At 38.0% G+C, this 57,671-nt stretch carries 51 protein-coding genes and 1 tRNA gene (2 of these 52 cut by a window edge); 22 read left to right on the top strand and 30 right to left on the bottom strand.

The window, feature by feature from the left end; translation table 11 throughout:
• Positions 1 to 1,005 carry the 3' portion of an L-cysteine desulfidase family protein gene (locus PCNPT3_RS05610; protein WP_015464901.1) on the top strand. The gene continues 270 nt to the left of window position 1, outside the view, so 1,005 of the gene's 1,275 nt are visible here — the last part of the coding sequence; its start codon lies beyond the left edge, outside the window; the stop codon is at positions 1,003 to 1,005.
• Between the two features lie 111 nt (positions 1,006 to 1,116).
• Positions 1,117 to 1,758, top strand: a complete 642-nt coding sequence (locus PCNPT3_RS05605; RefSeq protein WP_015464900.1) for a helix-turn-helix transcriptional regulator — start codon at positions 1,117 to 1,119, stop codon at positions 1,756 to 1,758.
• 190 nt (positions 1,759 to 1,948) lie between these two features.
• Here the strand turns inward: PCNPT3_RS05605 and gfa are convergent, their stop codons facing one another.
• Positions 1,949 to 2,533, bottom strand: coding sequence for an S-(hydroxymethyl)glutathione synthase (gfa, locus tag PCNPT3_RS05600; RefSeq protein WP_015464899.1), 585 nt, complete (start codon positions 2,531 to 2,533; stop codon positions 1,949 to 1,951).
• Positions 2,534 to 2,755: 222 nt separating this feature from the next.
• On the opposite strand from gfa, the gene PCNPT3_RS05595 reads away from it, so the two are divergent.
• Positions 2,756 to 3,622 carry a LysR family transcriptional regulator gene (locus tag PCNPT3_RS05595; RefSeq protein ID WP_015464898.1) on the top strand — a complete coding sequence of 289 codons (867 nt, stop codon included), beginning with the start codon at positions 2,756 to 2,758 and terminating at the stop codon, positions 3,620 to 3,622.
• 215 nt (positions 3,623 to 3,837) lie between these two features.
• Here PCNPT3_RS05595 and PCNPT3_RS05590 read toward each other — a convergent pair whose 3' ends face one another.
• Entirely contained in the window at positions 3,838 to 5,289 is a 1,452-nt protein-coding gene (locus PCNPT3_RS05590; protein ID WP_015464897.1) for a phosphoethanolamine transferase, read from the bottom strand.
• Positions 5,290 to 6,137: 848 nt separating this feature from the next.
• On the opposite strand from PCNPT3_RS05590, the gene PCNPT3_RS05585 reads away from it, so the two are divergent.
• Positions 6,138 to 7,442, top strand: coding sequence for an MFS transporter (locus tag PCNPT3_RS05585; RefSeq protein WP_015464896.1), 1,305 nt, complete (start codon positions 6,138 to 6,140; stop codon positions 7,440 to 7,442).
• A 178-nt stretch (positions 7,443 to 7,620) separates the two neighbouring features.
• On the opposite strand, the gene PCNPT3_RS05580 is transcribed toward PCNPT3_RS05585, so the two are convergent.
• Positions 7,621 to 8,079 carry a MarR family winged helix-turn-helix transcriptional regulator gene (locus tag PCNPT3_RS05580; protein WP_015464895.1) on the bottom strand — a complete coding sequence of 153 codons (459 nt, stop codon included), beginning with the start codon at positions 8,077 to 8,079 and terminating at the stop codon, positions 7,621 to 7,623.
• 88 nt (positions 8,080 to 8,167) lie between these two features.
• Between PCNPT3_RS05580 and PCNPT3_RS05575 the strand changes: the two genes are divergently transcribed.
• The 7 genes from PCNPT3_RS05575 (at position 8,168) to PCNPT3_RS05545 (ending at position 15,062) form a co-directional block, all read left to right on the top strand.
• On the top strand, positions 8,168 to 9,328 hold the full coding sequence (locus PCNPT3_RS05575; RefSeq protein WP_015464894.1) for an Acg family FMN-binding oxidoreductase: 1,161 nt from the start codon (positions 8,168 to 8,170) through the stop codon (positions 9,326 to 9,328).
• Positions 9,329 to 10,109: 781 nt separating this feature from the next.
• Positions 10,110 to 10,697: a phospholipid scramblase-related protein gene (locus PCNPT3_RS05570; protein WP_015464893.1), complete on the top strand. Its 588-nt coding sequence runs from the start codon at positions 10,110 to 10,112 to the stop codon at positions 10,695 to 10,697.
• A gap of 553 nt (positions 10,698 to 11,250) precedes the next feature.
• Positions 11,251 to 12,282, top strand: a complete 1,032-nt coding sequence (locus PCNPT3_RS05565; protein ID WP_015464892.1) for a hypothetical protein — start codon at positions 11,251 to 11,253, stop codon at positions 12,280 to 12,282.
• A 176-nt stretch (positions 12,283 to 12,458) separates the two neighbouring features.
• Positions 12,459 to 12,836, top strand: coding sequence for a ClbS/DfsB family four-helix bundle protein (locus tag PCNPT3_RS14450; protein WP_051043772.1), 378 nt, complete (start codon positions 12,459 to 12,461; stop codon positions 12,834 to 12,836).
• A 562-nt stretch (positions 12,837 to 13,398) separates the two neighbouring features.
• The gene (locus PCNPT3_RS05555) at positions 13,399 to 14,127 is read left to right on the top strand and encodes a hypothetical protein (RefSeq protein ID WP_015464890.1); all 729 of its coding nucleotides are present in this window, start codon (positions 13,399 to 13,401) and stop codon (positions 14,125 to 14,127) included.
• Between the two features lie 70 nt (positions 14,128 to 14,197).
• Positions 14,198 to 14,551: a hypothetical protein gene (locus tag PCNPT3_RS05550; protein ID WP_015464889.1), complete on the top strand. Its 354-nt coding sequence runs from the start codon at positions 14,198 to 14,200 to the stop codon at positions 14,549 to 14,551.
• Between the two features lie 94 nt (positions 14,552 to 14,645).
• Positions 14,646 to 15,062 (top strand): MAPEG family protein, encoded by a 417-nt coding sequence (locus PCNPT3_RS05545; protein WP_015464888.1) that lies wholly within the window; start codon positions 14,646 to 14,648, stop codon positions 15,060 to 15,062.
• Positions 15,063 to 15,240: 178 nt separating this feature from the next.
• Here PCNPT3_RS05545 and PCNPT3_RS05540 read toward each other — a convergent pair whose 3' ends face one another.
• Both PCNPT3_RS05540 and PCNPT3_RS05535 read right to left on the bottom strand, forming a co-directional pair.
• Entirely contained in the window at positions 15,241 to 16,803 is a 1,563-nt protein-coding gene (locus tag PCNPT3_RS05540) for an Ig-like domain-containing protein (protein ID WP_198006673.1), read from the bottom strand.
• A gap of 122 nt (positions 16,804 to 16,925) precedes the next feature.
• Entirely contained in the window at positions 16,926 to 18,077 is a 1,152-nt protein-coding gene (locus PCNPT3_RS05535; protein WP_015464886.1) for an OmpA family protein, read from the bottom strand.
• A 1,222-nt stretch (positions 18,078 to 19,299) separates the two neighbouring features.
• Here PCNPT3_RS05535 and PCNPT3_RS05530 point away from each other — a divergent pair.
• Both PCNPT3_RS05530 and PCNPT3_RS14445 read left to right on the top strand, forming a co-directional pair.
• Complete coding sequence (locus PCNPT3_RS05530; RefSeq protein WP_015464885.1) at positions 19,300 to 20,856, top strand: methyl-accepting chemotaxis protein; 1,557 nt, start codon at positions 19,300 to 19,302, stop codon at positions 20,854 to 20,856.
• Positions 20,857 to 21,339: 483 nt separating this feature from the next.
• On the top strand, positions 21,340 to 21,471 hold the full coding sequence (locus tag PCNPT3_RS14445; protein WP_015464884.1) for an endonuclease: 132 nt from the start codon (positions 21,340 to 21,342) through the stop codon (positions 21,469 to 21,471).
• Positions 21,472 to 21,517: 46 nt separating this feature from the next.
• On the opposite strand, the gene PCNPT3_RS05520 is transcribed toward PCNPT3_RS14445, so the two are convergent.
• Together PCNPT3_RS05520 and PCNPT3_RS05515 are read right to left on the bottom strand one after the other, a co-directional pair.
• Positions 21,518 to 21,602: transfer RNA gene (locus PCNPT3_RS05520), tRNA-Ser, on the bottom strand.
• A gap of 298 nt (positions 21,603 to 21,900) precedes the next feature.
• Complete coding sequence (locus PCNPT3_RS05515) at positions 21,901 to 22,854, bottom strand: glucokinase (RefSeq protein ID WP_015464883.1); 954 nt, start codon at positions 22,852 to 22,854, stop codon at positions 21,901 to 21,903.
• 280 nt (positions 22,855 to 23,134) lie between these two features.
• Here PCNPT3_RS05515 and PCNPT3_RS05510 point away from each other — a divergent pair, with 280 nt between their 5' ends.
• Together PCNPT3_RS05510 and pyk are read left to right on the top strand one after the other, a co-directional pair.
• Positions 23,135 to 23,986, top strand: coding sequence for a MurR/RpiR family transcriptional regulator (locus PCNPT3_RS05510; protein WP_015464882.1), 852 nt, complete (start codon positions 23,135 to 23,137; stop codon positions 23,984 to 23,986).
• 22 nt (positions 23,987 to 24,008) lie between these two features.
• On the top strand, positions 24,009 to 25,439 hold the full coding sequence (gene pyk / locus PCNPT3_RS05505) for a pyruvate kinase (RefSeq protein ID WP_015464881.1): 1,431 nt from the start codon (positions 24,009 to 24,011) through the stop codon (positions 25,437 to 25,439).
• Between the two features lie 73 nt (positions 25,440 to 25,512).
• Here pyk and PCNPT3_RS05500 read toward each other — a convergent pair whose 3' ends face one another.
• Positions 25,513 to 25,788, bottom strand: a complete 276-nt coding sequence (locus PCNPT3_RS05500) for a YeaC family protein (RefSeq protein ID WP_015464880.1) — start codon at positions 25,786 to 25,788, stop codon at positions 25,513 to 25,515.
• 78 nt (positions 25,789 to 25,866) lie between these two features.
• On the opposite strand from PCNPT3_RS05500, the gene PCNPT3_RS05495 reads away from it, so the two are divergent.
• The 4 genes from PCNPT3_RS05495 to PCNPT3_RS05480 all read left to right on the top strand — a co-directional run bounded on the left by PCNPT3_RS05495 (position 25,867) and on the right by PCNPT3_RS05480 (position 30,439).
• On the top strand, positions 25,867 to 26,706 hold the full coding sequence (locus PCNPT3_RS05495; protein WP_015464879.1) for a DUF2989 domain-containing protein: 840 nt from the start codon (positions 25,867 to 25,869) through the stop codon (positions 26,704 to 26,706).
• Positions 26,707 to 27,285: 579 nt separating this feature from the next.
• Complete coding sequence (locus PCNPT3_RS05490; RefSeq protein ID WP_015464878.1) at positions 27,286 to 28,179, top strand: D-hexose-6-phosphate mutarotase; 894 nt, start codon at positions 27,286 to 27,288, stop codon at positions 28,177 to 28,179.
• A gap of 368 nt (positions 28,180 to 28,547) precedes the next feature.
• A complete protein-coding gene (gene gap / locus PCNPT3_RS05485; protein ID WP_015464877.1) occupies positions 28,548 to 29,540 on the top strand; it encodes a type I glyceraldehyde-3-phosphate dehydrogenase in 993 nt (330 codons plus the stop codon).
• A 155-nt stretch (positions 29,541 to 29,695) separates the two neighbouring features.
• Positions 29,696 to 30,439, top strand: coding sequence for an endonuclease (locus PCNPT3_RS05480; protein WP_015464876.1), 744 nt, complete (start codon positions 29,696 to 29,698; stop codon positions 30,437 to 30,439).
• Positions 30,440 to 30,644: 205 nt separating this feature from the next.
• On the opposite strand, the gene PCNPT3_RS05475 is transcribed toward PCNPT3_RS05480, so the two are convergent.
• The 5 genes from PCNPT3_RS05475 to rluC form a co-directional block, all read right to left on the bottom strand.
• Positions 30,645 to 30,935, bottom strand: a complete 291-nt coding sequence (locus PCNPT3_RS05475) for a hypothetical protein (protein ID WP_015464875.1) — start codon at positions 30,933 to 30,935, stop codon at positions 30,645 to 30,647.
• A gap of 362 nt (positions 30,936 to 31,297) precedes the next feature.
• The gene (locus PCNPT3_RS05470) at positions 31,298 to 31,843 is read right to left on the bottom strand and encodes a DUF1415 domain-containing protein (RefSeq protein WP_015464874.1); all 546 of its coding nucleotides are present in this window, start codon (positions 31,841 to 31,843) and stop codon (positions 31,298 to 31,300) included.
• Complete coding sequence (locus PCNPT3_RS05465) at positions 31,840 to 32,808, bottom strand: glycosyl transferase family protein (RefSeq protein WP_015464873.1); 969 nt, start codon at positions 32,806 to 32,808, stop codon at positions 31,840 to 31,842. Before PCNPT3_RS05465 ends, PCNPT3_RS05470 begins: the two co-directional genes overlap by 4 nt.
• Positions 32,809 to 33,453 carry an HAD family hydrolase gene (locus PCNPT3_RS05460; protein WP_015464872.1) on the bottom strand — a complete coding sequence of 215 codons (645 nt, stop codon included), beginning with the start codon at positions 33,451 to 33,453 and terminating at the stop codon, positions 32,809 to 32,811.
• A 48-nt stretch (positions 33,454 to 33,501) separates the two neighbouring features.
• Positions 33,502 to 34,440 (bottom strand): 23S rRNA pseudouridine(955/2504/2580) synthase RluC, encoded by a 939-nt coding sequence (rluC, locus tag PCNPT3_RS05455; RefSeq protein ID WP_041771263.1) that lies wholly within the window; start codon positions 34,438 to 34,440, stop codon positions 33,502 to 33,504.
• Between the two features lie 354 nt (positions 34,441 to 34,794).
• Between rluC and rne the strand changes: the two genes are divergently transcribed.
• Positions 34,795 to 37,749, top strand: a complete 2,955-nt coding sequence (gene rne, locus PCNPT3_RS05450; protein WP_015464870.1) for a ribonuclease E — start codon at positions 34,795 to 34,797, stop codon at positions 37,747 to 37,749.
• A gap of 173 nt (positions 37,750 to 37,922) precedes the next feature.
• Positions 37,923 to 38,870, top strand: a complete 948-nt coding sequence (gene trxB / locus PCNPT3_RS05445) for a thioredoxin-disulfide reductase (RefSeq protein ID WP_015464869.1) — start codon at positions 37,923 to 37,925, stop codon at positions 38,868 to 38,870.
• A gap of 235 nt (positions 38,871 to 39,105) precedes the next feature.
• On the opposite strand, the gene pseI is transcribed toward trxB, so the two are convergent.
• From pseI to pseB, 5 genes are all read right to left on the bottom strand, one after another.
• Positions 39,106 to 40,185: a pseudaminic acid synthase gene (gene pseI, locus PCNPT3_RS05440; protein ID WP_015464868.1), complete on the bottom strand. Its 1,080-nt coding sequence runs from the start codon at positions 40,183 to 40,185 to the stop codon at positions 39,106 to 39,108.
• An 80-nt stretch (positions 40,186 to 40,265) separates the two neighbouring features.
• Entirely contained in the window at positions 40,266 to 41,363 is a 1,098-nt protein-coding gene (gene pseG / locus PCNPT3_RS05435; RefSeq protein WP_269571707.1) for a UDP-2,4-diacetamido-2,4,6-trideoxy-beta-L-altropyranose hydrolase, read from the bottom strand.
• A gap of 5 nt (positions 41,364 to 41,368) precedes the next feature.
• Positions 41,369 to 42,061, bottom strand: a complete 693-nt coding sequence (gene pseF / locus PCNPT3_RS05430) for a pseudaminic acid cytidylyltransferase (protein WP_041771430.1) — start codon at positions 42,059 to 42,061, stop codon at positions 41,369 to 41,371.
• Positions 42,061 to 43,227: a UDP-4-amino-4,6-dideoxy-N-acetyl-beta-L-altrosamine transaminase gene (pseC, locus tag PCNPT3_RS05425; protein ID WP_015464865.1), complete on the bottom strand. Its 1,167-nt coding sequence runs from the start codon at positions 43,225 to 43,227 to the stop codon at positions 42,061 to 42,063. Before pseC ends, pseF begins: the two co-directional genes overlap by 1 nt.
• Positions 43,224 to 44,240 (bottom strand): UDP-N-acetylglucosamine 4,6-dehydratase (inverting), encoded by a 1,017-nt coding sequence (pseB, locus tag PCNPT3_RS05420; protein ID WP_015464864.1) that lies wholly within the window; start codon positions 44,238 to 44,240, stop codon positions 43,224 to 43,226. Before pseB ends, pseC begins: the two co-directional genes overlap by 4 nt.
• Positions 44,241 to 44,608: 368 nt before the next feature.
• Here pseB and PCNPT3_RS05415 point away from each other — a divergent pair, with 368 nt between their 5' ends.
• Positions 44,609 to 45,982 (top strand): hypothetical protein, encoded by a 1,374-nt coding sequence (locus PCNPT3_RS05415; RefSeq protein WP_015464863.1) that lies wholly within the window; start codon positions 44,609 to 44,611, stop codon positions 45,980 to 45,982.
• A gap of 185 nt (positions 45,983 to 46,167) precedes the next feature.
• Here PCNPT3_RS05415 and nlpI read toward each other — a convergent pair whose 3' ends face one another.
• The 12 genes from nlpI to PCNPT3_RS05355 form a co-directional block, all read right to left on the bottom strand.
• Positions 46,168 to 47,088 (bottom strand): lipoprotein NlpI, encoded by a 921-nt coding sequence (gene nlpI / locus PCNPT3_RS05410; RefSeq protein ID WP_015464862.1) that lies wholly within the window; start codon positions 47,086 to 47,088, stop codon positions 46,168 to 46,170.
• 234 nt (positions 47,089 to 47,322) lie between these two features.
• Complete coding sequence (gene secF / locus PCNPT3_RS05405; protein ID WP_015464861.1) at positions 47,323 to 48,270, bottom strand: protein translocase subunit SecF; 948 nt, start codon at positions 48,268 to 48,270, stop codon at positions 47,323 to 47,325.
• A 15-nt stretch (positions 48,271 to 48,285) separates the two neighbouring features.
• Positions 48,286 to 50,148, bottom strand: coding sequence for a protein translocase subunit SecD (secD, locus tag PCNPT3_RS05400; protein WP_015464860.1), 1,863 nt, complete (start codon positions 50,146 to 50,148; stop codon positions 48,286 to 48,288).
• 67 nt (positions 50,149 to 50,215) lie between these two features.
• Entirely contained in the window at positions 50,216 to 50,551 is a 336-nt protein-coding gene (yajC, locus tag PCNPT3_RS05395; protein WP_015464859.1) for a preprotein translocase subunit YajC, read from the bottom strand.
• Between the two features lie 75 nt (positions 50,552 to 50,626).
• Positions 50,627 to 51,769, bottom strand: a complete 1,143-nt coding sequence (gene tgt / locus PCNPT3_RS05390) for a tRNA guanosine(34) transglycosylase Tgt (protein ID WP_015464858.1) — start codon at positions 51,767 to 51,769, stop codon at positions 50,627 to 50,629.
• 146 nt (positions 51,770 to 51,915) lie between these two features.
• Positions 51,916 to 52,962, bottom strand: a complete 1,047-nt coding sequence (gene queA, locus PCNPT3_RS05385; protein ID WP_015464857.1) for a tRNA preQ1(34) S-adenosylmethionine ribosyltransferase-isomerase QueA — start codon at positions 52,960 to 52,962, stop codon at positions 51,916 to 51,918.
• 14 nt (positions 52,963 to 52,976) lie between these two features.
• A complete protein-coding gene (locus PCNPT3_RS05380; protein WP_156801499.1) occupies positions 52,977 to 53,216 on the bottom strand; it encodes a hypothetical protein in 240 nt (79 codons plus the stop codon).
• Positions 53,217 to 53,642: 426 nt separating this feature from the next.
• On the bottom strand, positions 53,643 to 53,999 hold the full coding sequence (gene rplT / locus PCNPT3_RS05375) for a 50S ribosomal protein L20 (protein ID WP_015464855.1): 357 nt from the start codon (positions 53,997 to 53,999) through the stop codon (positions 53,643 to 53,645).
• Between the two features lie 19 nt (positions 54,000 to 54,018).
• A complete protein-coding gene (gene rpmI / locus PCNPT3_RS05370) occupies positions 54,019 to 54,216 on the bottom strand; it encodes a 50S ribosomal protein L35 (protein ID WP_015464854.1) in 198 nt (65 codons plus the stop codon).
• Positions 54,217 to 54,284: 68 nt separating this feature from the next.
• Complete coding sequence (infC, locus tag PCNPT3_RS05365; RefSeq protein WP_156801498.1) at positions 54,285 to 54,842, bottom strand: translation initiation factor IF-3; 558 nt, start codon at positions 54,840 to 54,842, stop codon at positions 54,285 to 54,287.
• Between the two features lie 6 nt (positions 54,843 to 54,848).
• The gene (gene thrS, locus PCNPT3_RS05360; RefSeq protein WP_015464852.1) at positions 54,849 to 56,756 is read right to left on the bottom strand and encodes a threonine--tRNA ligase; all 1,908 of its coding nucleotides are present in this window, start codon (positions 56,754 to 56,756) and stop codon (positions 54,849 to 54,851) included.
• A gap of 588 nt (positions 56,757 to 57,344) precedes the next feature.
• Positions 57,345 to 57,671: the 3' portion of a YebG family protein gene (locus PCNPT3_RS05355; RefSeq protein ID WP_015464851.1), read on the bottom strand. The gene runs 45 nt beyond the window's last position; only the last 327 of its 372 coding nucleotides appear in the window; the start codon falls outside the window, past its right edge; its stop codon occupies positions 57,345 to 57,347.

Genomic DNA, 57,671 nt, shown 5'->3' with positions numbered 1-57,671 from the left:
TTGAAAAAAATAACAATGCAAGATGTCGACAAAGCTCAGCGCCTAATCGATGCAAAAAAAGTAACCGTAGAGCGTATTGACGTTAATGAATTCATCTATTGTTATGTTGAGCTCGAAGCAGATGGAAATGTTGCCAGTGTTGAAATTAGTGGTGCACATACCCACGTTACCAGCAAAAAATTCAATGATGACATTATTTTTTCAGCCCCCAATAACAGTTCATCTAAAGCTTCAATATTTGATTCTATCGATATTAATATTGAAAAGATTTATGACTTTTCAATGCACGCGCCTTTTTCTGATATCAAATTCATTTTAGAAGCTGCTAAATTAAATTCTGCATTAGCAAATGAAGGTTTAAATAAACAATATGGCTTAAACCTCGGCGGGATCATTAAAAAAAGTATGCAAGATGGATTTATATCAGAAGGTTTAATTAATAATATATTAATGGAAACAACAGCAGCATCCGACGCCAGAATGGGTGGCGCGACCTTACCCGCTATGAGTAATTATGGTAGTGGCAACCAAGGGATAGCAGCCACATTACCTGTCGTTATTATGGCGAAGCATTGTAATGTCGATGAAGAGAAACTTGCCAGAGCATTAATACTCAGCCATTTAGGCGCGATTTATATTAAATCTCATTACCCACCCCTCTCTGCTTTTTGTGGTAATAGCGCCACTAGTTCGGCAGCCTCCATGGCAATGGTCTACTTAATGGGTGGTAGTTTCGAACAATGTAGCTATGCGATCCAAAATGTACTCGGTGATTGTACGGGCATGATTTGTGATGGTGCTAAATCGACTTGTGCGATGAAAGTAAAAACATCAACAAGTAGTGCTATTTACGGCGCTCTTTTAGCCATTAATTCAACAGAAGCTAACGATCAAGGTATCGTAGGACAAAATGTAGAACAAACTATTGTTAATTTAGGAAAATTAATAAGCAATGGAATGCAGAGTACTGATACCGTGATCATTGATATTATGTCCGGAAAATAACCAATAAAATCAAATAAAATAACTACTTTATCTATTTTATTGTTTATTTATTGAAGTCAATAATAAACCACCCTATAGTAGGTGGTTTATCGTGTAGAGGAACATAAAAGAGTGCATCAACTAACCCAAAGTGATATCGATATATTAAATGCCATGAAAAATATAGTTGATGGCATTGCTGTAATGTTTGGAGAACATACTGAAGTGTTACTACATACACTTGATGTACGTAATGCATCCATTATAAAGATCGCAAATGGAAATATTACCGGCAGAGAAGTCGGCTCGCCAATCACTAATTTAGCGTTACTAAAACTAAATGAAGGACATGACGTATCCGCCTCTTATTTAACTAAATCCCCCGATGGTAAAATGTTACGATCCATTACGACCGTTATTCGTAACCCCCAAAATCAAGCTATCGGCTTATTATGTATAAATAGCAATCTTGATGCGCCCTTTCAATCGGTAATGCGCGCTTTATTACCGGATGTGATGTCAATGAATCAAGGTGAACACTCTCCAGAGACTTTCGCGCTTGATCACAATGAATTTATGCAGAGTTCCATTAAAAGTATACAGACTAAAGTCATCGAAAATAACAACATTCCCATGAAGAAAAAAAATCGTGAAATAGTCATATCTTTACATGAACTTGGTATCTTTGACTTAAAAGATAGCATTATCTACGTGGCTAAAAGCTTAGATATATCAATACACAGTGTGTATCGCTATTTACGAAACTTAAAATAAAAAATGTCGAATGTTATTTCTCCTGATAACATTCGACACATCTAAAAATGCTCTCATCTCTCTTTTTGCCTCGATGAGAGCGTATTATTCTTTGCTATTTTATACTTTCCTTTATCAAAAAAGCCCCCTTTCATCTCACCCATTTTAAAATGAGGAGACAAAAAGAGGGCTTAACAGCAGTGACTATTTATTAATTACTGGCGATATGTGTCGCTATTGCATCCATCAATACAGGTGAAAGACAATCATAAGGAAGTAATCCTTGTGATGTTAATGTCTGACGTATTGCAGTCATATCTTTAGGATCTGTACCTGTTTCAATAATTGATGATACAAATGCAGCGAATTCAGGTGCAGCCCAACCCGTTTGAGCCGATAATTCAGTATGAATAAAATCTAGCCCAAAAAATGGATGCCCTGTATTGTCGATACGCCCATACATATGTACACCACAATCAGTACAAGCAAAGCGTTTAATGGCAGCACTTTCATCTATCACTTTCAGCTTATCTACATTACTTGTTACCTTTACGTTATCTTTTGAAACGACGGCTACCAGCGAGAAAAGAGCGCCTTCCGGTTTCCAACACTTAGAACAACCACATGCATGATTATGCGCAATTTGTCCAATGATCTGTACCGTAACTGCATTTGATTTGCAATGACATTTTAATTCGCCACCTTTAAAATCATTTAATGTAGGTGACATGCCTTTATCGATCTGAGGGTGAATATTTACATTTACTACGACTTTATTTTCTGTTTTATTTGTCATCTGATCTAACTCTTACGTTAAGGTGTATAGGTGTGTTACAAATTAAGACGTAACTTTGCAATACGCTAAGAAAAATTGCTTGTAAACAATGCGCAGAGTTTAATTGATTTGATGCGTATGATAAGGCTGAGTTTACGTAAAAGACTATTACCAAAATGGCCTTAATTTCTCCTTAAAAATATGCTATATCTACGTTTATATTTATATATCTAGGTAAACGCGATGAAATGGGAAGGGATCAATGAATTTGTATATGTTTCTGAGACAGAAAGCTTTACAAAAGCGGCAAGAAGAATGTCAATATCAACAGCACAAGTAAGCCGTCAGGTTAGTGCATTAGAAAACAGATTAAACATAAAACTTTTTTACCGTACCACTCGGAAAATATCCTTAACCCAAGAAGGACATATTTTTTATCAACACTGTCGTCTTTTATTAAATGGTTTAGAAGACGCCAAACGCGCTATCTCCAATCTTCAAGATCGACCACGAGGAATGATCAAGCTAACAGCCCCTGTCTCTTATGGTGAACAACAAATATTACCACTCGTAAATGATTTTATGTTGCTCTATCCCGATATTGAGGTTTTTGCCTACTTAGGGAACCAGCAAGTTGATCTGGTCGGGGATGGTTATGATTTAGCCATTCGTATTGGTAAATTAAGTGATTCTACAATGATGGCTAAAAAATTGAGTGTCCGAAGTAATTACGTTTGCGCCTCACCCTTTTATTTAGAGAAATATGGTACTCCCCTCTCATTGTTAGATCTGAATCAACATAACTGCTTAATGGGCGTACTTGATCATTGGCACTTTAAAGAAAATGGGATTGAAAAGAAGATCAGAGTAAAAGGGAACTTACGTTATAACAGTGGTTGGGGCTTAGCAGATGCAGCCTTAAAATCGCAAGGTATTGTCCAATTACCCGACTGTTACGTGCAGAAACATTTAGATAGTGGCACTTTAATGAGTATATTAGAGCATTGCCAAGAGCCTGATGAATCAATCTGGGCTGTCTACCCACATAACCGACATCTTTGCTCAAAAATAAGATTATTAGTCGATTTTCTTGCGGATAACTTATCTTAATATTCGATGCATAGCCTCAGATCTAAAATATTTAAGAAATACAATCACGAGAGATCTATAAAATAACGGGAGTATGATCAGCAGACATCGTTTCGTCTAAAATGCCAATGGCACACTGATCAAAATGGGCTAATCATAATAGATTCAATGGCTAATCTGATTCACTTTAACTGAGCATATCAAGATTAAAGACCAGGCCCACCTCCACGCCCTCATTACTTTATTGGGACAACAATAGTCGGATCTAATAGTAATGTATTCACTTCAATCATTTTATTCCAGTCAAAGACATACACGTATTTTTCTTTTTTAGCTATGTCAAAATCAGGTATTTGCTTTGTTTTAACACCTATCCAATCTGAAAAAATAGATAAAAAATGAAAGGCACTCACGTTATTTTTTACCGTTATTCTTCTTGTATCATCACTCGATAACCTAATAAATGGAATACTATAATTAGATAAATGTTTATTACCAATATGTAGCTGGGAGTCTTGTTCTGTGCCGCTCTCATTTAGCCCATGATCAGAGAAATATATTAACGAATAACTACGCTTGCGCTCTTTTAACTTATTGATCACATTTTTAATTACATTATCTGTAGCAGTATAACTAGACAGATAACATGACAATTGCTGGTTATCTAAATTATAAATATCTTTTTTTATTCGTTTACAAAAATTAGGATGGGATCCCATTAAATGTAAAACAAACAAACGCTTCTTTGTTGTTTGTTTATTCAACTCTTTTGCGAATATGGGTAAAATAGCAGCATCATTAATATTCCTACTCTTAGATCCACCTAGCTTTAAAAAGAACTTATTCTTACTCCGTTGCGCAACCATCGATATGGCAGTATCAAATTCACCAACAAAACCTTGATTCGAAATCCATGTCGTATCGAATCCAGATTTATTTGCTAATGTAATAATAGTATTATTGATCTCCACATTTTTAAAATCACTTATCGACAATGTTCTTGGTAATGACGTCGTCGTATTAGGAGAGGTAGAAAGATAGCCATCAAGGAAAAAACCATTCGTCTTTTTTAAAAAAGGCGTCGTATTTAATGCGTAACCATAAGCAGACATGTAATCTTTACGCATGCTTTCACCTATAATTAATACATAATCATCATACTTACTGTGGTTAGCGGTAATGTCCCAACTAGGCTTGATTAATAGGCTTTCTTTAAGTGTTTCACTCTCCTTTAAGGCTGAAAGTGGTGATACTTTTTTATAGAAGTCACCGACTGGAGATATCACAAATAGCACTAAGCCGACATATATTAATCTTTTATTAAACTTAAACTCCACATAACCGACATACAAAATTAATACTATCAGTAATAATATATTTAAGAATATAAACAACATTGGGATCACGGTAATAAACTCTAAAGATTCTCTTATGTTCGTTTCAAACAACGACATCAAAATCCCATTATTTAATCGGCCATATACCATTCCTGTTGTGAAATAGATCACGGGTAAAACTAAAAGAGGCAATATAAAGTACAGTTTGATGTTTTTATTACCAGACAATAAAAACAATGAAATCAGCAAAGCACATACCGATAAATTATGTTTATAATTAAGTTCTACATCGAACCCTAATCCCATGGACAATAATAAGCATAAAATAACAATAACAATTATATTTCGCACTTTCCGATCCTTACATTAAAATAAACGAATAGAATAAATTAAAACCCATATACAATCAACGTCCCACCTTATTTTTTTATACATGATCCGTTAAGAGTTTCATTTTTTGTCATCACGAAATTCTGTCACCTAACCGCGCAACAAGGAGGATCTTAATTAAACATACCATCCCATCAAAGGTTTATGGGAGTCCTTATATTGGTGTTATCCTGCCGTAGCCGTTTAGGGGCTGTTGTTCTTTACAGGACAATAAATATAGCCTTGAAGGTTACTCTGATGGACAAACTGAGCAATATCAGAAACATTAACACTGGTCCTGCTGCATATTCAGATATCGTCACTCCGGAAAAGGTCCCTATGGTAGATAAGGTATTCGGAAATCACGATTCCAGTTTTGGTATTGACTGGTTAAGAATACTCGGGATCTTAGCCCATTTAAAAGTACGTTAATAAAATAAGTAGGAGAAACACCTATCTAAAGTTGACAATATAAATAGATATACGCTTATGTAATGTAACGATTCATAATCGTATCCATAAGATGATATATCTAAATTTCAAAAAGATATAAAGTGATCCTTTCATAGCTCATTTTATGCTCTCGTATCACTTTAAATGTTCAAAGTCACCCTCTATTGGCAGGCTTCTCGTCAAAAACATAAACGCTAAAATATAGTAATAAATATTTTAAAGCCCACAATACTTAGAATACAACGCGGCATTTTGTTAAGAGTAGACGCCTAGCTCCCCCCTTATTAGCTTATATATCTTTATTTTAGTTTTTCCTAGCGGATCCTACCCTTTATCTATATATTGCTGACTATTATTAATCACTAAACCGAAATTCCATGAATAAAATTATTAGCCCATCCCATCGATTACTCATTATATTTTGCATCGTATTCGCAGGGGAGATTATTTTTAGTTTACCTTTTCATGTTGCTCGTTTTTTTAGACCCACATTGCTCGATGCTTTTTCACTGACAAATACGCAATTAGGCGATGTTTTTGGACTCTATGGGGTGATGGCCATGCTGGCTTATTTCCCAGGGGGCGCTATTGCAGATCGTTTCTCTGGCAGAGATTTAATGTGCTTTTCATTATTTGCAACAGCACTAGGTGGGCTGTACTTTGTTCAAATCCCCGATATAAATGGACTTGCCTTACTGTATGGCTACTGGGGCATCACCACTATTTTATTATTTTGGGCTCCCATGATAAAAGTCACCCGCCAATGGGGCGGTGAAACATCCCAAGGCAAAGCTTTTGGGGTTCTTGATGGCGGTCGAGGTTTAGTTGCAGCAGGCGTCGCAAGTGTTGCGGTCTTTTTACTCAGCAAAGCAATGCCTATCAATACAGAGGTAATGACACGGGCTAATCAAATTGACGGTTTAACCTCCGTTATTATTTTTTACTCAGTGTTAACTTTTTTGGCTGCCATTTTACTTAGAGCCGTTATACCGAGTGATATATCCAGTACATCCGATACAATCCAAGAAATAACTAAAGATCGTAAATTTGACATAGTTGCAGGTGTAAAACAAACGCTCAAGGATCCTAACGTTTGGTTACAATCATTTATTGTACTGGCGGCCTATTGTACTTATAAAAGCATCGATTATTTTGGTCTTTACGCAACCAATGTATTAGGGATGTCAGATATAGAGTCTGCATCATTAGTCACCAATGCTTCTTATATTCGGCCGATAGCAGCTCTACTTGCAGGTGTTCTTGCTGATAAACTACGTGCAGATCGCGTTATTTCTTGGGGGTTTGTTTTACTCACTTTATGTTATTTATGCTTTGCCTTCTTTAACAATGACTCTGCCAATTATTTACTTGAAATTAATATCACGTTAACTTTTTTATTAGTATTTGCTATTCGAGGGGTTTATTTCGCCCTATTAGCCGAAAGTAAGCTTGCGGGTAGAGTGACCGGTACGGCTGTCGGTATTATTTCAGTGATAGGTTTTACCCCTGATATCTTTTTTGCGCCCGTTGCAGGTCGCATTTTAGATGCATCCCCCGGCGCGCAAGGATTTCATAATTTATTTATATTAATGGCTGTTATCGCAGCTTCCGGTTGGTTATTTGCACAATTGATTTTACGACAACGACTAAAAAAAGAGCGCCTAGTTTCATCAGATACCTAATATCCTGTCTATTGAATAATTAAACATGTGTCACTTTTACGGTTTAATTATTCAATTTTTCTCACCTTATTATCGATCGTTTCTCTTACATAAGGAGTGAAATCAATTTTTCTCTAGATTTTATCAACCAAGTCCCTAAACAATAACCATGATGATCATCGTTTCTTTGATCAAAAGTTTACAATGTTCTTATCTTGTTGTTATCCAACCATAGCATCAATTTCTCGCTATACTTTAGCATCTGAAGTACTTCCTGATCTTGCCAATCAGCAAAATATAAATTTATATCAGGCTTCAGTTTTTGCATGACATCCTTGCATATTTGTAACCCTTTTGAAGTGATGCTTATATGACGTTTACGTTTATCAAACTTATCCGTTTTAGCACATAACATGGCGTTTTCGCTTAACGCCGCGACCAATTTACTAATGCCGGGTTGGTTCATTTCCATCACCTCCACTAATTCAGAAATAATCCAACTACGCTCAGGCTTGTGACTAAAGTGACAAAGCAAAGAAAATTCTGATTTACTAATTTCAAAATTTTTAAATAGCTTATTCGTTCTCGTATCCATTAGTTGTTGAATAATACCATTTACAATCATTAAACGTAGTTCATTCTGTTGGCGTATGTTCACTGCACTTCCTTAACGTAAGACTTGACAAACATTCCAAAGAATATTAATTTATATTCCAAGGAATGTAAATTAATATTGGGAGTAATTTATGGAACGTCGAAATTTTATTCGCGTTATGGGCGTTGGGCTTGCTGTCGCGACTTTAACTAGTACATTAAGTCGTTACGCCACAAATAATGATAGCATTGATTACGGTTGGGATGGGCCTGATGACAGTAAGTCGGATATCTATTTAAAGGTACTCGCATATGCGATCCTTTGCCCTAACCCTCACAATAAACAGCCTTGGTTAATTAAGGTTAATCATCCTAAAAGTTTTGATCTGTATATAGATCAAACGCGTTTATTACCCGAAACAGATCCGTTTTATCGACAAATCCATATTGGTCAAGGCTGTTTTTTAGAAATGTTGAGCATTGCAGCAACGGGTTTAGGTTATCACGCTGAGATTGAGTATTTTCCACAAGGCGAATACAAAAACACAGTGTTAAAAAGTAAACCCATTGCCAGAATTGTATTAACTAAGCACATAAAAATAGATATTGATCCGCTCTTTAATTACATACTGACGCGCCAATCTAACAAACGTGAATACGATAATAGTCGCTTAACTCCCGATCAAAAATATCAGTTGCAAATGCTGTTTATGAAAACGCAGTCAAGTTTGACAATTCATGATTCAAAATCAGATAACCGTTATTTACAACACCGATTAACGGAAGCCATGGTGATTGAGGTAGCGAATAAAGCGCGAGATTTAGAGACCATCAAAATGTTTCGTTTTAACGATCAGGAGGTGCAACAATATAGAGACGGTTTTGGCCTTGAACATTCCGGCGTGACCGGGATTAAAAAATTTATGCTTGAAACTTTATTTTTAGATAGAAAAGAAACCGAAAAGGATCCCAGTAATTTTAGTAAACAAAGTGTTGATATAACACGCTCTATCAGTGGATCTAGTAGCACTTTTGCTTGGATAACCACAAAAGGAAATAGCCGCCTACAACAAGTTAAAGTAGGTCGTGATTATTGTCGTTTAAATTTAACAACGACAGCAATGGGTCTAGCGCAACATCCTATGAGTCAAATATTACAAGAGTATGATGATATGTTGCCCCTACAAGCACAATTTAAACAACGCTTTAATATAAAAGCCGAGCAAACCGTGCAGATGCTTGTACGTTTAGGCAAAGCAAAAAAAACAACACACACACCAAGGCGATTAGTCAGTAGTTTATTGATCAGTTAGTACTCGCCCCTCTTTCCGTATCAGTCTATTTTCAATGATGACTAAAACATAAATGATCAGATCTTTTATTTTGAACTGATTTTCTCATAATATAACCCTAGGTTGCTTTCCTATTTATTTTTATGGCGAAACTGATATAGGGTTGCTATCACTTGATAGGTATGGGTATGGGTATGGGTATGGCCGAATTATAACTGATTCAATAACGTAATAGGATCCACTCTAACGAGTATAAATTAGTCTAATTCAGCGAGGTACTCAGGTGAATGCACGGCACAGTAATCGACCTTAATAGCAGCGCCTTCCATGTAAAGTGCAAACTCCCCATATTCAATCGACTCATAGACCCAGGAATAATTATTTGAGTTAAGGCGTTCATACTTAATGCGCCATATTCAATACACCTTAGATGCTTGGGTTACACGATGTTCGTCAGCCATTGATGACAAAAAGTACGAGGACCGAGCACTCGAACTTCAATACCGTCAAAATGTGAAGGTATCTAGATATCTCTCACATGACAGGATTGTTTCACTCTCATTATCAAACTTAACATTACCAAATACTAGCGCTTGGGTAGTCATTGTGAAGTTATCTATGTAAAATCAATTAATTAGATATATTATCTGTTTGCTGTGCAACTAACTGCGCTTCAAAGCGGATTCAAAATCATGTCGCATTTTTTATAAAAACACGCAAAAATAAGTGTCACCAATCTCTCACCGCTTACGCGGGTGTTATGTTTCAACTTTAAGCCTGAATATATCAAGGATATTTAAACATGGATAGTGTAACGGATCGTAATTTATTTCTAATTAAAGAGCATGTCGGTTTTTTTAAAGCTGCCAATAACTTTGATATTTATTCTCCTGATACAGGTGAAATAATAATGGAATGTAGAGAGCCGTCACTTGGCTTTTTTACTAAATTATTACGATTTACTGACTACAAGCGTATGACACCATTTGATATACATATCAGAACTCCAGACGGTAAACCTATTGTCCGTATTCAACGCGGAATATCATTATTCTTATCTAAAGTCGTCGTCAAAGATTCAAATAATGAAGTGATCGGTAGTTTTTCACAAAAATTTTTTTCTATTGGCGGGAAGTTTGATGTTTTAGATAAGCATGATCAAGTCATGTGTAAACTTGAGGGTAAATGGACTGGCTGGGACTTTTACTTTAGAGAGAATGGTAAAGAATTAGCACATGTATCCAAAAAATGGGCAGGATTAGGGCGTGAAATGTTTACGAGTGCGGATAATTATATGTTAGAAATATCAGATAATGTTCCTGAAAATGATGACGTTAGAAAGCTAATTCTAGCGGCTGTAATGTGTATCGATATGGTGCTTAAAGAGTAATTTCCAATTCAATATTCTTAACGTAGACACGGCATCTCCGCTTTAACAGACACCAAATCGAACTAAAGATAAGGTGTCTTCTGCCAAAGTACAACAATCTAAGAAGATCTTAAACGTATATAAATGATTTCAACGTTAATGCGGTTCAATCTAAGCTTTACTACGAGATAGCGATAATATCTGTTAAAAAAGGAGGGATCAGGTATCTCTAACGTAACCTAATCCCCCTACCCGCCTCAAAAAATCAATTTATGACTCAACTTATCCAATCTATCATTCAAAAGATAATTATTTTTTAAATATCAGTATATGTGGATCGCAGTGGATTTAACGTCCCAAATGTGAGCTAAAATGTAACTGGAAATTACTTGGAAAAAAATGATACGATTTTGGATGCCGTTGTTATATACGCCCTTGTTGGATTTATCGTTAGCTTAATTCTTGGCGCTTATAATTCCATTTGAAACCGTTAAGTGATTGTCCAGAGGCTAGGTTTCTTAAAAAGAGAAATTCTACAGACTCGTTAAATGCTCTCCATAGAAAGGAGTCTTAATTGAACTTTACTAAGAAAAATATTGAGGATGCTGTCAATGAAAAGATCCTTTCATTTGAGCAGTCTAAAAAATTAATTGAATTTTTGAAGAAACAACCAAATACATCTCCTAAGTTTGATTTTACACATGTTCTTTATTATATAGGAGGAATGATTGCCATCGGAGCAATGACCCTTTTTATGAACTTAGGCTGGGAGTCGTTCGGAGGAATAGGCATTGTTTTTATTTCTCTCTTTTATGGTTCGGTTGGATTGAAACTTACCAATATTTTCAAATCTAAAGGGTTAGCTATCCCAGCGGGGATCTGTGGGACCTTTGTTATCGCATTAACACCCTTGGCAGTGTATGGCTTACAACAAGCTTTAGGCGTTTGGCCAGATGACAGTGTTTACCGTGAATACTATCAATATATCAAATGGCATTGGCTTTACATGGAGTTAAGCACCCTAGCAGTAGGGATTATTATTGCATGGAAATATAAATACCCATTTTTAATCATGCCCATTGCCGTCACTCTTTGGTATTTAACAATGGACAGTACCGTCATGATTAATGGGGGCGATTATAACTGGGAGCTAAGAAAATTAGTTTCTATCTACTCGGGACTACTCATGATAGCGCTCGCTTTTTGGATTGATATTAGATCTTATAAAAAAGCTGATTATGCATTTTGGATATATCTTTTTGGCGTGATTTCTTTTTGGGTAGGAATATCACTCCAGCACTCTGACAGCGAATTATCTAAGTTTATCTATTTTATGATCAATCTATTAATGATTTTTACCGGTGTTCTCATTGTCAGGAGAGTATTTGTTATATTTGGAGCTCTAGGTTGCTCGGGGTATATCGGTTATTTAGCCTCAGATCTATTTAAAGATAGCTGGTTATTTCCGATCACTTTAACGCTCATTGGATTATTCTTTATTTATCTGGGTGTTCTTTGGCAAAAAAATGAATTAGTAATAACGTCAAAAGCAAGAAGCTTTTTACCACAAGCACTACGTGAATTATTAGAATCTAAACATGCGTGATCACATATAACATGAGCATAAGTCAGATTTTCAACACTATCGCATTGATTGAAAAGATAATAAAAAGTAACTAAGGCGCCACATTATTCAATGTTTATATTGTGTATATAAATGGAGTCGCCAGTGACATCAGCCAAAAAATAAGCAAGGATCACATCAAATCCTTAAGCTAATCTTTGATAAGCGCCTGTGATACGCTTGCCTATCTTATTGGGTGGATGAAACTTGCTTTGAAGTGGCACCGACTCAAAGGATCGGGTCAATGCGTAGACTTTCCTGAAACTAATTATAAATGCAATGTACGAGGGGAATTGGCTCAACGTTTCTATTATGAATATAGAGAGTGGAACTACTCAGATCTACTCGCTCAATTTAAAATAGCGACAACTGATATCTTGTTTCTAATCGATTCATTCAATGATAATGAATTATACGCTGTAGCTTGCTATGAAAAATATACATTGGGTAAAAGGATCCAATTCAACACATCATCTCCCATGAAAAACAGGCGCACTAAAATCAGAATGTTCAAAAAATGCTATATAAGGAGATAACGAAGGTGGCAGTAAATTACCAATAACCTGTTGATATTAAAAAAGTTAAATAAAAAGCGTTATGCTAACAGCACTTTTGAGGATACGATAAAAAAACCCGCACATATTCCCCACTTTTCAAAGTAACAATATAAAAAAAACCACTTTATTTATTAATAGCACTCAACATTCGTAAATCATGAAAATGTAGTCTCTAGACCGTGGTCTACCACATTACAGAAGCATTTATAATATTTACTCCCTCAAACGCACAAAAACATTAGTAATAATTATCATCGTCTAATGAGCTAATGAAATTTACATACCAGCTTGACCATAACTGGCCCTTACTACCTTTAATTCTTAATCACTCTACACTTATTGGTAGTATTTCGTATAGTCAGATGGACATTGCTTAGGCCTTAATTTTACCCCGTTATGGCGTTATCTTCCGTTCATTTTAAAAAAAAATTTCTATGCTAGTCTTAATAAATAATGATTTTACAAAAAGTTTAGTTTAATACTTTTATTTAAGCGTTAGTTTTTAGAACCATTGTTAATCACTTTAATTATGGAGAATTAAATGAAAAACAAATTTATGGTAATAGCATTAAGTGCTTTCATTATGTCCGGTTGTAAAACAATAGAGGTTGTCCCTCTTGAATTACCCGAAGAATATCAACCTGTTGATTTTATATCTGTAACTTATATTGCACCCAAAAATTATTTTAATACAAACGAAGGCATTAACGGAATGACTTTTCTCTCATATATACACGGAAGATGGGACGCAAAAGAACAACAAAAATTATATCTAACTCCAATAAACCATTCATCATTCCTCGTGCATAGAAGAACTCATAATGGAATTGCGGGATCAGGTATAATGTATAATGTAAATTACACCTCTAAAGTAGAGGGGGATACTGTGATCCTTAATTTTAAACCTTACGAGAGTAAGTCATATCAAGAAGGTCTTGTATTCCCGTTTCCTTTACCCAATTTTAATATTGAGCTGTACTTATTGCAGCCCATTATTAAACACCCTTTTGAGGTAAATTCGAATTACTCTGCAGAGTCAATAAAATCAAATTTTGACCGCCTATTACCGAAAAACCATAAAAAACCTTATCACATCGTCAGTAAAGCCTATGAGGCATACGTTAGTGTGAAAATGGTTCCATATCGTAATGGGTCTAAAGTACTATCTATCTCTAATATCATAATAAAACCAAATAATGGAAATAAGGTTAACTTAGTCAATATTATTAAGGATCTTGAATCAAAAATCCGGGCAATAGTAAATGATTAATAACTGAAGTTAATAACAAGATCATAACGTCAGATTAGAAACGTTATAACATTGCTTTAAATGATAAAAAATGAGCAAATTATTTTTATTTGAAGCAATGTTCCTGTCAGTCGCGCGCAGACACAGATACTCTATTACGCAACAGGCTAATCGAGAGGATCCACCACCTGTCAAAATATGGAGGAAGGTGTATCAAAGTTCATTATTAAGAAAAACAGGGCAATGTGATGGTTCCTATACTACCGTTTTCTACATAGATAAGTCATGCAGTGTTGCACGAGAAACAACATTCAAAAAATGGAAGTATTCAGGAGAGTTAGCAGGTCTTTTAATTTTGAAAAACCCAACAGGCGCGCTAAATAAAGTGCTATTGCCCGGTGGTAATGGTTGTGTCGCTATTACAACTGAAGTTGCTTACCAATAAACCAACAAAGTGTGGCTAGGGACAAACTAATGCTATGCTTCATTTTCCTTCTAAGCTTAGCATTAGGCAACATTCATTAAAGGAGTATATATTCATGTTAGATTCTTATTCAGTCGCTTTTTTAGGTATATTGACGATCCTATTAACTGTCATAGTTCAAAGCCTCGTGGCTGCGAAATCCAAAGCATCACAACCGGGTGCGATACCCGGAAAAATAGACCTATCTTTAAGTCACTCTTCATTCGTTTTTCGCGCACATAGAACTTTTGCTAATTCACAAGAAAACCTGACGCTAATGCTAGGTGCTTCCTTTTTAGCTATTTTAACCGGAGCTGATATCTTTTGGACAGGCGTTCTAATTTGGAGCATGGCAATATCAAGAATAATACACATGGCTCTCTATTACGCTATCTCGACAGAACAAAACCCAAGCCCAAGAAGCTATTTTTACCTGATTGCTCTGCTCTCTAATTTCATACTTCTCGGCTTATGCGCTTGGACTATTGTCTAATAAGTTTATAGGCTGAAAAAACAGATTGCGGTTTACACTCGGGTTTTCATCCGTTATACAAAAACGAGAGGTGGTCGTAACCTGTATAAAAGAGATTTTAATCAGCGTTTCACTAACAAAAAAGTCAGGTGCAGAGAATGCAGATGACCATTGGAAAGTCCAATGGTCATGGTCACATTTAGATTGTTTCCAAAAGTGTATCTGTGATCTCAGACGCAATATTAGGATCACCATTTATAATATAATAAAAATGTATAGCGGTTTCTTTTTTATTAGCCAGTGGGCTCGTCTCCTCTACACTCATACATGCGTTTACGGTTGATTGAGTTGTATCACTGCTTCCATCAAATGTACAAAAAACAAAATCATCGACAGGTGTACATGCAGATCCTGCTGATCCACACCCGTCAGTATAAACATGCACCTCTATTTCATCATTAGCTTTAAGAGCGGGTTGCCATCCTCGTACTTGAATCATTAAACCAATAGAGCTGAACAGCTCTGATGGCTCTATTATTTTATCACGGGCAGCGGGAATGATAGGCGCTAATAATCTAGGGAATATATCAAGAGAGACACTATCATCCACTACTCTCCCATTAATATTTCCAGTTGCGGTGATGGTTGCGTTACCCTCCTCGAAGCTGGTAGCAAGGCCGTTATCATCAATTTCAACAAACGAACTGCCTGCAGAAACAGACCATGTGACATCCGAACTTTCAGTGACGTCTGTCGATGAAGAACCGTCAGAATAGGTAGCTTTGGCATTAAATTGTAACGTTGATTTTACCAACACGACACCATCTGTCGGCGTTACAACCAACCCTGTCACTTCAGCGTCATTTACATGAAGGTTAACATTGCGAATTGTTGTGTCATTGTAAAATTCCCCTGTGGCCGTAATGATAGCATCACCAGTACGAATGCCTGTCACATGGCCTTTTTTATCAATTTTGGCGAACTCTTTGCCTTTAGTAACTGACCACGTAATATGCCTATCCTCCGTCACATTTAAAGGTGTTGAATCATCCGAAAATATAACTTCAGCTTTAAATTGTACGCTTAAACCCGCTGAGATTGCAGCATCCTTCGGAGTAACTATCAACTCAATAATTGTTACTGTGTTTATAGAAATCGTAACATTAGTGACAATTATTTTAGCGCTAAATTTCCCGGTGGCCGTGATGGTGCCACTTCCTGTGCTAATAGCGACCGCACGCCCATTTTCATCAATTTCAACAAATTGACTGCCTTCAGAAACCGACCAGGTGAGATTTTTATTATTAGTAATATCAATATTCTTGGTTCCATCAGTAAACGTGGCTACCGCCTTAAACTGTTGACTAAAACCTGCCGGGATATTTGCATTATCCGGCGTTACAATGATTGTATTTATTTCCGAGTTTGTAATAAGAATATACGCAGTGTCCGAGTAAGTTTCATCTTTATACATACCTGTTGCAGTAATTGTAACAGGCCCTTCTCCTTTGGCCGTGATCACTCCAAATTCATTAACTACCGCGACACTTTCATCAGATGAGCTCCATTTTAATGTCGAGGTGTCTCGTATTTCTATCACAGTATTATCGCTTCGTAATGCCTCAACCTGCATCTGCATTGTAAATCCGATAGGTAAATAGTCGTCTGTAGCTGTTATTATTAGTTGATAAACGGGCTCTTGAAAATCAGAGTCATTATCTAAAAGACCTTCATCTCCATTGTTACAACCTGTTAGTAGCACGACTGTTGACCATAATATAAGGAATATATATTTTTTCATTTTAATTTCTCAGCTAGTGTTTGGGGTTGTGCTTTAGCATTATCAATTAAACCCTCAACCAGAGTCTTTTTGATAATTACTTTTTAATACTTTATTTTTACACGTCTATTTTTAGCGCGACCTTCGGCGGTTTCATTACTAGAGACAAAGGAAGACTCCCCCTCTCCTTTAACAATAATGCGTGACGGATCAACACCTTCTTTCACTAAATAATCCGCTACCACTTGTGCTCGTTTTTCTGATAGCCATTGATTATACTTCTTCGATCCTAGGCTATCCGTATGCCCTATCACTTCAATATCTCCCTCTTTGGTTTGTAGTAATTGCACGACTACATTGGTGAGTTCAGGGCTTGTTTTTATTTTTGAAGAGTTAAAATAAAGCCCGGAAAGGGTTTGTGATGTACTTTTGGTAGTGATAACTTTATCCGTTATAACCATTGGAGGAGTCGCTACGGCAAGCGCAGTCGTTGCTACTATTAATGCCTTTTCTTGCCCAAAATGATAGGTTAAACCTAGCGATAGGAAGTGCATGTCAGATTTCATCAATTCGCTATTGCCGATCCCATCTATAAACTGATATTCACCACGAAGTGACCAGTTTTGAGACACGCGGTAATCGACTCCCAGAGCAGAAAGCATTCCCCATTCATTGGACGTTAATTCGGATCCTCCCGTACTGTTTTTCTCTATATTTTGATAAGCCACACCGACCCTAGCGTAAGCATCAAAGGATTCAGAAAGATCATAAGAGAATACCCCCGTCAGTTCACTACCTAAAACTTCAGCGCTGATATTCTTCAGCCCATAACTCGCATCTGGTGTGCCATAATGAGTGACGGCACCCTCAAGTGCAAACCACGATATAAATTGATAACCACCATATAAACCATAACCGAAGGTATTATCATTGCATTCTGAACCGTTGCTGGAACACGCACCTTCAAAATAAGTGCCTCCTCCTCGTAAACCGACATAAGCATGGGCATTATTTTGACGAGTATCACTATAGTCGCTAAATTCGTGGCTAGTCGAGTTCTCTACTTGTGCGTAAGCAGGCACTGCAAGTAAAAATAAGACAGAAGAAAACAAAGCCTGCTTTTTAATTTCATTAAAATTAAAAGCGAGGCCTAATGAAGAGATAAAACATTTTTTAGTCTGTCGGCACTTATCATCTAACTTCGTTGGCGTTAAATGATGACGACTTGAATATTTAAGGGTAATAGCGGAATACATATGTAATAAATCCCTTGTTTATAAAGATTAAAGATTAAAGATTAATGGTTAATGGTTAAAGGTTAAAGGTCACAGTTCAACCTTTAACCTTATATCCACATTAGCAAATAAGGCATAAGATTCGGTGTATTTTTGCAATATATTTGAGGTCTATACAGAATTTAGGATAAAAATAAAAATAAATATCTTAGCGATCAAATTTTCTAACAACAGAGGATGTAAAAGTAAGAAAAGTGGACAGGTGAATAACTAAGTCGCATTGTTTTATAATTCTGATTATTTTTGTCAGCAAACTTCAACCTCAAAAAATGTCTAACTCGACCCTATTCACCTTAGAAAAATACGCAAAACTTTTAGTCATTGAGCATCAACGATATATCGGAAGAGAAACGATCTAAGTCATTAGTTGTACATTTTAAAATTAAAATGGCTTTCTTTTAACCCGGTCAATGTCGCCTGATAAATCTCCTCTTCAAACTAAACGCTAAATACTTCTAAACTTAACGGCAAACAAACGAAGCTATTAAGGCCTAGATATCCTAGAAACATATAGTATTGCTCTAATACAAGTTGGACGTATCCCTATTTGAATTTAGGGATAAAATTTATTCTATTCTACTGGTACTCGAACCCATATTGCTTAGGGTATATCCTTATCTATTTACAAATATCTGTTTTGCTATGACCGAAAACATCAGGTCCTCAACTACCACTTCTATCTATGCAACGCGAGGAGGAACATACAATTGCTTCGGAATGTCTTTGTAGGCGTTAGGTTTAGGCGGGTTCATCAATGGGCAATCCAATCTGATATCTCATTTTGAAAAACCTTCGATTAAAGAGTCTTCCTCTTGTTTAAACATATTGATAAGTCTCTGATAAACAGCCTTGGATTCTAAAATAACCTCTCATGTAAGAGGGAAATAAAACATTTTGACTTTATTGATTAAAAATAAATGTCTGCTAAATTTATAACAATAAACAATAAACTCTCAATGGAGGTTTTAACCTTTCATAACCTTCTTGAAAATCGCATTCTAAACGCGATTTCAACACTCGCTAAAAATCATGAGAGTTGAAGATGTAAATATTCGTCAGTCATGAAATAGTCCAACGCAACATTAACTATCACCAAAATTAGTTAACTATTACAAATTAACAAAAATGAAGTAAATAGAATTAAGATCAACCTAAAGTTAAATCATGCTAAAAAGGAATTATCATGAGAGAAACACGCGGTAGCATTACTAATACGGAAGTTGATTTCCCAGCATCAGAACAACTTTTATCCGTCACCGATCTAAAAGGCACCATCACCTATGTTAACGACAGCTTCTGTAAGATAGCCGGTTACACACTTGATGAACTAAAAGGCCAACCACATAATATTGTCCGACACCCCGATATGCCAGCGGCTGCTTTTAAGGACATGTGGCAAAAATTAAAAGATGGCGAGTCATGGCGAGGCATGGTAAAAAACAGATGCAAGAATGGCGATTATTACTGGGTGGACGCTTACGTCACCCCTATATATGAAAAAAATGATAATATAATCGGCTACCAATCGGTACGAGCTCGCCCCACGTTAAAACAAAAGCAAGATGCACAACAACTTTATAATGATTTAAACAACGGAAAAAAAATACACGACTTCCATGCTAACTTCACTTTAAAACGCGCGCTGGCCGTCGCCTTATTTTTTGCTAGCCATATCATTATCTGGTTTTTAGCTAATAGCCTGTCTCTATATATGCTTCTACCTACTTTTATCTTTGTCGGGTTATCCCTTATTTTTTATGAAGAATTATTTCGCTTACCCAAGTTTATAAATCAACTTAAAAGAACCATTGATAGCCCCTCCCGTTATATTTTTTCTGGCAAAGGGTTAGTTGCCATTGCAAATTACCCGATAGCTATGCTGAATGCGAAAGTAAGAACAGTACTCGGACGTAGTAAAGATATGGGGGAAAACTTAGCTTCCTTAGCAAGTGAGCTTGAAAACTCATCGAAGCTATCTATGGAAGGTCTTGTAGAAGAAAACGCGCATTTAACCCAACTTGCAACAGCCATTGCCCAAATGAGTGCAACGATTATAGAGGTGAGCCAGAATACCACGGGGGCACATGATCAGGTCCAAGGTGTTCAACAGTCATGCCAACAAGCAGTCACCATTCTCGATGCCACACAAAATAAAATTTCTGAATTAACGTCTGACGTTGAAAGTGCGGCGGTTAGTGCGACTAAACTTGTTGTTGATGCCGATAATATCTCAACAATAATGACTGAAATTCAAGGTATCGCCGATCAAACAAATTTGCTCGCTTTAAACGCTGCTATTGAAGCGGCTCGCGCAGGTGAACAAGGACGCGGATTTGCGGTTGTAGCTGACGAAGTTCGAACGTTAGCAAGTAGAACGCAAGACGCGACGGTGCACATACAAAAATCGGTTATTGAACTGCAAACAACCTTAAAGCACTGGAGTCATGTCATGCTCACCAGTAAAGATAAAGCGGAACAGTGCTCTCATGAATCTATTGAAGCTAAACAGGCGATGGATCAAATTATGGAGAGAATGAATGAGATCAGCAACATTACAGCTCAAATTGCAACGGCAACAGAAGAGCAAAGTGTGGTTGCAGATCAAGTATCTCAAAGCGTCCATACTATTGACGAGATTTCACGTCAAAATACAATCATATCTCAACAAGTTAATACTAATGGGATAAATGTTAATAAGTGTGCCCATGAAATAAGAGCCTTAAGTACGACATTCAAATAGTGATCTTGTAAATCTATTTTAAAAAACAGATCGGGCATAAATGATAGTGAGGGTTTCAGCTAAAAGCCCTCACTTTCCTACAAAACCTAATGGATATCACTATAAAATGGAGCAATAACGCTAACACTGATGTCCAACTTTAGCTTTTTTGAATACCCGCAGTAACACTCAAGCTACCTTTCGCACTGCTCTCCATATGATCTGACCACCAGCACATTAACTCGATCAAGGCTTTAAATACTCGGATCGATGATAGGCGTACTCATTATCTTTTTATCAACATGTACAAGAGTGGTATCAATGACATCATGATTAAATTCTTTATCACATGTTTTTACTTTCTTGACTTGAGTCTTAGTTAGCAGAGTTACCTTTTTTAGCCATGATGCTGACACTAAAAAGTTAGAATGGGAACATGTAGTACCCGCAGAGAACTTTGGTATTAGTAGCAAAGGTAAAAGCTACAAAGGCAGCAGATACAGCATGAGCAGACAACAGAAACAATTAATGACGGCATGGGACAAGATGTATCCTGTTGATGCTTGGGAATGCCTAAGGACTGAGGCGATAGCTAAGTTGCAAGGTGATGAAAATATAGCAGATCAAGAACTCTAGATAGCAAAAAGCTCCTGCTAGGGTTAACTAGCAGGAGCTTTTAATGTGGTGGAAAGTAAGGGACTCGAACCCTTATGCCCGTTAGAGCGCCACCTTTCCAAGGTGGTGGAATACCATTATCCGAACTTTCCTGAATTTTTTATTTAGCACTAAAGCACTGTGAAATTGCGCTTACTTTTAAGATGCTTTATGATCACACTGCAAGTTTGCATTACTGCATAACCATTTACAATCAATATTTTATCGCGTAGAGAATTGCTCTTGTAAGAGATTTGAACTCTCGGTACGTTACCGTACACACACACTTTCCAGGCGTGCTCTTTAAGCCACTCGGACACGTCACCTTTAATTTCTAACAATAGTTGCTAGAGCGAGGCGCATCATAATGAACTCACTCTATTAAATCAACTACTAATATAGTTTTTATCGTTATTCTAATATTTCTTGGCGTAAATAAACACTCGCCCCCAATAATCCAGGATATTCATGAGTGATGATAAAAGTTGGGATCGTCGTTAAATAACCTTTAAAGCGACCTTTTTCTTCAAAATATTCCCTAAAATCACTCTCTGCAAAAAAGTCACTAAAACGAGGCACAATTCCCCCCGCAATATAAACGCCCCCCGAGCACGCAAGATTAAGCGCTAAATTACCCGCGAAAGAACCCATTATTTGACAAAAAACATCTAAACTACGCATCGCCAGTGGGCACTCGCTACTAAGCGCTGCTTTTGTTATTTGCTGAGGCTCTTGATACTGCGGCGGTTTACCCGCTAAGCGACATAAACTCTCATAAAGGTTCACAAAACCGGGCCCTGATAAAACACGCTCAGCTGAAACGTGCCCGTATTGATCTTGTAATAACAATAATATATCAGCCTGCTGACGACTGTTTGCAGCTAAACTTACATGCCCGCCCTCACCCTCTAAACTTAACCACTTATTGTTAACGTGGATCAAATGCGCAACGCCAAGACCAGTGCCGGGTCCAAACACAACTTTAGTGCCACCTTCTTTGATCTCTCCTCCACCGATTTTTAACTGTTCGTTGTCTTTTAAAAAAGGCACGGCAAGTGAGATAGCGGTATAATCATTGAGTAAATATAAGGCGTTAAGTTGTAATGTTTCTTGTAATGCTTTTTTAGAGAACTGCCAACTAAAATTAGTCATGATCACCAGATCATCTTCAACAGAGCATGCTATACCTAAGCATAAGTATTTAACATCTCTTTTCAGCGATGAAAAATACTGAACAAGTGCAGCATCAATCGTCCTAAACTGCGCACACGCAAACTCTTTTAATTGACTTAATTCGCCACTTTTAAGATCACAAACCGCTAAACGGATATTTGTCCCACCAATATCACCCACTACAGCAAGCATACATTTTCTCCTTAATTTAAAATGAACAGATTAAAAGTGTCGGTCGCATCTCATTTTTGTAATAAAGCCACGTCGAAATTGATCTAAAACAGCTTTTTTATGTAATAAAATGACACCTTCTGCCCTTTTACTTATAATGCGTCCTCATTTATCAATGTCTTATTGTAATTTATTTTCATCGAGTCAAAATAGTTTCAAATGATTCTGCGCTTTTATCCCTAACTTACATTACACGTTGACGTTCAGTTTAACTTAAATTTATTAATTACAGTGAAAAGCAATGAATACTTTAGAGCTCATTCAAAAAAATCTAGATACCTTTAGTAAATCCGAAAGAAAAGTGGCGGAAGTCATCATTGCTTCTCCGCAAGTGGCAATACGCTCGAGCATAGCAACCCTTGCAAAAATGGCAGAAGTCAGTGAACCGACTGTTAATCGTTTTTGTCGACGTTTAGATACCAAAGGCTTTCCGGATTTTAAACTCCATCTTGCACAGAGTTTGGTCAATGGTACGCCTTATGTTAATCGTAATGTAGATGAGAATGATGGACCAGAAGCTTACACAGCTAAAATATTTGAATCTACCATGGCGTGCTTGGATGTTGCAAAAAATACCTTAGACACCAACTTAGTGAATCGCGCAGTGGATGTATTAACACAGGCCAATAAGATATCTTTTTTTGGTTTAGGGGCATCATCGTCAGTCGCACATGATGCTTTGAATAAATTTTTCCGTTTTAATATTCCCGTTTCTTGCTTTGATGATATTTTAATGCAAAAGATGAGCTGCATTAATAGTGGCGAAGGTGATGTCATTGTCTTTATTTCACATACGGGTCGTACTAAAGCATTAGTTGAAGTCGCACATTTAGCCCGTGAAAATGATGCTTTTGTTATCTCCTTAACTGCTTTAAACTCCCCCCTCGCCCATGAAAGTAACTTGGTTCTCTCTATGAGCGTGCCGGAAGACACCGATATTTACATGCCAATGGCATCTCGTATTGCTCAACTGGTTTTAATCGATGTACTTGCCACCGGCTTTACGCTGCGACGCGGTTCGAAATTTAGAGAAAATTTAAAACGCGTCAAAAAAGGGATCACGGATTCTCGCTTTAATATAATTGATCAATAACTCTATTCTGAAAGGGATCTCTATGACAAGACGTACAAAAATAGTCACCACACTCGGCCCCGCGACAGATCGTGATAACAATTTAGAAAAATTAATTATCGCAGGCGCTAATATGGTGCGCATGAATTTTTCACACGGTGAAAGCATTGATCATATTCGCCGCGCCCAAGAAGTGCGTGAAATAGCAGAACGATTAGGCAAAGAAGTCGCTATTATGGGGGATTTACAAGGCCCTAAGATCCGCATCTCTAGCTTTAAAGACAATAAAATCATTTTAAAAATAGGTGATACCTTTACGTTAGATAGTCTCTTTGAAAAAGGTCAAGGAGATGAAAGTTGTGTCGGTTTAGATTACAAAACATTGCCTCAAGAAGTCAAAAAAGGCAATATTTTAATGCTTGATGACGGACGCGTACAATTAGAAGTCATTGAGACAACAGAGCATCAAGTAAAAACACGCGTCATTATTGGTGGTCCCTTATCCAATAATAAAGGCATCAACTTAAAAGGTGGCGGCCTCTCCGCCCCGGCCCTTACCGAAAAAGATAAACGCGATATATTAACCGCTGCACAAATTGGCTGTGATTATCTGGCTATCTCGTTTCCGCGTAACGGCGCTGATATTCGTTATGCTCGCCAGTTAGCAGAAGAAGCAGGTTGTAATGCAAAAATTGTCGCTAAGGTTGAACGTGCTGAGGCAGTGGCAACCGAAGAGGCCTTACAAGACATTATTCTTGCCTCTGATGTAGTGATGGTCGCACGTGGCGACCTCGGCGTTGAAATTGGCGATGCACGCTTAGTCGGCGTACAAAAAAACATGATCCGTATGGCGCGACGTTTAAACCGCGTGGTGATCACTGCAACACAAATGATGGAGTCGATGATCAACTCTCCAATGCCAACGCGCGCAGAAGTAATGGATGTTGCCAATGCGGTATTAGATGGTACCGATGCGGTTATGCTCTCGGCAGAAACAGCTGCCGGACATTATCCAATTGAAACCGTGCTTGCCATGAGCGATGTCTGCTTAGGCGCCGAAAAACACCCGAGTATTAATGTGTCTAATCACCGCATGGATCATACTTTTGAGGATCCCAGTGAAGCGCTAGCAATGACCACGATGTTTGCAGCAAACCATACTAAAGGCGTCAAAGCCATTGTCGCATTAACAGAATCAGGCAGTACGCCTCTATTAATGTCACGATTAAGTTCCGGCTTACCTATTTATGCGCTTTCAAGCAATCAGCAAACATTAAATTATTGCGCATTGTACCGAGGCGTTACACCCGTGAAGTTTGTCTCATCAACAACCGACAGCGTTCAGTTTATTAAAAATGCGATTAAAACGCTAAAAGATGCAAACTTTATAAAGGAAGGTGATTTGATATTGATAACCCATGGCGACGATAATCACGCTGGCTCCACTAACACCTGTAAAATAGTGACCGTTTAATTCTCCGCACACAAATAAATGCATAAGCGCTAAAATTATATCTTTGCTCTTATGCTTTTATTTGTGTGCGTTATTATTTTTCTTGTACATCAATGGTTTGCGCTGGCGAAAACTGCTTACGTAATATGGATTTTTTCTCCATATATAATTCGCCACCTTTAGCAATGCTAAAATGCTCTGGAGAGTGATTATATAAACTCTGATATGTGATCACGAGTTGTAATGTATGTTCTTTTTGAGCGTCTGTTAGACTCTCACCATTTTTCCACTTCCCTATCTCAACCGCTTCTTTTAACTGAAGAAAAAGTGATGGTGACAGTGTTTTTGCATACTCATTTATATTTAGCATTATATATGCACCCGAATTATATTAAGATAACCTAGTATTAGATTGAAGGATTTTTTCTTTAAAGGACTATTAACAATAATGATACCACCGACTTTGAAACTATGGTTAACATTAGCAACGACACTTTTATTATTTGCGTGTTTACCTGAAAAAAAAGATGATCTACTTAGCATTTGTAATGCTAGCCCCGAATTATGTGAACAATTTCATGATATTGGTGACTGTCGCTATAAACGGACATCTCTCATTCGCGCCCTATATTACAAAGAGCTAGATCCCGAAAGCAAAAGCTCATCCCCTCTTTTAGAGGCATTAGAAGGCTATGAATCGTGCCTTGAACCTCGCCTTTTTATTGAATTCTCTAAACGTAAAGAGCGAAAAACGCAGCGTATTGAAAATTACTTACACACTCAAAAGTTAATAGAAGAAGAGCTAATAAATAGTAAAGGCACAAAGGATCCTCACCTTGCCTATTATTTATGGACCCGCTATAAAGATGTATCAGCTAAAAAAGTGTTTTTAAAAGCCGCCAATGATCCCAACTTAAATGATATTTCTTTATTAACTAAACTCGCAACTTTTTATTATAAAAGAAAACCTCAAAAGGCATTAAAACTCTTTTATCGCGTGTTACAACAAAGCCACTCTTTAGATGATATTTCTATCGATGTATTTTCCTATATTATGACTATTTACTATAGCAACAAGCAATTTGAACAAGCTTATATTTGGGCTTATATTTTGAACAATGTAGATAGTGATGAGCAATACAATGTCGACTTTGAACTCATATTAAACCGAGGACTACGTAATACTAGTCGAAAAATAAAGCATCAAGATAAGTTACAAGAAAAAGCGAATAAATATTTATTATTATTAGAGCAAGGTCAATTCAACCTTAATGCATCTAAAAAGTAAGTATAAACTGTCGCTAAAAAATCATCCTCTCTAGAGGGTTGGTTTCTTAATGTAAAATCGCCACCGCGCAATGCCGCTACGTGGCTGTTTTATAATATTGAAGGTAACTTCCCTCTTACGGGAGATCAAGCGTCAGCTCAACACTACCGTCTCGCTATGAGATAAAAGTAAGTATCATTAATCACATGTTATGCATTAGAGGACTATCCGATTGAGTAGGATAATACTCTTGTACTAACCCCCTTGCATTAACCTAAGTGTAAATAGCAATATTCTCTGCTGTACCCTATAAAAATACGACTTTAATGATTTATCACAATGAAGCTGCAAACAACCTTTGCGAAAAATTTTTTTTCCTATATTTTATACCCCTGACACTTCAAGTGTGCGATATCAGCAAGCGTGATTTGGCTTAGCGTCTTGCCATGAAATGAAAACATATAGCGAGTACCCTTTAGAATTAAACGCACATCAATGGATCCTCATTGGCGCATATGCATCTTGAAGTAACATGGATATACATAGTCTGTCGCCATTTAAAATGACGCATCTATTTTTGTTTAAAATACAGGTAAAATTATGATCTCACATCTTCATCTACAAAAAAAATCCACTTTATCACCCAGTGTATCCGTAAAGCAGGATAGCAATGGTTATGATTTTATTGTGATTGAACATCCTAAATTAAGTGCGGCTTTTGCCTTACATGGCGCGCACCTTGTACATTTCCAGCGCCCTAATGAGGCCCCTATTATTTGGTTAAGCAAAAGTGCGTTATATCAAGATGGTAAAGCCATTCGGGGTGGCGTGCCTATTTGTTGGCCTTGGTTTGGCCCTGCGGGTGAGGAATTAGGGGCAGATTTACCTGCTCATGGCTTTGCTCGCACCCAAAAGTGGGACATGCTCAGCGTCAATGAATCAGAGCAAGGCGTCACACTTGAATTCCTTTTAAAAGACAATGCAGAGACACTTAAACTCTGGCCCTTTAAGTTTGAACTACGCCTAAAAGTAACCTTAGATACGCAATTAAAATTAGAGCTGATCAGCACTAACTGCTCTGAAAGTGCCTTTACTTATCGTGGCGCGCTCCATACCTACTTAAATATTGGTGCGCCTGAGGGTTGCCTTATCAGTGGCCTTAACTCTGTTTACAAAGACTCACTACAAGGCGGAGATTTGCACTCAGAACAAGGCACCTTAAGTATTGATGGCGCTATTGATCGTATTTACAAAAAATCGACGCACGACATTCTATTAACCGATAAAACATTACAGCGTAAATTAACTATCCGTAATACAGGTAATGATTCTAATGTTTTATGGTCGCCTTGGATAAAAGGGGCAAAGGCGTTTGTAGATATGCCAGACAATGGCTACTTAACCATGTTCTGTATTGAATCGGCGATAACCGATCCGGCTGGTAAAGAGATACAACCCGGCGCGAGTGACCTTTTAAGTACATTGATCAGCTGATAGATTAACAAACGCCGTGTAAATTACTTTTTTTTTACTTAAAACGACAAAAATGATTTTTTTGTCGTTTTAAAATGACGCAATACTGAAAACCGTAGCGCTATTTCTGGCGTTTGCAATGAATTTACAGTTATATCGGTGTTTTACTTTCTTTTCTGTGCATTAGCACATAATATATCGCTGTAATTAAATTACATGATTGATTGTTTTATTTTCATACAAACGCTTAAATAATGTTAAATTTAATCGTTTTTTTCGTTAAAAATGAAAATCAAAACAATTAACTTGACCAATATCAAGTTATTGGAGTTTTTGGCTCCTATAATGATCATAAGTTTTAAAATCAAACCATCCAAAAGGATAAAATAATGACAATTAAAATCGGTATCAACGGCTTTGGTCGTATCGGACGTTTCGTATTTCGTGCTGCTTGTGAGCGTTCTGATGTGGAAGTTGTTGCAATCAATGACTTGATCGACGTTGAATACATGGCATACATGCTTAAATACGACTCAACTCATGGTCGTTTTAACGGTACTGTTGAAGTTAAAGATGGTAATTTAGTAGTAAACGGAACAACTGTTCGCGTTACTGCTGAGCGTAACCCTGAAGATCTAAAATGGGCAGAAGCTGGCGTTGAAGTTGTTGCTGAAGCAACAGGTCTTTTCCTTACAGATGCAACAGCTCGTAAACACATTACAGCTGGCGCTAAAAAAGTTGTTCTTACTGGTCCTTCTGGCGACGTTCCAATGTTCGTTATGGGTGTAAATGCATCTGAATATGCTGGTCAAGATATCGTTTCTAACGCTTCTTGTACTACTAACTGTCTTGCACCTATCGCTAAAGTTCTTAACGATAAATGGGGCATTGAATCTGGTCTTATGACTACTGTTCATGCAACTACTGCAACTCAAAAAACAGTTGACGGTCCTTCTATGAAAGATTGGCGCGGTGGTCGTGGTGCTTCTCAAAACATCATCCCATCTTCAACGGGTGCTGCTAAAGCAGTAGGTAAAGTAATTCCTGCTCTTAACGGTCTTCTAACTGGTATGGCTTTCCGCGTTCCAACTGCTAACGTTTCTGTTGTTGACCTTACAGTTAACCTTAAAACTGCTGCTACATATGAAGAAATCTGTGCTGAAATGAAACGTGCTTCTGAAAATGAATACGCTGGCGTTCTTGGTTACACTGAAGATGCTGTTGTTTCTCAAGATTTCATCGGTGAAGTTCAAACTTCAGTATTTGATGCTAAAGCGGGTCTTGCTCTAACTGACAAATTCGTTAAAGTTGTATCTTGGTACGATAACGAAATCGGTTACTCAAACAAAGTTCTTGATCTAGTTGCTCTTATTTCTAAATAAGACACGCTAGTTTAACTTTGTTAAAGCCTGTACTTGTACAGGCTTTTTTATGCCTGCTCATTAGTGTAAGGTGTCGTTAAAACAGGAGTGATATTGTATGCCTAAGTATTTTAAGCCCTAAATACTGGCCAATATCTATTTATTTAAGGGATCACATGGCACCACGTTCGCACATAAAATTCATATTCACACTACTTTTAACTTTATTACCTATTAGTGCATATTGCGCCAATGAAAGCATTTCTTCTTTTTCAAAAGCAAAAAAAATATTAGAGAAAAAAGTCTACCCCAAGCACCGTACCACTATCTATTGTAACGCCCGTTTTGATGCAAAAAAGAATGTAATACCTCTTAAAGGTTTTCAGACCACTAAACATATCAAACGTGCAAAACGCATTGAATGGGAGCATGTTGTCCCCGCAGAAAATTTTGGACGCACTTTCAGCGCTTGGCGTAGTGGTGACAAAATGTGTGTGAGTAGTAAAGGTAAAGCCTATAAAGGACGAAGATGTGCTAATAAAGTAGATGCACAGTACCGTTATATGCAAGCAGACATGTATAATTTATATCCGGCTATCGGTGCGGTTAATGCCATGCGCAGTAATTATAATTTTCAGATGTTAGCGCAGACGAAAAGTATGTTTGGCAGTTGCCAAATGAAAATAAGCAATCGAAAAGCAGAGCCGCCAGAGCAAGCTCGTGGCAAAATAGCGCGTACTTATTTATATATGGATAATGCTTACCCGCATTATAATATGAGTAAATCACAAAGAAAATTAATGACCGCATGGGATAAAACCTACCCTGTCAGTGCATGGGAATGCCAGCGTAGCAAGATGATACAACGTTTACAAGGCAGTCGAAACACCATCATGGAAAGTCGATGTAGTAGCATTTAAAAGCCGAGATAAGAGTGGCTTACCTAGGTGACATCAAGGTGTAACATTAGAGAGTCGAGAGGTGAACAAATTCTCGCGTAAAGCTGAAGGGATAACGGGTTAAATTGAGGTTTACAATAATGCAGACGAAGTGCTCTCTCAGTCGCGCCTGATCCGCAGATTAACAGCACATGAGACAATGTACTCTTCGGTTTCATAACGGCTTCTACTTCTTTTGAAATTTATCTCTAATATATTGATAAGTATAAATAACACTCTGTGTTAACGCGCCAATGGGCGTTGAATTATTATATTCTTCAATCGCATAAATATAATCAGAGCGAAACTTCTCTACGGCTGAGGCAGCTGAATCTGCATGAATGCAATCATCGCGCACCTCAAACCCCATACTTAATAATTGCTCTCTTTCTGCTATAAATGAAGGTGTTTTCATCTCTAAATAAGTAAAATTTTTACGCTCATCGTTGGGTTTTACAAAGAACTGAAACTTAGCCATTTACTACTCCTTAAGTGTTAATTTATTTCCCTGTTATTAATATATACCTATGATACTTCAGATGCAAAGTCAGCAAGCCAGATTGGGCTTAGCTTCTAGGCATAACATTGAAACATAGTTATGCTACATTAATGTTTTATAACAACAACTCACATCAAAGAGAAGTTCAATTTGGCGATCCCTTTGGGCCACCACCTCGAATATCACTTGTGCGCATCAACAATGAAAAGGAAATGAATTGCTATCTTCACGCTCGTCAGATAAAGCATCAGAGCTCTCATGGGTATCGACTAAACGTAACACACAAAAAAAGGGGTTTTTAAAATCCCTTTTTTATTTGATATCCCCCACACTTACTGCGCTTATTTACAACAACCCGATAATAAGTCAGCAAAAAAAGCGCCACCTTTTTTACGCGTAAATTCAATATTACGCTCAGGAATAGCATCCGCATCCGCGTGGTTTTTTAATGCAATCTCCATGCTACTCTCACGAATAATATGTAATGTTGGATAAGGTGAGCGATTAGTATAATTAGAGGCATCATCGGCATCAATACCATCAAAACAATAATCAGGGTGAAAACTTGCCAGTTGATACACCCCTTCATAGCCTTGCTCAAAGAGTAAATCATTCGCGAGATCAAGGAGATCTAAAAAGTCATAAAACAACAATAAGCCTTCAGGAATAATAAACAAGGTCGTTTCAACCGTACTATTTGCATCTAAAAACTCACATTCTTCTATTAACTTTTCTAATATCTGTTTTTTCTTCGAGGCATTAATTTCAACATAACGAATACTACCCAGCTCAACTTCACGACGCGCAAAGGGGCAAATGTTATATTTTACAATTACTCGGCTTACCCAATTTTGGGTGTGGGTAGTAATGTTCGTTTGTTCGCTCATTTTATCTCTCTCTTTAACCACATTTGTTGCGCGCGGCTCAGGCATGCTTGCTGCGAGTGAGCCGGCGATTGTTGCTGTAATATCAGCGCAATAGTGCAAATAATAGCAGCATCTGCATATTCATCCATAATTTCAGCAGACCAAACTTGTTGTAAATAGTGCGCGGAGATCTCAGTATGCGCGCCACTTGCTTTTTCTAAATAAGTCGGCCATTCCTGCTCAATATATTGGTTATCTTGCACCCCACAAACGCGTAAACTCACCCGAGGATTCACTTCACTTTCACCGCCCTCACCTTTAAACGCGATCATATTCGTCTCGCCCGTTAATAAAGCTGCTTGCGCATGCAGTTGTTCATAGCCTTTATGAAAAACGCCATGCAATGCAAAGGGGGCATTACTCGGATTAAGTGATCGTGCGACCGTATTTAACGGGGTGCGTAACCCCACTTTTTCACGTAACTCTAAAAGCGGAATAAGTTCACTACAATAGGCAGATAATGGCACATAACAAAGACCTTGCGCTTGTAAATGCTCATCGGCTTGTTGAGCGCTCTGCGCCATGGGTATTTGCAGTAACGGACAGGCTTCCTCAATTTGAAACTTTAAACTATCAATGCCATTAAACCCATGCAATAAAATACGTACCCCGTTTTGAGCCAACACTTTGGCAGCTAACAAAAGCCAAGGTGGCTGACGTTTTTTACCTGCATAACACGGCCAATCTAAATCAACATTAAGTTGTTGCCACGGCGCCTCTATTTTTTCACGTAAAGCCTCGACATAACCGGCTACTTCTTGCGGCGTTTCACAACGCACACGCTGTAACATCAGCAATACAGCAAGCTGTAATATCTCAGCCTCACCCCTTAAATAAGATGACAGGGCATCATATGCTTCTTTTTGAGTTAAAGAGCGTCGCCCTTTTTCGCCTCGTCCTGTTAATTTTATATATTGACTAAACACTTAAATGTATTTTCCTAATTGTGTGGGTAAGCAATCTAAAATAGCCAATGGCTTAAAGGCGCTAAGCGCGTGCGCCGATTGCGCGCCATAGTTCACCGCAATGCAATCCATACCCGCATTACGCGCCATTTGCAGATCAAAACTGGCATCACCTATCATTAGCGCATCCGCGACATCGACATTAAGATCGTTTAATATTTTCTGTAGCATTAAAGGATGGGGTTTTGATGCACTCTCTTGTGCACAATAAGTACACTGAAAAACATCTTGCAGATGGTGTAAATCTAGTTGGTGTTGCAAACCTTGACGGCTTTTACCCGTGGCAATAGCAAGCAGATAGCCTTGCTTTGATAATGTGTGTAAATAAGCTTTAATCCCTTTATAAAAAGGGGTCTGCATCTTATTTATTTGGGTATATTGATGCCGATAATGCTTTTTAAACAATAAAAGTTGCGCCTGCGTGCCATTGTTAAATAACGACGAAAAAGCAGCGTCTAAACTCAAACCAATGCTATTACGTAGCAATGTTTGTGAAGGGACGCTTAACTGCGCTTGACGCGCAGCGGCTTGCATGCAACATACTATTTTTTCAATTGAGTTCATTAACGTACCATCCCAATCAAAAATAATCAGTTTATATTGCATGGCTATTCCTTAATGATAAAAGACGATTTTATCGCTGAGAAAATTAGCTTAACTACGATCTAATTTTTCAAGCAATGCTGCCAAAGGCGCACAAAGAGGTGCACTTACCGTCATTTTTTTCTCTAAAACAGGATGATAAAAAGTAATGTGTGCGGCATGTAAAAATAAACGATTTAATCCTAACGCTTGCATTTTTTTACTAAATTCAGGCGCACCATAGCGATCATCTCCCGCAATGTTATGCCCTTTACATGCACAGTGTACTCGAATTTGGTGTGTTCTTCCGGTAACAGGGCTCGCTTCGACTAAAGTAGCACCGTGATAACGTTGCATTATTTTAAAGCGGGTTTCCGCTTGTTTACCTAATGCACTGACTTTAACAACTGAATTTTGCGAATCTTTAAGTAAAGGCTCTTTAACACTACGATCTTTTTTATCCCACGAGCCTTTTACTAACGCTAAATACTGCTTATTCATGGTTTTGTTACGTAATTGCTCATGCAACGCACGTAACATACTGCGTTTTTTAGCAATCAGTAAGCACCCTGACGTTGCTTTATCTAGGCGATGTACTAATTCCAAAAATCGTGCATCTGGGCGCAAGGCGCGTAATCCTTCGATCGCGCCAAAACTAAGCCCACTACCACCATGCACCGCAATGCCTGAAGGTTTATTTAAAATAAGTAAAGCATCATCTTCATAGACAATACGTGATTCGAGCTGCGCTATTGCATTTAACTTCGGGGAAGGTAGCGGATTTTCCGCTGACACTTTCACCGGAGGGATGCGCACAATGTCGCCGGGTTGTAATTTATAGTCTGGCTTGATGCGTTTTTTATTAACACGCACTTCTCCCTTACGTATGATCCGGTAGATCAAACTTTTAGGGACACCTTTAAGATGTAAGCGCAGAAAATTATCGATGCGTTGTTTGGCATTCTCTTGAGATATCTCAAGCATGCGTACTGAGTGATTTATTTGTTCCATTCGTTAAGTTTATCACGACTAACACGGATATATGTAAAAATTTATATTGCGATTTTGTCCTGATTAATGAGATAATTAAAAAGCTTCCGATCCGCTTTGAACCTACATGTTCAATATGCGTCGTAGAAGCACATAAAATAATCAAAATAATTAAAATAATCAAAATAGTATGTTGTAGCTTTTCCCTCATTGCAATTATTCGTCTACTTTATACTAAGACGAAGCAAGTGAGATTTTTTGTACTTTGTAATAATGCACCTCTTTTATATTCCCAGTCGAGAGACTGTGTCATCAGACCCGAGGTCAAGTGCAACAATGAACCAACATAAAAATAAAATATAAGAGTCGATAAAAATGAAAAGAATGTTAATTAATGCAACTCAATCAGAAGAGTTGCGCGTTGCCCTTGTTGATGGACAACAACTTTATGATCTTGATATTGAAAGTCCTGGTCACGAACAAAAAAAAGCAAATATCTATAAAGGAAAAATAACAAGAGTAGAGCCGAGTCTTGAAGCCGCTTTTGTTGACTACGGTGCAGATCGTCATGGTTTTTTACCTTTAAAAGAAATATCTCGTAATTACTTCCCTAACGGTTACTCCTTTAAAGGTCGCCCAAATATTAAAGAGGTGATCAAAGAAGGTCAGGAAGTTATTATACAAATTGAAAAAGAAGAGCGCGGTAATAAAGGCGCAGCCTTAACGACTTTTATTAGTCTGGCGGGTAGCTACCTTGTTTTAATGCCGAATAACCCACGTGCAGGCGGAATATCTCGTCGCATTGAAGGTGATGAACGCACACAACTAAAAGAAGCACTTAGCCATCTTAAACTGCCTAATGGCATGGGTTTAATTGTACGCACAGCCGGTGTTGGTAAAACAGCTGAAGAATTAGAATGGGATCTTAATGTACTGGTTAATCATTGGCACGCCATTGATGAAGCATCAAAATCTAAATCGGCACCTTTTTTAATTCACCGTGAAAGTAATGTCATTGTGCGCTCTATTCGTGATTATTTACGCCGTGATATTGGTGAAATCGTCATTGATCATGCAAAAACCTTTGAACAAGCTAAAAAACACATTGAAATGGTACGCCCCGATTATATTGATCGCCTTAAATTATACCAAGGTGAGATCCCACTGTTTACCTACTATCAAGTAGAAAGCCAAATTGAGTCAGCTTTCCAACGTGAAGTACGTCTACCTTCTGGTGGTTCAATTGTTATCGACCCAACCGAAGCGCTTACCTCTATTGATATTAACTCTGCACGCGCAACACGTGGTGGTGATATCGAAGAAACGGCCTTTAATACCAATTTAGAAGCAGCTGAAGAAATAGCGAGACAATTACGTTTACGCGACTTAGGTGGCCTTGTCGTTATCGATTTTATCGATATGACGCCCGCTCGCCATCAACGTGAAGTTGAAAATCGCATGCGTGAATCTGTTCGTCAAGATAGAGCGCGTATACAATTAGGACGCATCTCTCGTTTTGGACTAATGGAAATGTCTCGTCAGCGTATTCGCCCATCACTTGGTGAATCTGCTTCGCGTGTTTGTCCTCGTTGTCATGGTCAAGGTACTATTCGTGATAATGAATCTTTAGCCTTAGCTATTTTACGTCTGATTGAAGAAGAAGGCTTAAAAGAAAATACCGTGCAGATCCAAGCAACGGTACCTGTTGCAGTCGCTGCCTACTTACTAAATGAAAAACGTAGCTCTATTTTCAAAATAGAACAACGCCATAACTGTGAAATTTTCATTATTCCAGATGCAAACTTACTCACACCTCATTTTGAAATCAAACGTACGCGTAATGATAACCAAACTGAAATCAACTATGATGCGCTACAAAAACAACATCAGGTCTATGTGCCTAATGTCGTAAAAAATGAGCAACAAAAAGAAGATGAGCCTATTTTAAGTGGTTTCTCGCGCCCTAAAAACAGCCCGAAACAAAAACATAAAAATAGCACAGAGAAAGCGGTACAAAGTACACAAAGTACTGAAAAGCCAACGTCTCTACTCTCTAAGATTTTTGCATCTATTGGCGCATTGTTTAGTGCTTCGCCAGAAACTGCAGAGCCTAAAGTAGAAGAGAAACCTCGTCCACGTAATAACAACAATCGTAATCGCAATCGTAATCGTAATACGCGCACGCGTAATAAAAACGACAATGAACGCTCTAATGATGATGTTCAAAAACCAAGCGAAGAGAATAATAGTCGCCGAGTGCAAAAACCGCGTGATAATGATCGTATTAAGAAAGCACCTCGCAAACCACAAGCTCCAATAGAAGCTATAGAGCAAGATGGCGTTGTTGCCGTGCGTCGTAAACGTCGTAATTTACGTAAAAAAGTACGTATTCAACAAGAGCCTGTCATTACGCCTGAAGTTGAAAACGTAGCCGTAATTATTGAAACTGAAGCGAGTCAACAGACTGCGACAGAGAATGTAACAATAGAGAGTAGTGTTAACACTGCACCTGATCTTACTGAGCAAAATGGCGTTAAAATGCCAAATCGTCGTTCACGTTACTTACGTAACAACGGACAACGTAAAAAACGTAGTATTAGTGAAGCTATTCCTGGGAATATCAGCGATGAAAGTGCATTAACGACCGATCCTGTGAGCAGTCGTTACCCTGACAATCAAACAGAAGCTGCGCTTAATGTTGCGGCGCCTGTTGCAACTGATATCTCAACTCTTGATGATCATGTCACAATGGCTCAAGACGTAGAAGAGATGCGTAACGATGAAACGCCAACTCAAGCACCACAAATACTACCTGACGTTAATGTAACGCCTGAAGTAGTTGCTGTGCCTGAAGCTGTCGTTGCTGCACCTGAAGTGGTTGTTGCACCTGAAGTTGTTGCCGCACCTGAAGTGGTTGCCGCACCTGAAGTGGTTGCCACACCTGAAGTTGTTGCTGCACCTGCAGTGGTTGCCACACCTGAAGTTGTTGCCACACCAGAAGTTGTTGCCGCACCTGAAGTGGTTGCTGCATCTGAAGTTGTTGCCACACCTGAAGTTGTTGCCACACCTGAAGTTGTTGCCACACCTGAAGTTGTTGCTGCGCCTGAAGTGGCTGTCATTACCAAGAAACGTATTGGCACAACAAGCAGTGCAAAAAAATCTGTCACCGCACAAATGAAGAAAACAGTAAGCTCTGAGCTAGATCTTAGTGCACCGCTTAAAATTGAAGCAGCCACAACGCGTATCAGTATTGCAAAATCAACGCAACAAGCGGGTAGTCAATTTGCAAGTGCAAAAGCAAGTAGCGTTACCGTGAAAGCCGTATTGTAAAAATGAAAAAATAGCCTTTCTCTGTTCTTCAAGATGAGAGGCTAAACTTATCAATCGTTTTTACCTATCAAATAAAACGGATATTCCATTGGAATATCCGTTTTTTTATACTGCTATTTCTATGCACTCGGTTTATCATAGACGTTTAAATAATGATTTTTCAAGGTAACCCTATGAGCGAAGTTCAACATCACAAACTAATTATTTTAGGATCTGGCCCTGCGGGTTATACGGCAGCTGTTTACGCGGCCCGTGCAAATCTTAAACCTGTTATTATTACCGGCATGCAACCGGGCGGTCAATTAACGACCACCATGGAAGTTGAAAATTGGCCTGGTGGCAGCCACGATATGACGGGCCCTGGTTTAATGGATAGCATGAAAGAGCATGCATTACGTTTTGATACAGAGATCCTTGTTGATCATATTCATGAAGTCGAATTAAGCGAACGCCCTTTCACATTAAAAGGTGACAAAACCTATACCTGTGATGCATTGATCATTGCAACGGGCGCATCAGCGCGTTACTTAGGCCTAGACTCAGAAGAAGCCTTTAAAGGTAAAGGTGTTTCGGCTTGTGCTACTTGTGATGGTTTTTTCTATCGTGGTCAAAAAGTTGCCGTCGTTGGAGGGGGTAATACTGCGGTTGAAGAAGCATTATATTTATCTAACATTGCATCTGAAGTGCATCTTATTCACCGCCGTACCGGCTTTAGATCTGAAAAGATTTTACTTGATAGACTAAACGATAAAGTCGCTAACGGTAATATCATTTTACATACAGATCGCACTCTTGATGAAGTTTTGGGTGATGAAATGGGTGTTACGGGTTTACGCCTTAAAGATACCCTTTCAGGTAAAACAGAAGAGCTAAGCGTCATGGGCGTCTTTATTGCGATTGGCCATAAACCTAATACAGATATGTTTGTTGACCAACTCGACATGAACCATGGTTACCTAAAAGTGCAAACAGGCAGTGCAGGCAACGCGACACAAACTAATATTAAAGGTGTTTTTGCAGCCGGTGATGTAAGCGATCATATCTACCGTCAAGCAATCACTTCAGCAGGAACGGGTTGTATGGCAGCCCTTGATGCAGAGCGTTTTTTAGACGAACAATAAAAATATCATTATAAAAAAAGGAGGCTAATAGGCCTCCTTTTTTATCGAACAAAAAACGCTTTATTGAGAATAATACCAAAGGAATTAATTAAGTTTTCATGTATTGCGCAGGAAAAATTAACACTAGCAAGGCGAGAGTTGTAGGAGATAGTTGTTCTCACTTCAAAACTCACAACGCAGGTAGGGATAATTTCAACAAGCAAGACGGGTAGCCTTTTTAGTTCCTTTGGTATAACTAAGCAATAAAGTCCATTGAAAAAGCAGTACCTTTTAATAATTTAAGTTTGGCTGTTTTACCTAACACACTATCGATGTGTTTAGGGCCAATGCCATAACCGGGTCGAATACTTTTTACATTATCCGCCGTGAATAAAGCCCCTTTTTCGATATCTTTAACAACATATAGCGAGCGCCTAAACATTTTATTGCTCTTTTCACTATCCTTACACTGATAATTTACTGCGCCCAATGCACTCCATGCAATTTTAGTATCTCTACAAAGCGCCGTTAGCTCCTCTTTTTGTAACGAAAAACTATCATCCGGGCCGCCTGCACTTCTATCTAAAGTGACATGTTTTTCAATAATACAAGCACCTAGAGCGATACTAGTGATAGCTGAAACATTATCAATACTATGATCAGATAATCCAATTAACGCATCATAGCGCGCGCTCATATCTACTAATGTCTTTAAGTTTTGATCTCGTGCAGGTGTGGGATATCCACTCACACAATGCAAAAGGATAAGCTCGTTGCAGCCAGCGGCGCGCGCAGCATCCACCGCTTCTTGTATCTCTTGTTGATCTGCCATGCCCGTTGATATTATTAGCGGTTTTCCCGTTTTAGCCACATAACGGATCAACGCTAAATCTATCGCTTCAAAAGAGGCTATTTTATAAGCTGGCGCGCCAAGTTTTTCAAGCAAATCTACCGCACTAAAATCAAATGGCGAGCTAAAAATAGTAATGCCTAATTGTGCGGCGCGCTCAAATAAGGCTTGGTGCCAATCCCACGGCATATGCGCCTCTTTATATAAATCATGGAGCGTTCGCCCTGCCCATAATCCATCCTCAATACAAAAGTCACTACGTGCACAATCAATGGTGATGGTGTCTGGTGTATAGGTTTGTAATTTTAGTGCATTGGCACCACATTCTTTGGCCATTTCTAAAATTTTAAACGCGCGCTTAATATCCCCATTATGATTCGCCGATAGTTCTGCAATAATATAAGGGGGATACTGCGCCCCTATCTTTGTGCCATCAATGCTAATAAATTCGGGAATATTTAATTTATCTTTTATTTTCGTTTGCATAGGCTAGCTCTTATTATTTTGATATAAGTTTATATTAAAGTTTGAATTTAAGTTTTGATTGATAACCATTGGAAAACACATCATATTAAATGCTTACGGCTGTTGTCAGCTTTGAGTATTTGCGCGATGAAATGTTCAACATGATCTTGCGTTGCACTTAATAGCTGGGTTGATTTACGTTCAATTAAGGAGGGAGCCGATAAATATGCAGATAATATATCTTGTAGTTTATGAGCCTCAAAGCGTTGCATCTTACCCATAAAATCAATCCAACCCAGCGCGCCTAAAGACTTTGATATTAAGTATTGATTATCTGCAATAGCGTACACTAAACACGGTAATCCCAGAAAAATACGCTCTGCGGTGGTTGTCCCGCCAGCCCCCATTGCCAGATCAGAATTCAGCATCAACTCAGCCATATTTGAGACTTGCTCGGCATAAAAACAATTTTCATAGTCTTTACAAAAATCTTCAATCTCTCTTTTATGAGGGTTAGCACTCCCAACAATAACCCGCACAATGTCCAATAACGGTAATTGAGAAGAGATTGCCTTTAAACATGTTAACGTCATATTATCTTTATCTACACCACCAAAAAAAACAAATAAACGCTGTAGCTCTGTCCGCACTTTTACTTTTTTTTTGTAGTGATAAAAGTCTTCACGTAATAAGGCGTAATTGAGCCCGAGGAATGTCTTACAATGTTTGGGTAATAAGGGCTGATAACGCGTAAGGTATGATGGCACTATATTTTGATCTAAAAGCATATCGCATTGGTGTTGCCTGTCAGCGAGATCATCGATCACTAAAAGTTGTTTGCTACACCCTTGAAATTGGCTTTCCCAAACACTATCTAATGAATAATGATCTACCACTAACAGCGTCATTTTTTTTATATTATGTTTTTTTAACGTTGCTAATGTTTGCATAGCATCCTCAGCCTGCGTACTTGCAAGCCATGATAAATAAAGAGGATTATTTTTTACGTTCGGATTATTTTCTAATAAAGCAACATTAAAGCCTTGCGCCTCAATATATGAGGCCATATTCCCCTCATGATCGCGGCAAATAAATAAACACTGAACAGGTGATCGTTGCCTTAGTTTTATCGCCAGCGTAATGCATCGCATCACATGACCACTACCTATTATATGGCTCGCATCAACGCGAAATACCACTTGCACTATTTAGGCCTATTTAATATTTCATACAAGATCTCAGCATATGACCAGTCAGCAAACGTATCAATATCTTGTACTTCTTCAGGGGCGAGTTTAAAGATAAAAGCATGATCGGAAAATATATTTTTTGCCTGTATAAAAGCATCGAAAAGGCCCCAATAAAATTGCCCCGCATCATGATATGCTGGCTCTAAATCTTGGGAGCGTGTGTTCGCATTTTCAGGGTTAAACATGCTACTTTCACCCTCTGAATTTATCCTAATTGCCCGTTGGATCGGAAAACAAAACGGCGTCGCACTATAGACATAATTACATTGCTTTTGTTTGAGCAATGTAAATGCACGCTCAAGATTTACACTTGAAATAAAAGGTGCGGTAGCGTAAATACAACAAATATGCGTCGGAGTGCTACCTTGATCTTGTAATGATTTTATAGCATGTTGTAAAACATCCATCGTCGTCGCATGATCATCTGCAATCTCTGCAGGCCTCATAAAAGGCACCTCAGCACCATAAGCGAGTGCAATCTGCGCGACCTCTTTATCATCCGTTGACACAATTACACGTTCAAAGCAATTTGCTTTAAGAGCAGCTTCAATGGAATACGCGATGATCGGTTTACCATGAAACATTTTAATGTTTTTTCTCGGAATTCTTTTACTGCCCCCACGTGCAGGTATAATTGCGACGCGCATCATGAGAGCAATACCTCAGATAACACTTCGATCACTTTATCTTGCTCAGCAAGTGTCATCTTATGAAATAAAGGTAAGCTAAGTGCATTTTTATAATACAATTCAGCTTCAGGCAGTTTCCCGGTGATAAAACCTAGCTTTTGGTAATAAGGCTGCATATGAATGGGGAAATAATGTAAATTTACGCCGATGCCTTTTTCTCTTAATAATAAAAAAACCGCTTTGGCTGTTAAACTGATTTTATCTAAGCGTAAACGAATAATATATAAGTGCCGACTTGAATACGTCTCTGCCATTTGCTGTGGAAGTTGCACCGGTAGAGCCTCTAATAAGCGATCGTAGCGTATCGCTAACCTATTTCTCTCACTAACAAAGGATTGTAAACGGTGCATCTGACTCACCCCTAAGGCGGCCTGCATTTCGGTCATACGATAATTAAAACCCAAACAGATTTGCTCGTAGTAGCAATTATCCTCACTTGAATGATTCATCAGGCTTGGATCGCGGGTGATACCATGGCTACGTAATAACGTCATTTTTTGGGCTAATGACGCGTTATTGGTTGTCGCGACGCCCCCCTCTGCCGTAGTAATTATTTTTACTGGATGAAAACTAAAAATAGTGATATCAGAGAACTGACAAGCACCTATATTATTTCCTTGATAATGCCCCCCGATTGCATGCGAGGCATCTTCAATAATAGAAAATCCATATTCTTGGCCTAAATGATGAATTTTTTGCATAGCGCAAGATTGACCCGACAAATGCACAGGGATCACAACTTTCGGTAAGGCTAATCCATGCACCCGCGCATATTCTAGTTTTTGCTGTAAATGTTGTGCACTTAAATTATAGGTATTGGCATCAATATCAACAAAATCAACACTTGCACCGCAATATAATGCGCAATTAGCAGAGGCAACAAAACTGATTGGAGTCGTCCACACAAGATCCCCTTTACCAACCCCCAAGGCTAAACATGCAATATGCAAAGCAGATGTTGCCGAGTTTACTGCTATCGCATATTGCGCATTGACGGCTTCTTTGATTGCGCCTTCAAAAAGAGGGACCTGTGGGCCTTGCGTCAGAAAATCAGATTGCAATACGGCAATGACCGCGGCAATATCTTCGTCGTTGATATCTTGTTTTCCATAGGGGATGCTCATAACACTTGAAAATCCGCATCAACATGTTGCACAATTAACTCTCGTAATGACGTAATTGTCTCATATTGGCTATTTTCTTCCGAGTTATAAGAGAAACCTAATGCCACCCGAGTCGCATGGTGATGCTCTATATAATCATCCGTCGAGTACATATAAGAAACTGAGGGTAAAATGGCATAATACTCACCGATATCAATGGTCTGAATTGAATCAGATGCGGTGATCATCTCTTCATGTAATTTTTCACCAGGGCGAATACCTACGATTTTGATATCACATTCAGGTGCAATGGCAGCCGCCATATCCAATATTTTATACGAGGATATTTTAGGTACAAAAATTTCTCCACCTAAATGATGTTTGATAGCAAACATCACCAGATCGACTCCTGCTTGCAAAGAAATATTAAAACGCGTCATATCTTTATGAGTAATAGGCAGGATCCCTGTCTCACGTTGCTCAATAAAAAACGGGATCACAGAGCCTCTAGAGCCCATTACATTGCCATAACGAACAATACTAAAACGAATATCTTTGGTGCCACGAATATTATTAGCGGCCGCAAATAATTTATCTGAGGTTAATTTGGTCGCGCCATATAAACTGATCGGCGCACAAGCTTTATCGGTAGAAAGCGCAATGACATCTTTAACGTGACAATGCAATGCGGCATAAATGACATTTTCAGCACCGTCCACATTGGTGCGAATGCATTCACTCGGATTATATTCTGCCGTATCAACTTGTTTCATGGCAGCTGCGTGAATGATCACATCCACCCCTTCACATGCTTGAACAAGACGATCACGATCGCGAACATCGCCAATAAAAAAACGTAATTGAGGATATTGTGCACGGGGATAGTTTTTCTGAATAAGCGATTGTTTTAATTCATCACGTGAATAAATAATGATTTTTTTAACATCTTTATAGCGCGTTAAAATGGTGGCGATAAAACGTTGACCAAAAGATCCCGTTCCGCCCGTGATCAAAACCGTCTTATTATTTAACATTTTATAACCTTAATCGAGATAAATAGTCAGAGCTATAAACATACTCTATATTTTTATTTTACGCATAATGTAAATTTGGTAAATAATACAATTTTATTAACGGACTACACCAGAACTACACTATTAGCGCATAAAAGCATTATACATTAAGAATACAACTTACTTAATAAAAACACTCAATAACTATCGATATGCACAACTAAATATCAATAAAACCACATTTTAATTGATGTTTTATCTTTTAAAATCATATAAACCTTATTGTCTTCATATTATTCACTCTTAAATTATATTTTTATATATGAGCAGATCTGTTTTTGTTAAACTAAGTTTTGATTTATAAAGATATTAGTCAATAAGGAACTTGCATGCATCTTTTAAAACACTCCGTACTTTCCCTTTTTATAAGTACTGCACTCTTTGGCTGTGGGGCCGATAGTGACAATGATAATAATACGACTGCAGTTAAAAAACTGACCACTTTATCATTTATTAATTTTCAAAATATTAGTAAATACAAGAAAAGTAGCTGTACAAATTTTTTGCAGGAAGAATTTAAGGATCCAAACAATACACAATACTTATATGCAAATATAGCCTACGATGTTCGCGTTAATATTTATGATGCACAAGGTATCTTTCAACAAAACTTAAAGGTAACAAAAAAAGGAAGGCTATCTTTTGATAAGGCAATCATCCCGAATAATGGTTATTTATCTATCATAGACTCACCAAGTAATAGTGATCCTTATTATAAGGTTCTTTCAATTCAAAAGGCGCTCGTCAGTGATTTACTTATTGAAATAGGGCGTAATTCTGGCAGTCCAACTTGTTATACTGAAACGGCTAATAAGCAAGAAATAAAAACGAAACATCTCAGTTTTATACCGAAAGAGATAGCCGTTAATAGCTATAGTTTCAATTCACAAAGCGCATCTATCATAAAACAAATAAGTCCTAAACAAGAAGTAACTCACTATGTTAATGAGGCCATCTTAATTCGCGCCTATAATACAGATATCTTAAGTGATTATCTATTTGTAGAAAAATCAACAAGCTCACCCGTAGAATCTGCTAATAATACTTTGTTTCCATATTCCATCAATCAGATCACTACGCCAATAACGATTACAATTAAACATGGTCAATACAGTTATCCATGGGATAGCCTTTCTGTTGCAGCATTGTCTCAAGACATTCAAATATCCCCCAATGAATTAAAAAATGGTAATTACTATTCTCAATATTCTGGAATATTAAGCGCTGCAACATTTATACATAACACTCGCCTTGGCTCAACTGAGTTAGATATGATCACGACCCCCGATGAATTATCGAATTCAGATATGCCTTCGATTAAAGATTATGAATTCTTCAATGGCCTAAATATAAGTACAAGTGCTATCCAACGAAGCCAGTATTTTATCGATACAGTGACACAATTTAATGAACCGACGACGTTGAGACATACCATTTATTCTCTAGTGAACAAAAGCAATCACCCTATTGTTATCCCTACATTAGGCTTAGAAGAGTTACAACCGGATCAATTACAAACAAAAAATATTAAAGTACAATTAATAACAACAGATAAAAAAGATGATTTGCAGATAAAAAAATTCTTCTTAGAAAAAGATGCGACAAAACAAAGATTGGGTATTTCTATCGTATTACCACCTAATAAACGCCAACAACATAAACAAGTTGGCCTACAAAGTGATTATTGGATATTTACGCAATAATTACCAAGGCGTTAAGATAATAAAGAGATACTTTATCTTGACGCCTCTACAATAACTTCTCGCTTTAATGACTCTTATCAATAATCTTCTGTAACCTTTCCAAAATCAGCGATATTTAATAATTAACTTATAAAAAACACTAGATAGCCATGTCTCTTAAAAATTTTAATTAGGGCTCCAGGATGCTATTTATTTTCTCGGCGTTGTATTTTTAATTGCGTTTGAATAGTAACCAGTTCAATCAATGCATATTTATATTCAATAAACTCATGAATATTAGTGGCAGTACTCATTTTAAAATAATAGATGGCTTTATCTATCTCTCCATTACTTTTATGCCAATGTGCGAGATAAAAATAAACTTCACAGAGACGCTCGGCAAGTGCCTTGTTATTTTTTATTCCAGAAAAAACATTAAGTAATAACTCTCCTTCTGTTTTCCTTTTTGCAAACACATCAATGATATTCCAGATATAACTAGTGTCTTTAGGCTGTAATGATGTACGTTGTAATGTAGTTAATGCCGTTGCTTGATCCGTTGCACTGTTAATAATATAACGCCATAAAATACGATAAGGATCGTTTTTATCTAACGCATAAAAGGTATTAATATCGTTACTTGCTAAGCCATAACGTTGCACTTCATAGAGTGCAATCGCACGATTTAAATAACCATAAGATAGCGTCTGATTTGAGAGATCAAGTGCACTATCAAAGGCATCAAAAGCCTCATCATAAGACTGTGCAAGTAATAAGTATAAACCTAATGAATTATAAGCAGGTGCTAAAGTTGGATCACTGTTGATAGCTTGTGTAAAATCATAGCGACTGTGTGCACTTAAACCCATTTTGTCATACAGCAAACCACGCTCATAAAAAAGAAGCGCACGCTCCTTATTAGTAGATTCATTTTCTGAGCTAAGTAATTTATTAAAACGTAATAGTTTCACCTCATCTTGATAAGCAACCTGTACTGCACTTGCCATCGGAAAAACAAACATCTGACGATCACGTTGCGCTTCAATTTTAGATAAAGGTAAGCTCTCGCAAGCACTTAATAAAAGAAAAGACGTCAGATAAAAAAATATAAAAAGCATTTTTTTCATAGATAAACCTAGGCAGATAAGTAACTTAAGAAGACTCAGAGTGAACTATAACCTACATAAAGTAAAGTCTAAGCTAACTTTCATAAAAATATGAATGTCTCTCATAAAGATGACAACAGTGAATATAATAGCATCTTTTTTTTATATAAAAAAACGCGATACTTTGCAGTATCGCGCTTTCATTTTTATAGGCTAAGTATATAACCCGTAATGTATCTAAAATTTGATCCGAGCCTACATGATAGGATCTTGATCCGCACCTTCTTTTTCAACAACAACGGGGATCATATGTACACGTGACGTGCCCAATTTAATCGCGACTGCACTCGCAACATAGATAGATGAATAAGTACCCACCACAATGCCGATAAGTAATGCGGTTGCGAATCCATGGATCAATTCACCACCAACTAAGAAGAGTGAAATCAAAACCAATAGCGTCGTTAATGACGAGATCAATGTTCGACTCAGTGTTTGTGTGATAGAAATATCTACCACATCGACTGAACTTGCCGTCACTAACTTGCGGAAGTTTTCACGGATCCTATCGAAAACTACAATGGTGTCATTAAGCGAATAACCAATGATTGCTAATAATGCAGCCAATACCGTTAGATCAAACTCTAACTGGAAGAAAGAGAAGATACCTAACGTTATCAAAATATCATGTACTAACGATAATACCGCGCCCGTCGCAAGTCGCCATTCAAAACGCAAACTGACATAAGCTAAAATACAAAGTAAGGCAATGATCATTGCCAGAGCTCCGTTCTCTGCAAGTTCAGCACCTACGTTAGGGCCAACAAACTCAATACGGCGCATATCTACTTGACCAAAGTCAGCACCTTGTAAAGCATGCAGAATTTTAGAGCCAATGACTGAGCCTTTTACACCTTCTTCAGAAGCTAAGCGTATTAAAATATCATGGCTACTGCCAAAATATTGCACAATAGCACCTGAGTACTGCGCTTCACCTAATACAGTACGTACTTCAGGTAAATTGACTGACTGTTCAAAACCAACCTCAATCAAAGTACCACCGGTAAAATCAAGTCCCCAATTTAACCAATTAATACTTAAAGTTAAAATTGAAGCTGCCATTAAAACAAAAGAAAGCACCGTTGTGCGTTTAGAATAACGCATAAAGTGGATCGTATTTTTAGGCTGAAATATCTGTAACATAATTAATCCTTAAGCTTATATTGATAGCTTTTTAATATCATTACGACCACCCCAAAGGGCATTAACAATCGCACGAGTACCGAAAATAGATGTAAACATCGATGTCGCGATCCCGATCATAAGTGTCACAGCAAAACCTTTGATTGAACCTGTACCGACAGCAAATAAGATCACAGCGGTAATAAAGGTTGTAATGTTGGCATCAGCAATGGTTGAAAATGCATTAGCATACCCTTCATGGATTGCTCTTTGCACTGATTTTCCCTCGAGTAATTCTTCACGAATACGTTCGAAAATCAACACATTGGCATCCACCGCCATCCCTACCGTCAAGACAATACCAGCAATACCAGGCAAGGTTAACGTCGCCCCGGGTAGCATCGACATTAAGCCTATGATCATCACGATATTAAAAATTAACACACAGTTGGCTACAGCGCCGAATTTACGATAATAAATCAACATAAAGAGGCAGACCGCAAATAAGCCATACGCCATCGCTTTAATGCCATTACCAATATTTTGCTCGCCTAAGCTCGGCCCAATCGTACGCTCTTCAACGATTTGAATCGGCGCAATCAACGCACCCGCACGTAATAATAAAGCTAAATTATGTGCTTCGGCTGCATTATCAAGTCCCGTGATACGGAAGCTACGTCCAAGTTGAGCTTGGATAGTTGCCACATTCGCAATCTCTTCTCGTTTCTCAATAATCACTTTACCATTGGCTTTTTTCTTACCCGTTGGCAAGTATTCGATGAATAAGGTTGCCATCGGTTTACCAATATTATGCTTAGTAAAGCGCGACATCTTACTGCCACCTTGGGAGTCTAAAGAAATACTAACCTGAGGACGCCCATATTCATCATTACTTGATTGTGCATCGACGATATGATTACCGGTTAAGATGATCTTTTTCTTGATAACAACCGGTCGTCCTGAGCGTGTTTTGTGAATAATAGATGATGCAGGTAAACGTCCAGAAAGTGCATCATTTATATCCGTAGTTGAATCAACCGCGTGGAATTCAAGTGTGGCTGTTGCCCCTAAAATCTCTTTGGCACGCGCAGTATCTTGAATACCCGGTAATTCAACCACAATGCGGTCACTACCTTGACGTTGCACTAATGGCTCGGCAACACCCAGTTCATTAACACGATTACGTAAGATACCTAGATTTTGTTGTAACGCATCTTCTTTTATAGCGCGTAACTTTTCATCTGTCATCTCGATTTTCAATACAAATTCATTTTTTACTTGTTCATCGGTAAACGCGTAACCTGGATTAATAGGCTTTAAATGTTGTATTGCTTGATCAAGCATCTCTTCATTAACAAAGCGTATGATAACGGCACTTGTATTTTTTGCTTCACGGATCCCACGAAAACGAATTTTTTGCTCACGAAGCTCAGATCGTAAATCTTGTACCATTTGTACTTGTGATTTATTAACCGCTTCGTCCATATCTACTTCCATTAAGAAGTGTACGCCACCACGTAAATCTAAGCCCAATTTAAGGGGAGTAGCGCCAATAGCAGATAACCAAGCAGGGGTTGCAGGGGCTAAATTTAAAGCCGTAATGAAACCATGTTTAAGTTCATTTTTAATGATATCACGTGCCATTAGCTGATCGGTACTTGAAGAAAGACGGATCAAAATTTGTCCATTTTCAAGTTTACTGCTTTTGGCTGTAATATTGTTCTCTTGTAATAACGAATTCACTCTTTCAAAGGTCTGATTTTCAACTTTTGCACCGCGGGTTGCAGAAACTTGAACCGCAGGATCTTCACCATAAAGGTTAGGCGCCGCATAGAGAAAACTGACGACGATAACAAAACAGAGAAGTATATATTTCCACATAGGGAATTTATTTAACACAATAACGTCCTTTAATAATGGCTCAAAGGAAAATAAAGACGAAGTCTTTCAACTTCGCCATCGACGCTTAAATAGATTTAAGCGTGCCTTTTGGTAAAACAGCACTGATGAAATCTCTTTTAATAGAAATAACATTGTTTTCGTTTAGTTCTAATTGAAGGTAGCCACTTTCAACATTTACTTTAGTCACACGACCAATTAAACCGCCTTGTGTTAATACTTCATCTCCTTTACTCAAACTTTCCATTAAGCTTTTATGTTGCTTAGTACGTTTAGCTTGTGGACGATAAATCATAAAGTAAAAAATGGCTGCAAAAATCACCATCATGAAAATAAAAGAAAAACTGCTCTGTGTAGCGGGCCCTTCCGTTGCTGCTTGTGCTTGAGAAATAAATAAACTCATTTTTTATCCTTTTGTAAAATTAAAAATTAATAAAACTGTTGATCATATGCATTTTTCTGTTGAACTCGACACTCTTTATGAGTTTTTGAGTTCAGCATCAAGAAGTGGCACTTTTTCTTTACCGATACGTTTATAAAACTCATCAACGAAGGACTCTAATGTACCTTCTGTGATGGCATCACGCAAACCTTTCATTAAGCGTTGATAATAACGTAAATTATGAATAGTGTTTAGACGTGCACCTAATATTTCACCACATTTATCAAGATGATACAAATAAGAGCGGGAATAATTTAGACACGTGTAACAATCACAATCACTGTCTAGTGTACTGGTATCTTCACGATGTTTTGCATTGCGAATTTTAACCACACCATCCGTTGTAAAAAGATGTCCATTACGTGCATTACGTGTTGGCATAACACAATCAAACATATCAATACCACGACGCACACCTTCAACCAAATCTTCTGGTTTACCAACGCCCATCAAATAACGCGGTTTATCCGTCGGTATCTGTGGCGTAATATGCTCTAAAATTCGGTGCATATCTTCTTTGGGCTCCCCAACAGCAAGTCCACCGACAGCGTAACCATCAAAGCCTATTTCTTCAAGACCCGCTAGTGAAACATCACGAAGATGCTCATAACAACCACCTTGAATAATACCAAATAATGCATTAGGATTTTCTAATTCATTAAAGCGCTGACGACTACGTTTTGCCCAACGCAATGATAATTGCATCGACTCATCTGCTTCAGTTTCAGTTGCCGGATACGCAGTACACTCGTCAAAAATCATCACGATATCTGATCCAAGATCATGTTGAATATCCATAGACACTTCTGGAGATAAAAAGACTTTATCGCCATTAACAGGACTACGGAAATACACACCTTCTTCTTGAATTTTACGCATTTTGCCTAAGCTAAATACTTGAAAACCACCTGAATCTGTTAAGATAGGCCCTTTCCATTGCATAAAGTCATGTAAATCACCGTGTGCTTTGATAACTTTTTGGCCCGGGCGCAACCATAAGTGAAAGGTGTTACCGAGTAAAATTTCAGCGCCTGTTGCATGCACCTCTTCCGGGGTCATCGCTTTTACCGTACCGTAAGTACCAACCGGCATAAATGCGGGAGTTTCAACACTGCCTCGTTCAAAAGTCAAACGACCACGACGTGCGCCACCATCAGTGCCTAATAATTCATACTTCATTTTCATTTTTATTTTATTCCTCGTCAGAAAAACAGTCCGACCTATTGTGTACTTCTATGCACTTTTTAAGTGTTTCTTTTGTTGTTTTCAATGCGCATATGCACAAAAAAAAACAATCACAAAAACACTCACATTAAATGCATTGCTTAATCTTTTTTAGTAATGAACATTGCATCGCCATAACTAAAAAATCGATATTCTTCTTTAATTGCCTGTTGATATGCGTTATCAATATTGTCTTTGCCCGCAAAGGCGCTTACCAACATCAATAAGGTTGATTCGGATAAATGGAAATTCGTCAACATGGCATCTATTAGTTGAAATTTATAACCGGGGTAAATAAATATATCTGTCTCTGCGCAGTAAGGCGCTAATGCGAGACCTTGGCCAATACTTGCTTTCGCCGCACTTTCGATAGAGCGTACAGACGTTGTGCCAACCGCAATAATACGTCCACCACGTGCTTTAGCTGCTATTATTTTATCAATCACTTGTTGTGATACTTGGGCTAATTCACTGTGCATCTTATGATCTAAAATATTATCTACTTTTACAGGCTGAAAGGTTCCCGCCCCCACATGCAACGTAACAAAAGCAAAATCGATGCCTTTTGCCTGTAGTTTATCTAAGATCGCTTGATCAAAGTGTAAGCCTGCGGTAGGCGCTGCAACGGCGCCCGGATTTTTATTATAAACCGTCTGATAACGCTCTTTATCTGCATCCTCATCGGGTCTGTCAATATAAGGAGGTAAAGGCATATGACCAATGCTTTCTAACACCTCAAGCACTGAGGTTGGATGATCTATCTGAATTTCAAAAAGAGGCCCCTCACGTTTCACCATGACGGCATCAATGCTATTTTCTAACAACAATTTACAACCTGGCTTTGGTGATTTCGAACTACGCACATGCGCGAGGAAGCGTTTCTCATCTAAAACACGCTCCACTAACACCTCTATTTTACCGCCGGTTTCGGCTTTAATACCAAATAAACGTGCGGGGATCACGCGCGTATCATTAAAAATCAACAAATCATCTTTTTTAATAAGATCTAATATATTGTGAAAATGCAGATGTTGTAATTGTCCACTATTACCCTCTAAAGAGAGTAATCGACTTGCACTACGCTCAGGTGTTGGATAGCGCGCAATTAACTGCTCGGGTAATTGAAAAGAAAAGTCTGCTACTTTCATTATTTACATCCGTATCATAAAACGCAACAGTATACCGCAACTACTTTAGCGTGCAACTTCCCTATTACATAAGATGCACTGTAATAAGATATTGTCGATTTATTATTGTTTTTATTCATAGACTTTAAGCCTATCGTGTTAGCTACACAATGCAGACCACTGTTTTTTACATTAGTTCCAACGCCACCTTTATTTATCACAAAAACATCTTCTGGCGCAGCAATAAAGCTTAACAACATAGATTGAGCTACCAAATATGATCTCTATTTCAACGGCAAGCTCTCTAAATAGGCAAAGAAAAGATTAAGCGACCTCTTCGAGCGTAACTAATACCAAAGGAATTAATTTAGTTTTCATGTATTGCGCAGGAAAAATTAACACTAGCAAGGCGTGAGTTGTAGGAGAGTGTTGTTCTCACTTCAAAACTCACAACGCAGGGTGGGATAATTTCAACCAGCAAGACGGGTAACCTTTTTAGTTCCTTTGCTATAAGCAAAGAAAATAGAGTTTGAAGGTGCATAAAAAGGGGTATATAAAATGAGGGAAATTAAAACGAGATATTAAGCTGAGAATATAATTTATTATAAGAAATAAAAAAGGCAGATAGAGATCCCCCCTCTTTTTAGACAAAAAAAAAGAGACATAATGTCTCTTTTTAAGATCTGCTAAGTTATAAAAACTTAAGCAAGCGCTTTTTTAGCAACTTCAACTAAATGTGCGAATGTTGCTTTATCAAATACAGCGATATCAGCAAGGATCTTACGATCGATCTCAACAGAAGCCTTTTTAAGACCATTGATGAAACGGCTGTAAGACAATCCACTAATACGAGACGCAGCATTAATACGTGCGATCCATAGTTGACGGAAAACACGTTTACGTTGACGACGGTCACGGTAAGCGTATTGACCAGCTTTAGTTACTGCTTGTACTGCTACACGATATACACGTGAACGAGCACCGTAATAACCTTTAGCTTGTTTTAAGACTTTCTTATGACGTGCACGAGCTTGTACACCACGTTTAACTCTTGGCATTTTATTATTCCTTACTTACTTAAGCGAATGGTAACATTCTGATTACACTTGCAACATCTACTTTAGAGACCATGCTCTTAGAGCGTAAATGACGCTTACGCTTAGTAGATTTCTTAGTAAGGATATGACGTAAGTGTGATTGCTTACGCTTAAAACCACCAGAAGCAGTCTTTTTAAAGCGCTTTGCAGCACCTTTGTTAGTTTTCATTTTAGGCATTGCGAACTCCGCATTGTTCTAAGTTAATATTAACCAGTAAGGCGAGTGGCGAACCACTACTTGTTGCCTTAGCTAGCACGTTTAGGGCCAAGTACCATCACCATTTGACGACCTTCCATTTTCGGGAAAGATTCGACATTAGATATCTCTGCTAAGTCCGCTTTAATACGGTTTAGTAGATTTAATCCAAGTGACTGGTGCGCCATTTCACGACCACGATAACGTAGTGTTACTTTAGCCTTGTTGCCCTCAGTTAAAAAGCGAGTCAGGTTGCGTAGTTTTACCTGATAATCGCCTTCATCAGTTCCAGGACGGAATTTTATTTCCTTCAGCTGGACTTGAACTTGTTTTTTCCGCTGTTCTTTAGCGGATTTGCTTTTCTCATAGAGAAATTTGCCATAATTCATGATACGACAAACAGGTGGCTCCGCATTTGGACTGATCTCTACGAGATCCAAATTTTGATCAAAAGCTAAATTCTTAGCTTCTTCAAGCGAAACTACACCTACGGGTTTGCCTTCCGAGTCTGATAAACGAACTTCGTGACCAGTTATCTCTTCGTTCAAACGATGTTTATTACCCTGCTGTGGGGATTTTCTTGCACCTTTTATAACAACTTCCTCCAAAAAAAATTAACGACGTGTGACAATTTCTTCTTTAATGTAAGTAATAAAATCATCGATTTTAAACTTACCTAAATCATCACCTTTGCGTGTTCTAATCGAGAGTTCGCGGGCTTCAACTTCTTTGTCGCCAACAACCAATAAATAAGGAACACGTTTTAAAGTATGTTCACGGATTTTAAAGCCTATCTTCTCATTTCTCAAGTCAGAAATGACACGAATACCCGATTTTTTCAATTTAGTTACAACTTCAGCCACATATTCAGACTGTTTATCTGTAATATTCATCACAACAACTTGTTGTGGTGATAGCCATGTAGGGAATATGCCCGCGTATTCTTCTGTCAAAATACCGATCCAACGCTCTAATGAACCTAAAATAGCACGATGTATCATAACAGGAGTATGGCGTTCATTATCTTCACCAACAAATGTCGCGTCTAAACGACCCGGCATTGAAAAATCTAATTGGATAGTACCACATTGCCAAGCTCTACCCAAACAATCATGTAAGGTAAATTCAATTTTAGGACCATAAAAAGCACCTTCGCCTGGTAACCATGAAAATTCCACGTCATTTTTAGTTAAAGCATCCGCTAAAGCAGCCTCGGCTTTATCCCATGTAGCATCATCACCCACGCGTTGTTCTGGGCGTGTTGACAATTTAACATCGATATTTTCAAAGCCAAATGTTTTATAACATTCAAAGACCATTTTAATACATGATGAAACTTCATCTAATATTTGCGCTTCAGTACAGAAAATATGTGCATCATCTTGTGTAAAGGCACGTACACGCATTAAGCCGTGTAACGATCCAGAGGGCTCATTACGGTGACAAGAACCAAACTCAGACATACGTAAAGGCAGATCACGATACGATTTTAAGCCTTGGTTAAATATTTGAACATGACCAGGGCAATTCATAGGCTTAATGGCATAATCACGATTTTCTGAACAAGTACAAAACATATTGTCTTTATATTTGGCCCAATGTCCTGATTTTTCCCATAATGAGCGATCTAAAATCTGTGGCGCTTTGACTTCTTGATAACCATACTCTTCTGTTTGCTCACGAATATATTTTTCTAACTCGCGGTAAATAGTCCAACCATTGGCGTGCCAAAAAACCATACCTGGCGCTTCATCTTGCATATGGTAAAGATCCAACTGTTTACCTATTTTACGATGATCGCGTTTAGCGGCTTCTTCCAAACGTTTTAAATACGCTTTTAATTGTTTTTTATCAGCCCATGCGGTGCCATATATACGTTGCAACATTTTATTATCTGAATTACCACGCCAATAAGCACCGGCAACTTTCATCAGTTTAAAATATTGACTAAATTTCATCATTGGTACGTGCGGACCACGACACATATCAATATATTCTTCATGGTGGTAAAGCCCAGGACGGTCATCTTTATCAATGCCTTCAAGGATCTCTAATTTATAAGGCTCATCACGCTCTTTAAAAAGTGCAATGGCTTCAGCAACCGATACATTTTTCTTAACCACTTTATAATTGGTTTTAACCAATAGATTCATGCGTTTTTCAATTTTTGCTAATTCTTCATCATTAATAGCAACATCTACATCGATATCATAATAAAAGCCATTATCAATGGTTGGTCCAATTGCCATTTTAGCATTTGGATAAAGCTGTTTGATGGCATGCCCCAACAAATGTGCGCAAGAGTGACGTAATATTTCTAAGCCTTCGTCATCTTTAGCCGTAATAATTGCAATGTCCGCATCGGTCGTGATCACATCACAAGCATCTACTAGGGTGCCGTTGACACGCCCCGCAATGCAAGCTTTCGCAAGACCCGGTCCGATATCGGCCGCGATTTCTAAGATAGATGTTGAATTATCATATTGACGTTGATTACCGTCAGGAAGCGTTATTATTGGCATGTATTATATCCTTCACAGTGATGCTTCAAACCAAGAAGCATATGTATAAATTTATATTTTCAAAGCACATTTAAAGATGTGTCGTGAGAAGTCACGATAATTTGAATAAAACGAAGAGGCTATTTTAAAGGAATAGTGTCAATTTGCAATGTCACAGTTTAAACATTTTTTCTATCTACCTATAAACCAATAAAAATGCATTGATTAATGGTTAGCGAGGAGACTAAGACAAAGCGCGACATGATGATGGGGAACACGTCCAAAAGTTGATACACTGTATTGTTTTTTTGAGCGCATGCTCATAAAGGCAGGCCGTGAGTTAAGTATGCATCAAGGTACGGCGTTATCTCTTCATGCTAGAATTTGTTCCCTTAACGACTTACGGTTTTTTGTATTTGAAATGATAACGGGTATATAGACATGTTACCTCATAATACTTATCTCGCACTTGCTCGAAAAGCAGAGAGATCCCCCGTTCAAAGTGGGACCCTTGTTAGGAAACCTATTTTTTATAGGCTCCTGCGCAGAAGTCGTATTTTCACACTCGCGCCAAAGGCCAAGTCAAATTGAGCTGTCATGGGAATATAACTAATCTTGAGGCTCTTTATCTTGAGTCTCGTAATCGTTACCTTTAAACAGGCTTTGTACTACCTCTTTATTACTGGCTAAATATAAGCCTAACTCTTCAAGTTGCACTTCATCGAGTGTCACTGAACTTTGTGCTAAAAATGCAGCTAATTGATCTGCACTATCCAGCATTTTATCATAGGCATCCGCCTCTTTCTTACTACTAAAGGTCATTTTTTCAACACCTTTTCTTTCAACTATATATTTAATGATAACAGCCACGTTGGCCCCTTTTGCATTCATGGTTTTATATACAGTAGAATATTTATACCAAGAATGCAACTTTAG

This window comes from Psychromonas sp. CNPT3, assembly GCF_000153405.2.
Classification (GTDB): Bacteria; Pseudomonadota; Gammaproteobacteria; order Enterobacterales; family Psychromonadaceae; genus Psychromonas.
This window is presented reverse-complemented; position numbering and strand designations above follow the sequence as displayed.

Coding starts and splice junctions, on each gene's coding strand:
- gfa (WP_015464899.1), bottom strand. CDS start 2,533: ATGACAAATAAAACAGAAAATAAAGTCGTAGTAAATGTAAATATTCAC.
- PCNPT3_RS05595 (WP_015464898.1), top strand. CDS start 2,756: ATGAAATGGGAAGGGATCAATGAATTTGTATATGTTTCTGAGACAGAA.
- PCNPT3_RS05585 (WP_015464896.1), top strand. CDS start 6,138: ATGAATAAAATTATTAGCCCATCCCATCGATTACTCATTATATTTTGC.
- PCNPT3_RS05575 (WP_015464894.1), top strand. CDS start 8,168: ATGGAACGTCGAAATTTTATTCGCGTTATGGGCGTTGGGCTTGCTGTC.
- PCNPT3_RS05570 (WP_015464893.1), top strand. CDS start 10,110: ATGGATAGTGTAACGGATCGTAATTTATTTCTAATTAAAGAGCATGTC.
- PCNPT3_RS05555 (WP_015464890.1), top strand. CDS start 13,399: ATGAAAAACAAATTTATGGTAATAGCATTAAGTGCTTTCATTATGTCC.
- PCNPT3_RS05550 (WP_015464889.1), top strand. CDS start 14,198: ATGAGCAAATTATTTTTATTTGAAGCAATGTTCCTGTCAGTCGCGCGC.
- PCNPT3_RS05545 (WP_015464888.1), top strand. CDS start 14,646: ATGTTAGATTCTTATTCAGTCGCTTTTTTAGGTATATTGACGATCCTA.
- PCNPT3_RS05535 (WP_015464886.1), bottom strand. CDS start 18,077: ATGTATTCCGCTATTACCCTTAAATATTCAAGTCGTCATCATTTAACG.
- PCNPT3_RS05530 (WP_015464885.1), top strand. CDS start 19,300: ATGAGAGAAACACGCGGTAGCATTACTAATACGGAAGTTGATTTCCCA.
- PCNPT3_RS14445 (WP_015464884.1), top strand. CDS start 21,340: ATGAGCAGACAACAGAAACAATTAATGACGGCATGGGACAAGATGTAT.
- PCNPT3_RS05515 (WP_015464883.1), bottom strand. CDS start 22,854: ATGCTTGCTGTAGTGGGTGATATTGGTGGGACAAATATCCGTTTAGCG.
- PCNPT3_RS05510 (WP_015464882.1), top strand. CDS start 23,135: ATGAATACTTTAGAGCTCATTCAAAAAAATCTAGATACCTTTAGTAAA.
- pyk (WP_015464881.1), top strand. CDS start 24,009: ATGACAAGACGTACAAAAATAGTCACCACACTCGGCCCCGCGACAGAT.
- PCNPT3_RS05500 (WP_015464880.1), bottom strand. CDS start 25,788: ATGCTAAATATAAATGAGTATGCAAAAACACTGTCACCATCACTTTTT.
- PCNPT3_RS05495 (WP_015464879.1), top strand. CDS start 25,867: ATGATACCACCGACTTTGAAACTATGGTTAACATTAGCAACGACACTT.
- PCNPT3_RS05490 (WP_015464878.1), top strand. CDS start 27,286: ATGATCTCACATCTTCATCTACAAAAAAAATCCACTTTATCACCCAGT.
- gap (WP_015464877.1), top strand. CDS start 28,548: ATGACAATTAAAATCGGTATCAACGGCTTTGGTCGTATCGGACGTTTC.
- PCNPT3_RS05480 (WP_015464876.1), top strand. CDS start 29,696: ATGGCACCACGTTCGCACATAAAATTCATATTCACACTACTTTTAACT.
- PCNPT3_RS05475 (WP_015464875.1), bottom strand. CDS start 30,935: ATGGCTAAGTTTCAGTTCTTTGTAAAACCCAACGATGAGCGTAAAAAT.
- PCNPT3_RS05470 (WP_015464874.1), bottom strand. CDS start 31,843: ATGAGCGAACAAACGAACATTACTACCCACACCCAAAATTGGGTAAGC.
- PCNPT3_RS05460 (WP_015464872.1), bottom strand. CDS start 33,453: ATGCAATATAAACTGATTATTTTTGATTGGGATGGTACGTTAATGAAC.
- rluC (WP_041771263.1), bottom strand. CDS start 34,440: ATGGAACAAATAAATCACTCAGTACGCATGCTTGAGATATCTCAAGAG.
- rne (WP_015464870.1), top strand. CDS start 34,795: ATGAAAAGAATGTTAATTAATGCAACTCAATCAGAAGAGTTGCGCGTT.
- trxB (WP_015464869.1), top strand. CDS start 37,923: ATGAGCGAAGTTCAACATCACAAACTAATTATTTTAGGATCTGGCCCT.
- pseI (WP_015464868.1), bottom strand. CDS start 40,185: ATGCAAACGAAAATAAAAGATAAATTAAATATTCCCGAATTTATTAGC.
- pseF (WP_041771430.1), bottom strand. CDS start 42,061: ATGCGCGTCGCAATTATACCTGCACGTGGGGGCAGTAAAAGAATTCCG.
- pseC (WP_015464865.1), bottom strand. CDS start 43,227: ATGAGCATCCCCTATGGAAAACAAGATATCAACGACGAAGATATTGCC.
- pseB (WP_015464864.1), bottom strand. CDS start 44,240: ATGTTAAATAATAAGACGGTTTTGATCACGGGCGGAACGGGATCTTTT.
- PCNPT3_RS05415 (WP_015464863.1), top strand. CDS start 44,609: ATGCATCTTTTAAAACACTCCGTACTTTCCCTTTTTATAAGTACTGCA.
- nlpI (WP_015464862.1), bottom strand. CDS start 47,088: ATGAAAAAAATGCTTTTTATATTTTTTTATCTGACGTCTTTTCTTTTA.
- secF (WP_015464861.1), bottom strand. CDS start 48,270: ATGTTACAGATATTTCAGCCTAAAAATACGATCCACTTTATGCGTTAT.
- yajC (WP_015464859.1), bottom strand. CDS start 50,551: ATGAGTTTATTTATTTCTCAAGCACAAGCAGCAACGGAAGGGCCCGCT.
- tgt (WP_015464858.1), bottom strand. CDS start 51,769: ATGAAGTATGAATTATTAGGCACTGATGGTGGCGCACGTCGTGGTCGT.
- queA (WP_015464857.1), bottom strand. CDS start 52,962: ATGAAAGTAGCAGACTTTTCTTTTCAATTACCCGAGCAGTTAATTGCG.
- rplT (WP_015464855.1), bottom strand. CDS start 53,999: ATGCCAAGAGTTAAACGTGGTGTACAAGCTCGTGCACGTCATAAGAAA.
- rpmI (WP_015464854.1), bottom strand. CDS start 54,216: ATGCCTAAAATGAAAACTAACAAAGGTGCTGCAAAGCGCTTTAAAAAG.
- thrS (WP_015464852.1), bottom strand. CDS start 56,756: ATGCCAATAATAACGCTTCCTGACGGTAATCAACGTCAATATGATAAT.